Below are 48645 nucleotides of genomic sequence, written 5' to 3'. Positions count from 1 at the left end.
AAAGCTAGTATCTTACCCCATCTTGGGAAAGATGGGGTTGGTCGGGTGGTTACTTCGTCACCAACAATTTTGGTGAAACCTAATGGCGATTTGATAATGCAAGTTTCCATTTGCCTTTAAGATTCTAAGGATTTTTATGAGGAATCGGTTTGCCCTAACTTTCCAAAATTATGCTCGTATTGGGAACGCCATATTGCGAAATGCGCTCTAAAAAAGTAACCAGATCTTTATTGCTTTTGAAATATCCAAGAATGCATAAACGGTCTTCTCCAGTAATGCGATCACAACGCTGTACTTCCTCGTGATGAATGATTTGATTATAGGCCGTTCTTACTGTGCTCGATTGATGAATTGTTAAATGGATATAGGCCTTTGTTGTGACGCCAAATTTTTCATCATTGAGTTTAAGGGAATAGCCTAAAATAATCCCTTTGTCTTCCAATTGTTTCACGCGTTTGCCGATAGCAGGGGCAGAGAGCTCAACCTTTTTGCCAATGGTAGCAAAGGCTTCTCGTGAATTTTTGCGAAGCATTTGAAGAATTTGTTTATCGATGTCGTCCATTGGAATCAAAATTAGAATTACGTTTTATCAATTTAATCGAAATTAAATATATCGAAATAATTTTGAATAGAAATCAAAAAAAGCGCATTTCAAAGGTCTCTATTTTTTAAATAACCTTTGAAATGCGCTTTAGATAATAACTTTCCTGTTGAAATGAGGCGTTTTACTTATTTAAAAGTCGCACCACATCCTTCGCAAAGTAACTCGCAATGATATCGGCTCCAGCACGTTTAATGGCTGTAATTTGTTCCATCATGACCGCATCATGGTTGAGCCAACCTCTTTCGGCAGCTGCTTTTAGCATCGCATATTCTCCTGAAACCTGATACACGGCAACAGGTACATTGACGGCATTCTTGATTTCACGGACGATATCCAAATAGCATAAACCTGGCTTTATCATTACGATGTCAGCACCTTCATCAATATCCATTTCGGTTTCTCGGATCGCTTCCCAACGGTTACCATAATCCATTTGATAGGTTTTTTTATCTTTTGGAATGTTAAGCATGTCCACAGGTGCAGAATCCAACGCATCACGGAAAGGTCCATAAAACGCGGAAGCATATTTGGCGGAGTAGCTCATAATGCCTGTATCGGTAAAACCTTCATGTTCGAGTGCTTCACGAATGGCCAAAATACGACCATCCATCATATCACTCGGCGCAACAAAATCGGCACCAGCTCGCGCATGCGAAACACTCATTTGTGCCATAAGATCCGCACTTTCATCATTTAAAATAATGCCGTTTTTGACGATGCCATCATGTCCATAAGCTGAGTATGGATCAAAGGCTACGTCAGTCATCACGAGCATATCAGGACAGGCGTTTTTGACGGTTTTAATGGCGCGTTGCATCAGTCCGTCTGGATTAATGGTTTCGGTGCCTTTATTGTCTTTTAAATTGTCGGGAACTTTAACAAAGAGCAATACCGATTTCAGACCCATATTCCAAAGATCTTTAATTTCATTTTCGAGTAAATCCAGGCTGTATCTAAAGTAATTTGGCATGGATGCAATTTCTTCTTTTACGCCTCTGCCTTCTGTTACAAAAATTGGAACGATAAAATCGTTAGGTGTAATGATCGTTTCTCTTACCAATGATCGAATGGCTTCGTTGGTTCTTAATCTTCTATTTCTTCTTAATGGATACATAATTTTAGTCTTTAGTTTGCAGTCATCAGTCATCAGTCTGCAGTTAATATTTATGAGACCTGTGAGGTCTTGTTTTTAGAATTTAATCCAATCCTTAGGTTTTTTTAATACGTCAATCAATTTTTCTTCGTCGCTGCCTTTTTCAGGATGATGGTCATAAACCCATTGCACATGTGGAGGCAGGCTCATCAAAATACTTTCGATGCGTCCGTTGGTTTTCAATCCAAATAAGGTGCCTTTATCATGAACTAAATTAAATTCTACATAACGTCCACGACGGATTTCCTGCCAGGTGCGTTGCGCGTCAGTATAAGGAAGGTCTTTTCTTTTTTCAACTATAGGGACATAACATTCCAGGAAACTGTCGCCAACTTCAGTTACAAAGCTGTACCAATCTTCCATGGACATCTCATCAGTGGCTTTGCAATAATCAAAAAATAAACCGCCAAGACCACGGGCTTCCTCGCGATGTGTGTTCCAGAAATAATCATCACATTTCTTTTTATACAACTCGTAAAAATGAGGTTGATGCTTATCGCAAGCCGTTTTACAGACGTGATGAAAATGAATCGCATCATCATCAAATAAATAGTAAGGCGTTAAATCCTGTCCGCCACCAAACCAAGAATCAACAATGTTGCCTTGTTGATCATACATTTCAAAATAGCGCCAATTGGCATGAACTGTGGGCACCATCGGATTTTTGGGATGTAATACCAAACTCAGTCCGCAGGCAAAGAAATTGGCATCTTTGACGCCAAAATACTGTTGCATACTATCTGGGAGTTCGCCGTGAACTGCGGAAATATTAACACCTCCTTTTTCGAAAACATTGCCGTTTTCAACAACTCTTGTTCTTCCGCCGCCGCCTTCAGGACGTTCCCAAACATCTTGTCGAAATTTGGCTTTCCCATCTATCGCTTCGAGTTTTGAGGTAATGGTGTCTTGAAGGTTCAGGATGTAATTGTAAAATTTATCTTTTGTTGGAAGACCTGTAAGGTTTTTAAAACCTGACAGGTCTATAGCTTCTGGTTTTTGACTGTTATGGGTAAACATAAAATTTTTCATATCTGCGAATAAATTTAGGATGTAATCTTTTTTATTTGAAATGAGACTTGGCTCATTTTGAATAAACGCATTAAAAGATGAAAATCTATAATCTCCGAAATCTTCGACTACACCATGGTTTTCAGGGTTTTTATGAATATACAATACTAGGTTTTTAAGATAATTTTCATCTTTGATCGCAACTCTTTTGAAAGGTCTTTCAAATAGCGCTCCTGTTCTTGAATTTTCCTTATTGAATGCTTTGGAATAGGCATTGAATAAATTTGAAAAAGCTTGGGATGCTTCCTTTTCATCAGAAATAATTTGAACTGCCATATGAAAATGATTATTCATCAAACAATAACAAAGAATATCAACTTTGGAAGTGAGATGCTTTTCGACCAATTGAAGGAAGTATTGCATATTATCTTCATTATTAAATAATAGACCACTATTTATACCTCTATTATAAATATGATAATAATGTTCTTGTCTCAGTGTTTCCATTTTAATTATTTTAGATCTTACAAACCTGACAGGTTTCTAAAACCTGTCAGGTCTTGACAACTCAAAAAGTTCCATAGCAAGCGGTGTTCCATTCAAAGTCATAAACTCATCTTCTAAAGTTTCTACCCATTGGAAACCCGATTGTAAGGCCACATTAACACTTGGTAAATTGGTTTTGTGCGCAATGATTTGAAGTGTTTCAAGTCCCATGGTTTCAATGACATAGTCGGACGTTGCTTTTATAGCTGTACTCATCAGTCCTTCGCCCTTAAAACGTTTGCCGATGCAATAAGCGAATTCGGCTTTTTTAGTTTCCCAATCCAAGTTTTTTAGAATAATCATGCCGAGGATATTTCGGCTGTGTTTATCATTAATTACAAATACAAAGGCTTTCTTTTTTTTGGCTGCTTTAATTTTCCGAGCGATATAGTTTTTTGTACTTTCCAAGGTTGTGTTTTCCCCTAATGTTTTAGGGAGATACTTCATAAAACGTTCGGTATTGGACACGAGTAATTTGTTCAGCTGCAAAGCATTTTTAGGTTGTAATAATGAAATGGAAAAATGTTCTGAACTATATATCATTGGATTTTAATCGGTTTTGATCTTTAAGCAAAGCCACGGTTTCGGTTGATGCAGCAGTGACTGATAAAGGTAATACGAGAATGATTCCAATCACTGGAATCAATAAAAACAACATGAAAACCATCCCGTTTCCAATGGCCAATCCTCGATGTTGTTTTACAAATTTAATACTTTCGTCGTATTTAAAATGACGTTCCAAAGTGTAATCCATATTTCCAAAACCTGCATAATAGGCCTGAACTAAAAACAATAAAACGGTGGATGCAAGGCCGATAATTGGAATAAAACCTATGAGTAAAATAGGAAAGGTCAACAACAATTCCATCATCAGATTTCGGACGTTAATTCGAATGCCTCTCCATAACTGTTCAGAAAATGAAGTGTCCCGATGCTGATGGCGTTCCACACCTAATAAATGGGATTCAATTTTTTCAGATACCGGACTCATAAAAGGCGCCGAAAGGGCCATCACAATATGCTTGTAAAGAATAAATCCTAAGATAAGAATCAACACACCACTCAAGATTTCGCTGATTAAGAAAAAGGTTTCCTTTCCTCGTTCCCAAGCCCAAAGTTTTGAAATGTAAAACGCGAAATTATCAGCAAAGGTATAAGCCGCTAAAATGATGGCGGAGGCAACCAAAAAACTAATCAACATCGGCACACCAAAATATTTCCAAAGTCCGAGTTTGGAAATTAATTTCAATGTTCCAGCATAAGCTTTGATGCCTGTGAAGATGTTTTTAATCATACACTGAGATGAGACCTCACAGGTTTTAAAAACCTGTGAGGTCTTTTAAATGCTTATCTAATTTGGACTCTTATATTCTTTTACGGCATCAATAAATGCTTTCGCATTGTCTAATGGAATATTTGGTAAAATGCCGTGACCTAAATTGACGATATATCGGTCTTTTCCAAATTCATTAATCATTTGAGTGACCATTTTCTTGATTACTGCAGGTGGCGAGAATAATCTGGAAGGATCAAAATTGCCTTGCAAAGTTATTTTTCCGCCAGTTAAGTAACGCGCATTTTGCGGAGAACACGTCCAGTCAATCCCCAAAGCCGTGGCGTTCGATTTGGCCATGTCGCCCAATGCAAACCAACAGCCTTTTCCAAAAGCAATTACAGGGGCGTGATCCTTTAAAGCTTCAATAATCTGATTGATATATTGCCAAGAGAATTCATTGTAATCTGCAGGCGCTAACATGCCTCCCCAAGAATCAAATATCTGTACCGCATCACATCCAGCCGCAACTTTAGCTTGCAAATACGTAATGGTTGTATCCGTTATCTTTTGTAATAACTGGTGTGCGGCAATAGGATTTGTAAAACAAAATTGTTTGGCTTTATCAAAGTTCTTGCTGCCTTGGCCTTGTACGCAGTAGCATAAAATCGTCCAAGGTGATCCTGCAAAACCAATTAGTGGCACTTCGTTATTCAATAATTCTTTGGTGGCTTTAATGGCTTGCATCACATAATCCAGCTCCACATGAACATCAGGAACAATTACATTGTCCACATCTTGTTGCGTGCGGATAGGATTTGGCAAATAAGGTCCAAAGTCAGGTTTCATTTGTACCTCGATATTCATCGCTTGTGGAATGACCAAAATATCACTGAATAAAATGGCAGCGTCCATTCCATAACGACGGATAGGTTGTACGGTAATTTCGCTCGCTAATTCTGGCATTCGACATCGGGTAAAGAAATCGTATTTTTTTCTGATTTCCATGAATTCAGGTAGATAACGTCCGGCTTGACGCATCATCCAAACTGGTGGACGTTCAACTGTTTCGCCTTTTAATGCTCTTAAGTATAAATCGTTTTTTATCATTTCTTTTTTTAAAATAGCCCCAAAATCTGGGATTTCTAGGTTAAACTAATTTTTTATTTTACTCTGGACTTTATAAGTCTTTACTTTTTATTGCTTAAAGTGGTAATTTTTTCATCCAACCCAAAAACAACCATGATATCATCTTTTTCGATACGTGTGGTTGCGGTAGGAACGCCAATCACTTCGTTTACTTTGGTAGTCGCTCCAATAAAATTGGTTTTTTCTTTGGTACGTAATAAGGTTACGATGTTGACTTTATATTTTATCCTGATGTCTAATTCTCCAATTGTTTTACCGATAAAACTTTCAGGCGGTTTAATTTCTGAAATAGAATAGTGGTCATCTATTTTATAATTATCGATGAGGTTTTTCAAATTGATCTTATACGTCAATTTTTCAGCGGCTTCTTTCTCTGGATGAACGATCACATCAATGCCCATAGCCTGTAAAACGGTGTCATGAATGTCCGATAAGGATCTACTGATGATTTTTCCTGAACATAATTTTTTTACGATGGCGGTGGTTATAATGGCAGCACCTTCGTTTTCGCCAATGGCCACCACGATTAAATCTGCTTGTTTGGTGGGAAGTGCTTGATACGCTTGTTCGTTGGTGGCATCCATACACACCACATGTGCCAATTTATCTTTGGCAAGATTTACTTTTTCCATCTGTTTGTCAACGGCAATAACTTCATTACCTGTCTCTGTCAGGTTTAAAGCTAAGGACAAACCAAAATTTCCGAGACCAATGATAATAATTTTCATCTTTTAATTGATTAAAATAGGTTCTTGAGGATATTGATAAAATTTTTGTTCTATCTGACCTAACATGCCAAATAATAGGTTTAAGGTGCCGATTCTACCCAAAAACATGACTAGGATGATAACGTATTTACTCGGAACACTTAGGGTTGGTGTGAGGTTTAAGCTCAAACCAACCGTGCCATAAGCTGAAAAGCACTCAAAAGCTATAGGCAAGATGCCTGCGTTAGGTTCGAAAAACAGGAGTAATAAGATGCTAAGGCCGATTACAAAAAGCGAAATCATGATAATCGCAAAAGCTCTGTTGACCGAACTGCTAGAGATTTCCCTAGTGTTAATTTCTATTCTATTTCGACCACGTGCCGTCGCATAAATATTGAGCATGGCAATGGCGAAGGTGCTGGTTTTTATCCCACCACCGGTAGATGCTGGAGAGGCTCCAATCCACATTAAAAAAATGACAAACAATAGGGATGGCGTCGCAACATGTGTATAATCTATGGTATTAAAACCTGCAGTTCTGGGCGTCACAGATGAGAACATTGCCGAGGTAATGCGTCCATAGAACGTGACATGTTCTTTTAGCGAGTGATTGGCTTCTGCAAAAAAGAAAAAGACAAAACCAGCTAACAATAGGATACAGGTGGTAATAAATATGATTTGTGAATTCAGCTTAAAAACTCTGACGGGCAATGTTTTAATATTATTTACAAAAAAATTGCTGAAAGCCGTTTTGAAATAAATATATGAATTGTAGACGATATTATAGCCTAAGCCTCCTATGACAATCAATAGCATAATAGCCCATTGCAGGGAATAGGCAAATCGGTAACTAGGATCATAAAAACCTCCAACGGCAGTAGAAAAACCTGCATTACAAAAAGCGGAAATGGCATGGAATATAGAGAAGAAGAGTTTGTCTTTTACATTATCAATTTGATCAATCGAAAAATAGATGCAGGCGGCACCGATCATTTCGACAGTTAAGGTAAATAAAACCACACGAGCTGCTATTTTTAAAACATCTTGAAGATTTTCTGAAGCCGTAAAATCTTTGACATAGAGGCCTTCTCTAAAGGACGAATTTTCTCTAAAAAAATAAGCGAAAAATGATGTAAAAGTCAGAATGCCTAAGCCTCCAATTTGAATTAAAGCCAAGATAACTCCTTGGCCCAATTGCGTAAAATCATTAGCGGTGTCCAATACTGTTAATCCGGTTACACAAATAGCGCTGGTAGCGGTAAATAATGCGTCAATAAAACTTATGCCGTGAGCAGTAACTTTAGGAAGCATTAAAAACAATGCACCTATAAAAGAGAAAATAAAAAAACTCCCTACAAAAAGAATGGCCGGATTGAAGTAGATTTTATAAACAAACTTTATCAGCATGGAAAGCCTCATAAGCAAGTATAAAAATAGGCCCACCTCAAATATAACCCTGCATTGTTTTAACGCAGGAATCATATCCTGTCCTTGATTCAGTAACAAATAAAGACCTGACGACGTTAGGGTCGCCGTTAATAAAATCAAGTTGAATATTAAGGTTTTCCTTATTCCTGCATCGTCGAATTGGAAATATTTTAAAATATTAAATCCAATTAAAACACTTGTAAGCGTAAAAAAGACAAGAATTTTATAAGGTTTGTAGTCGTCATTAATGGTAAATCCAAAATCGAATATCAAGAAAAACAAGATGAGAATATCGATAAAACGATATAAATTCTTGAATGATTTTAGATTGACCATGGACCACCTATTTAGGAGCTATAAATTTAAGTTATTTTTATAACCTTACTGATAATCTAATGGTTATAATGTTCATTCACTAAATCAATGACACTTTCAACCGTCGGAATTTTGGCGACTCTCACATCCTCAAAATACTTTTTAGCTTCCGTGGCCGTAGTTTCTCCTATACAATAAGCGATCTTTTTATCTGCCGTATTGTTGATCATATAACTGTCCACTGTGGACGGGCTATAAAACATAATACCTTCAACATTTGAATCAATTTTTTCAGAGTCGAGAATGGTTTTATAAGCTTCAACCTCATTGACTTTAATGTGATTGTTTTGTAAGGTCGTGGAAATTTCATCCAAGCGAATGTCACTGCAAAAGTGCGTCACTTCGGTGCCATCCATGAATTCTACCAAATAGGCAGCCAGATCTTTAGCATAATTTTCAGAATGTTTGACCTTTCCGATTTTAGTTTCGATCAACCTTTTGGTGCGTCGCCCAACACAATAAATGTTTTTAAACTGTAATTCTTCTTTAGGAACACTAGAGAGAATGGCTTCTACCGCATTTTGACTCGTGATGATGACGTTGTCAATTTTCGATTTTAAAACAGGCTTCGAAATCCTGTTAAAGCTTATTTTTAAGAAATCTGTGCTGGCCGCATGTACATTTTTAAAAAGCTGACGTTGGCCTTCGCTCAAATTGCGAGTAGAAAAAACTTGAATCTGTTTCTCCTCGTCTCTCAGATCATTCATTAATCGCTGACCACCACGGTCTATGACGTAATCGGCCGCAAATTGTGCGATATTATGATGGTTGCCCAATTTTTCTTTACGCGTTACCTCAATCTTTTTCGTTCCATCTAAACTCAATAGGACGCCTTGAAAAGATACTTCTTCATCTTTAATGAATGCTAAAGCGCCAATTGGAGCAGAGCAACCACCTTCCAATAAATTTAAAAATTGACGCTCAATCGTGGTACATATTTCGGTCTCCTCGTGGTTGATTTCCTTAAGGATGGTCAATACATCTTCATCAACTTCACGTGCAGTGATCATGATGGCGCCTTGTGCCGGAGCTGGAACCATCCAATCAAGATTGATCGCATCTTCTGGACGTACGCCAATTCTGCCAATGCCTGCTGCTGCAAAAATAGCCGCATTCCAATCCTCATTATCTTGCAGTTTTTCAAGTCTGGTATTAATGTTGCCGCGTAATCCGACAATGGTATGGGTTGGATATCGGTTAAGCCATTGTGCTTTTCGTCTTAAACTACCTGTTGCAATGACGGCATCTTTTTGAGATAAAAATTCTTCATTATTCTTAAATACTAAAGTGTCTCTCACATTGCCACGTTTTAAAACGGCTGCCTGAACGATGCCTTGTGGCAAAATCGTAGGTACGTCTTTAAGTGAATGTACCGCAATATCGATTTGATTGTTGAGCATGGCCTCGTCTAATATTCGAGTGAAAACACCTACAATTCCCATTTCATAAATGGGTTTGTCAAGTCGCAAATCGCCTGTTGATTTTACAGGTACCAATACCGTTTTATGACCCAGATGTTGGAGTTGTTGTTGTACAGTTTTGGCTTGCCATAGCGCTAATTCGCTATCGCGAGTACCAATTCTTATAAGTTTAGACATTTGTAGTGGATTCTAATTGGAACACTTTTCTGATGAGTTCAATGCTGTCATCAGTTGACATATGATCTGTTTTGAGATGGTATGCAAAGTGATTTGTTATTTTTTGGATGATATTATTGCTGATTAATTCTGCTTGTGCTTCATTGAAATCCGCATGTTTTTTACGTTGGGTTTCCAATTCCGCATTTTTTAAATCAAGCAATTTGTGCTTTAATGCTTTGATGGTTGGGGCAAATTTTCGAGTGGCAAGCCAGCTGTTAAAATCCAGTTTTACTTCTTCTAAAATTTGCTCCGCCAAAGGTATAAATTCTTTTCTGCGTTCTAAGGTATCATCAGTCATTTTTGATAAATCATCAAGATGAATCAAGGTCACATTTGATAATTCCGTGACATCTGGATTCACGTTTCTTGGAATCGATAAATCTAAAATCAAAATTGGCTTATTAGATTGGATGGATTCTTTCGTTACCGTTGGACTTTGGGCACCTGTAGCAACAATCAAAATATCGGAAGCATTGATTTCTTTTTGAAGATCGGCATAATCTTTAACCAACAAATTGAACTTCCCAGCAATGGCTTCAGCTTTGGTTTTAGTTCTGTTAATTAAGGTGATATGTTCGTTTTTGGTGTGTTTTACCAGGTTTTCGCAGGTGTTTCTCCCGATTTTTCCAATGCCAAAGAGTAAAATGTTTTTTTCTGAAACATTCTGAATATTGCTCATGATATATTGAACGGATGCAAAAGAGACGGAAGTTGCGCCTGATGAAATTTCTGTTTCATTTTTGATGCGTTTGCTCGCTTGAATAACGGCATTCAGTAAACGTTCTGTGAAAGGATTAAGCAATCCCTTTTTTTTGGATGCTTTTGCGCTTGTTCTTAATTGACTGATAATTTCAAAATCCCCTAAAATCTGACTGTCAAGTCCAGAACCGACGCGGAACATGTGCGAAACAGCCTCGTTGTTTTTTAAAATATAAGCCACGTGCTGAAATTCTTCAATCGTTCCTTTAGAGTTATCACAAAGTAATTTGATGAGTTGGTAAGGATGTTCAGCAAAACCGTAAAGTTCGGTTCGGTTGCAGGTTGAGGTCACAATGAGACTTTCAATGCCCGCTTCTTTGGCCTGATTTAAAAGGTTTTTTTTAGAAGTGTCATCTAAACTAAAAAGGCCTCTAATAGTAGCATCAGCCTTTTTATAACTCAATCCAATGGCATAAAAATAGGTTCCTTTCAGCATATGATAGTAATCGGTAACGGTTTTTAGAAATTGAAAAGACAAAAGTATAACTGTCCTTTAAATAATAAACAACGCTAAACGGACTATAAGTGTCGCTTGGTGTTTTTTATCTTTTATTCTGTAATAAAATAATAAATGTTATACTTTTGCAGCAATAGCAACGCCTTATGAGTGGTTTGTTTAGAACGAATCTAAATAAGGTGTATAAATTTTGATGAGAATGGATTTGGAAAATGTCGCTAAAGGTTCTTTTACAGAAACTCGAATTGATCATGATTTTTTGGTATTGACCTATCAAAACGATAGCAATACTGTAGAAACTATTGAACGTGGAATTGATAGTAGTTTTATTCAATTCCATTTTTGTTTGAAAGGGGCGAGTAAGTTCATATTTAATAATGGGCGGTATGCTTTAGATATATTAGAAGAAAACTCCTTGTTACTTTATAATCCACAACAGGATTTGCCCATCCATTTGGAAATGCATCCAAATTCGTCGTTAGTATCGATTTTGATCTCCATTAAAAAATTCCACGGATTATTTTCGCAGGAAGCTGATTATATTTCTTTTTTAAGTGACGATAATAAGGATAAGAAATACTATCAGGACGGGAAAGTATCTCCATCCATGGCGATTGTTTTGACACAATTGATCCATTATAACTTGAATTCTTCTATCAGGAATCTTTATTATAAAGGAAAGGCTTATGAATTATTGAGTTTATATTTCAATAGAAATGAGGATGCCGACATTGAACAATGTCCGTTTTTGGTGGATGAAGCAAACGTTATCAAAATCAGGAAAGCCAAGGATATTGTGATTTCAAGAATGACCGAACCGCCGACGTTGCAAGAGCTATCGGAAGAAATAGGTTTAACCCTAAAAAAGCTGAAGGAAGGTTTTAAGCAAATTTACGGCGACTCAGTGTTCAGTTTTTTATTTGATTATAAGATGGAAGTGGCCAGAAAGTTATTGGAGTCCAATGAATACAATGTGAATGAAGTCGGCTTGAAAGTTGGTTACAGCTCATCGAGTCACTTTATAGCGGCATTCAAAAAGAAATATGGGACAACGCCAAAGAAATATTTAATGTCGTTATCTTCGTAGAGTTGTAAAAATCTCGTAAGAGTTTATGTCAGGCTTGAGAGATTTTCAAAATCTACGAATGATTTAAAGTATAAAAGTGATTGAAGTTTAATTTAAAAATAGATTCCTGCCTTCGCAGGAATGTCATATGAAAAAAGGAGTATTACTTGTTAATTTAGGCTCGCCAGATAGCCCAGAACCAAAAGATGTTAAACCTTATTTAAGTGAGTTTTTAATGGATGAACGCGTTATCGACGTTCCGGTTTGGTTACGAACTTTTATTGTAAAAGGGATCATTTTAAATACCCGACCTAAAGCATCTGCGGAAGCGTATAAAAAAATTTGGTGGGAGGAAGGATCGCCTTTAATCGTCATTTCAGAGCGCCTTCAGAAAAAGATACAAAAAAACACGCCGCTACCGGTTGCTTTAGCCATGCGTTATGGTAGCATGACCATCAAAAAAGGTCTTCAGGAGTTGGTGGACAAAGGTGTGGAAGAGGTTTTTTTGATGCCTTTATATCCACAATTTGCCATGGCTACGACCGAGACAATTTTGGTGTTGGCAGAAGAGATTCGAAAAGAACATTTTCCAAGCCTTAAAATTTCCGACTTAAAAGCATTTTACAATCGTGAAGATTATATTGAAGTGCTTTCGCATTCCATTGCAAGACATTTGAAAGATCATCCTTATGATCACCTATTGTTTTCATATCATGGTGTTCCAGAACGTCATATTCGTAAACGCGACATTACCAAATCACATTGTAAAATTGATAGGAGTTGTTGTATAACACCTTCTCCTGCACACGAGTTTTGCTATCGCCATCAGTGTTTGGAAGTGACACGCTTGGTAGCCGATAAGCTTAATTTGGTTCCTGGGACTTATACTTCATCGTTTCAGTCACGATTAGGAGTCGATCCTTGGTTGAAACCGGCTACCGATATTACTATTGAGCGTTTGGGAAAACAAGGCATCAAAAATTTAGCTGTTGTCACACCAGCATTTGTAAGTGATTGTTTAGAAACTTTAGAAGAAATTGCCATGGAAGGCTCAGAGATTTTCCATGAAATGGGCGGAAAAGGCTTTACAACAGTACCTTGTTTAAATGATGATGACGAATTTGTGGCTATTCTATCCAACTGGATCAATGAATGGGCTGCTGTTGAACCCGTAATTGCATAATGGAAAAGTTTTCCTCCCAGGATTTAGGCACACAACCCATTAGTAAACTTCTCATAAAGCAAGCTGTTCCGGCTTCTATTGGGATATTGGTCATGTCGCTCAATATTTTGGTGGATACTATTTTTGTAGGCAACTGGATTGGCTCGACGGCCATTGCGGCGATCAACGTGGTTTTACCAGTTTCGTTTTTTATTGCCGCTTTAGGAATGGCCATTGGTATTGGGGGTTCGTCTATAATATCAAGAGCCTTAGGGGCTGACAATCATAAAAAAGCACTTAAGGTATTTGGTAACCAAATCACTTTAACGTTAATATTGACGCTCTCCCTGGTTGCCGTGGGTCTGTTTTTTGCAGATTCCATTATTGAGTCCTTTGGTGGGAAAGGTGCCATTTTTGAACCCGCCAAAACCTATTATCAAATCGTACTTTACGGAGTGCCGCTTTTGGCACTTTGTATGATGGCCAACACGGTCATTCGTGCAGAAGGCAAACCTAAATTTGCCATGTATGCCATGATGATTCCATCGGTTTGTAATCTGATTATGGATTATATTTTCATCAACGTGATGGATTTTGGGATGGCAGGAGCAGCATGGGCGACAACACTATCTTATGTGATTTGTTTGGTATTTATTTTATGGTTTTTTGCCTCTAAAAAGTCAGAATTAAAAATCAATTTCACACATTTAGGACTGAATTTTCCGATTGTAAAGGAAATTACTTCTTTAGGTTTTGTAACCTTAGCGAGACAGGCCGTAGTAAGTGTTACCTACCTATTTATGAATAATATTCTGTTTGATCTGGGTGGAGAGGCCTCTGTGACGTCTTATGCCATTGCGGGTCGGATGTTGATGTTTGCCATGTTTCCAGTCCTAGGTGTTACGCAAGGGTTTTTGCCGATTGCGGGCTTTAACTATGGGGCTGAAAACTACCATCGGGTTAAGGAAACACTGAATACAGCCATCAAGTATGCCGCAATTTTAGCTAGTTTGGTATTTGTCGTATTGATGATTTTCCCGGAAAATATCGCCCGAATGTTTACTACGGATGCTGGTGTACTTCGGCAAGCGCCAAGTGATATGCGCTGGGTTTTTGCCGCAACACCTATTATTGCTTGGCAGTTGATAGGTGCGGCGTATTTTCAGGCGATTGGAAAAGCAAGACCGGCCTTATTGTTGACTTTAAGTAGGCAAGGTTTCATTTTCATTCCGCTCATCTTGATTTTGCCTAAATTTTATGGCGAATTGGGAGTGTGGATTTCTTTTCCAATTTCAGATGTTTTGGCCACCATCGTAACGGCTTATTTTTTGAATCGTGAGATCAAACGGAATTTGACACCTAAAGATATTTAAATAATTGCCGACCCATGGAATACTACAACTACATAAAATCGCTCCATCTTATTTTTGTCATCACTTGGTTTGCAGGACTTTTCTACATTCCAAGGTTGTTTGTATATCAAATTGAATCCTTTCACAAGCCATCTCCTGAAAAGGAAATTTTAGGAAAACAGCTCAAATTGATGGCGAATCGTTTATGGACGATTATCACTTGGCCTTCTGCAATATTGGCGACCGTTTTTGCGATTTGGTTAATCATTTTACAGCCACTTTGGTTGCAGCAAGGATGGATGCATGTGAAATTAGCATTCGTGGTATTGCTCATCTTTTATCACCTGAAAACACATCAGTACTATAAACAACTCCAGCGCGATGAGGTCAAAAAAACCTCCAATTTCATGCGATTGTGGAATGAGGGCGCTACTTTTATTTTGTTCGCCGTAGTGTTTCTGGTTATTCTAAAAAATTCCATCAGTTGGATTTTTGGAGTGGTTGGCATCTTAGTGCTAGGTGTTGTGTTGATGTTGGGTTTCAAACTTTACAAAAACATCCGGGAGAGAAATACGAACTCTTAAAAAACTTCAACCCATATCGCTGCTCTTTGTGAAACTTTGTATTTCCTTTGCGGAACTTTGAGACCTAACTTCTTCACGGTAAAATACTTGACACTACAAGGATTTCCCGCTGATCACACAGATTTTGCAGAAGCTTCACTAAATGGCATAATAAGTTTTGTTATAACAGCTAACTGTATTGGAATTTTGATATTTTAGTTTTTGAAATTTACGGCGCAGCCGTTTTTGGATTGATAATTGCTATCTTTATCGCACTACACTATTTTAAATGAGAATAAGACGATTTTCTTTACGCCTACGCATCTTTTTATCCATGATTCTGTTGGTGCTCATCGCTTCCGTTTTGATTGCAGGCGTAACCATTTACCAGTATAATGAAGAAGCACAAGCGTATCATAGAGATCGTTTGGAACGCAAGGAAGATAATATCAAGCGTCATATTGATTTTGTCATTCGCGGAACAACCTGGGAGGTCATTACCGAAAAGGTGCGATTGATTTTCAGGGAAGAGATTTATAAAATTGCAGATATCCACCAGAGTCAAATTGATATTTTTGATTTAGAGGGAAGTTTGATACTGTCTTCAAAATCGAGTATCGAAGGCGATGCGGGTTCACAATGTTTAAGCCCTCATATTTTAAATGTGCTTTCCAACACCGCAGAACACCGTTTTGTTGAAAAAACCATATTAAATGATCAAACCTACCAATCTTCTTACACTTACATTACCGATAAAAAGTTCAAGTCCATTGCTATTCTGAAATTGCCTTATCTTGAAAATGACGATTTTTTGAATAAGGAATTGAATGAGTTTTTAGAGCGTTTGGGCTATGCCTATTTTTTCATGTTGATATTGGCGATTGTTTTGGCCTATTTCCTATCCTCGTACATTACCAAATCGCTTAAAACCATAAGTGAAAAAATAAAAGCGACACGATTGGAAAAACGCAACAAAAAAATCGAAATCGAATCCTCCAGTGAGGAAATTGCGACTTTGGTAAGGTCATACAACAGTATGATTGATGAATTGGAGGAGAGTGCTGTTAAATTGGCAACCTCAGAGCGTGAACAGGCCTGGCGTGAAATGGCGAAACAAGTGGCCCATGAAATTAAAAATCCGTTGACGCCAATGCGTTTAAGTGTCCAAAGTTTTCAACGCAAATTTAATCATGCCGATCCTGAAATTTATCAAAAATTAGACGAATATAGCAAAACGCTCATCCAGCAAATTGATACGATGAGTTCCATTGCATCTGCCTTTTCCAATTTTGCGAGAATGCCAGCGCAGCAAAATGAAACCCTAAATGTGGTGGAGATTGTAAAATTGGCTTTAGATATTTTCAGTGAAGATTATATTGTTTTTGTAGCCGATGAAAAGGAAATTATTTCGAAGTTGGATCGTACGCAATTGATTCGTGTGGTTACCAATTTAGTCAAGAATGCGACGCAGGCCATTGCCGAAGATAAAGATCCTAAAGTTGTGGTCAGCGTGATGTCTGAAGGCAATATGGTCAAAATCGCAGTGTCCGATAATGGTAAAGGCATAACAGAAGCCGATTTTTCAAGAATATTTGAACCTAAGTTTACCACAAAATCCAGCGGCATGGGCCTCGGATTGGCCATGGTTAAAAATATAGTGGAAACTTACAATGGAACGATTACCTTTACTTCTCAAGAGGGAAGAGGAACAATTTTTACTGTGACGTTTCCTAAAGAATAAAGCAAAAGAGAAGAAATTTATTAATTGAGATCTCTGTCTTTGCTTCGACAAGCTCAACAACCACGCGGAAATAAAAAACACACAACTATGTCTTACGAAAACATCCTATCCAAAACAAAAGATGGTATCACGACGATTACCATCAACCGACCAAATAAGTTAAATTCTTTAAACAAGGCCACTATAAATGAGCTCAATCAAGCTTTTAAAGTGGCGAACAAAGATAAAAACACCAAGGTCATCATCCTTACGGGAAGTGGCGAGAAAGCTTTTGTCGCTGGTGCAGACATTAGCGAATTTGCCCATTTTGATGTAGAAGATGGCGGAAAGCTAGCAGCCAAAGGTCAAGAGTTATTATTCGATTATATTGAGAATTTATCAACTCCGGTAATTGCGGCAGTCAACGGATTTGCGCTTGGCGGGGGACTCGAATTAGCGATGGCCTGTCATTTCCGGATTGCGAGTGATAATGCTAAAATGGGCTTGCCAGAAACTTCTTTAGGCGTTATCCCCGGTTATGGAGGTACACAACGTTTGCCGCAATTAGTCGGCAAAGGCCGCGCTATGGAAATGGTCATGACCGCAAGTATGATTGATGCAGAAACTGCAAAAGCCTACGGATTGGTCAATCATGTGACAACACAAGATGATCTTATACCAATGTGTGAAAAGATTGGGGGTAAAATCATGCGCAATTCTCCTGTGGCCATTAAAGGCGCTATAAAAGCCATCAACGCCAATTATAAAGATGGTGTTGATGGTTTTAAAGTAGAGATCAAACAATTTGGAAAGTGTTTCGGCACTGAAGATTTTATCGAAGGGACAACAGCGTTTTTGGAAAAGCGTAAGGCGGAGTTTCAGGGAAAATAGAACGCAGATGACACAGATAGAGCAGATTTCCACTGATTTTATTTCTGCAATTTCGAAGGTTCTCTGATAAAATCCTTAAGATGAAGATTCCACACTAATCAGTTAAAATCATAGAAAATCAGCGTCATCTGCGTTCTAAAATATAGGATTGGTAACTCTGAAACATTAATAAATACAAGTAAAAAAATGCGAACCAGTTCATCCAGTTCGCATTTTTTTTTATTTTTAAACTTCCGTCTTCCGTCTTCCGTCTTCCGTCTTCCGTCTTCCGTCTTCCGTCTTCCGTCTTCTGTTAAGAATTTCCTCCAACAATCGTCAATTCGTCAACAATATGTTTGGCGTCAGAATATTTGTCAATCAGCCAAAGTACATATCTGATATCAACGTTGATGGTGCGCTGTAAATCGCTGTCAAAAATAACATCTCCAGCCATCGCTTCAATGTTACCGTCAAAAGCTAAACCAATCAATTCACCTTTACCGTTGATTACAGGAGATCCTGAGTTACCGCCAGTAATATCATTGTCTGATAAAAAGTTTACTGAAAGTTCACCTCTTTCGTTGGCATAACGTCCATAATCTTTTTTCGCGTACATGTCTAACATATGTGCTGGCAAATCAAATTCGTCATCATTTGGAACGTATTTAGCGATCATACCTTTTAAGGTCGTGTAGTTGTTGAATTCTGCATCGTTTCTTGGATCAGCAGGTAAAGCTCTCACTTTTCCGTAGCTTAAACGCAAGGTAGAGTTAGCATCCGAATATTGGATTTTGCTCAATCCAGATTCACGTAATCCAGCAACCAACTTTCTGAAAGCCGCTTGATAATCATTCTCAGGTTTTACCAAACTTTCTGGTTGCTCTCTGTATTTCGTCATGATTTGATCAGAGAACGTATACAAAGGATCATTTTTCAGTTTTGAAGCATCTGGATTTGCTAAAAATGCGGTAATGCTTTCTTTTGAGCTAAAGATGCTGTTGTCAAACATTGAATCCACATAGGCTGTAAAGTCATTGTTGTTTTGTGCAGCAACTTCTTTTACGATTTCTGGAAGTGGATAATTCGTTTTAGAAGCATATAAATTCAACTGTCTAGCCAAAATTTCTTTTTCTAAAGGCAAGTGGTAATTTTTATAATTACTATCTATAAAACCTTCTAATCTTGGCAACATGTTTTCACGTCCGGCTTCATTGGCAGCAACATATTGCTCTAAAGCACTACCTAATCTGTAAGGTAAAACGGCAAATTTAGAACCACGAACAATACCACTTAAATAGTTGTCGTGTTGTGCTTTGTCATTCGTTAATTTGTAGTAGGCGTTGATGTCAGAAATGACATTGCCATATTGTGCTTTGTTTTTCTTTTTGTTCGCCCATTTGTCAAATTTCTTCTCCACATCGGTTTTTGTGGCTACCGTTTTGTGAGCGGTTAAAGCCTCAATCATCCCGCCACGGTTTTTCCAATAGTTGGCAATACTTGCATAAGAAGACGCGTACATCAAGTTGATGGCTTCATCATTATCCATATATTTTTTCATTACATCCATGCTCAGTTTTGAACCTTCAACCCAAGCAGGATAAGCAAACTTTACGTTTTGTTCCACACCTTGTGCAGGCATCCAACGGTTGGTTCGACCAGGATAACCTAAAATCATGGCAAAATCATTTTCCTTAACCCCATCAATACTTACAGGAAGGTGGTATTTTGATTTTAAAGGCACGTTAGCTGTTGAGTATTCCGCTGGATTTCCCTCTGCATCAGCATAAACTCTAAATAAAGAGAAATCGCCCGTATGTCTTGGCCACTCCCAGTTATCAGTGTCCCCACCGTATTTTCCAACACTTTCTGGAGGAGTTCCTACCAAACGAACGTCTGTGAAATCTTCATAAACGAAATAGTAAAACTCATTGCCTTGGTAGAATGAACGCACAGAAACAGTATATTTTCCGCCTTCGTTGTTTTCTTTTTCAATTTTAGCAATCTCTTTATTGATCGCAGCTTCACGTTCTTTTTCAGTCATTTTATCATTGACTTGTGATAAGATACGTTTTGAAACATCATCCATTCTTACAAAGAATCGAACATATAAGCTTTCTGGCTTTAATTCGGACTCCAAAGATTTTGCCCAATAGCCATCTTTTAAGTGATTTCTTTCAGCAGTCGATAATTCTGCAATGGCATTGTATCCACAGTGATGGTTGGTCAGTACCAAGCCATTTTCAGAAACGATGCTGGCCGTACACCCACCATTAAATTGCACGATGGCATCTTTTAAACTTCTGTTGTTGACGCTGTAAATTTCTTCAGCCGTCAATTGAAGTCCCATTTTTTGCATGTCTCTTTGGTTCAAACGCTCAATATGCATCAAAAACCACATGCCTTCATCAGCTTTTATGGCCGTCGAAAAAGTCAGCATAAAAACGGTAAAAGAGAGCAATAATTTCTTCATGTTTTTTTATTATTTGTGAGCGCCAAAATTATTGAATTTTTCCCGTGTTTAAAGGGTTTTTAACTGTTAAATGCATGTTATTTTTTGAGGTTTTAGAGGGTTTTTTCAGTAGTCAATCTGTTAATTGTTAGAGATTAAGATTAGTTTCTACATTCTGTAGCCATCAAATAGGGCAGACTCGTAGTAATTTTAACCCTCATCTTAGCGATGAGAAACATCAAAAAACTATACCTATGGATCGAAATTCCACCCTCAAAGGTCGTGGAGCACAAATCAACGTAGCCAATCGTTTCTTCGAATTAAGCCACGAAATGCGTGATGATTTTCTAGAATATTGCGCTCTGGAAGGAGAAGACGCCGACAAAAATAAAACGCTCTATCTTGACGTATTCCCAAAGACCATTGTCAATAAAGTGCAAAGTCCAGATGTGGGCATGGGCTATTCCATGAACATGTACCAAGGTTGCGAACATGGTTGTGTTTACTGCTATGCCCGCAACAGCCATGAGTTTTGGGGCTACAGTGCCGGCTTGGATTTTGAACGTCGGATTTTGGTAAAAAAAGACGCGCCATTTTTATTAGAAAAGTTTATCCAACGTAAAAGTTGGAAAGCGCATCCGATAATCATGTCTGGAAACACCGATTGCTACCAACCGGCCGAAAAGCAATTTGAAATCACCCGAAAATGCTTGGAAGTGTTTTTAAAATACAAACATCCAGTCGGGATCATCACAAAAAACGCCTTAATTCTTCGCGATCTGGACTTGTTGAAAGCTTTGGCGAAGGACAATCTTATTGGTGTGAATATTTCCATTACTTCCCTTTCAGAAGAGACCCGCAGGGTTTTGGAACCGCGAACCGCTACCATTAAAAAACGCTTGGAGACCGTGAAGATTTTATCAGAAAACGGAATTCCTGTCAATGTGATGATGGCACCGATTATCCCATCCATAAATAGTCATGAAGTGTTGCCTTTAGCGAAAAAAGTTTCTGAAATGGGCGCTTTGAGTATGGGTCACACTATTGTCAGATTAAACGGAGCCATCGGCGAAATTTTTACCGATTGGATCAAAAAAACCATGCCCGATCGTGCGGATAAAGTATTGCACCAAATTGCAAGTTGCCATGGCGGGAATTTAAATGATTCGCGTTTTGGCACGAGAATGCGTGGGGAAGGCGAGATTGCCAAACAAATAAATGCTATGGTTAAAATGGCAAAACGTAACTATTTCAAAGATAAATCCATGCCCAAACTCAATACCACACTCCACGAACAGTTTAAGGATGGCCAACTAAAGCTATTTTAATTATTATATTTGAAGATTATCTTTACTTCCACTTTTCAGTCTCTGCGATTAAATGTTATGGCGTAGACTATTAATCAAAAACATAATTGTTATCCTATCGATGCGAAAAATCAAAATTCATTTTTATGTGACGTCAAGTTTGTACCGATAAAATAAGAACCAATTTTAATCTTTTAATAAAATTAATTGCAATGAAGAAACACCGCCTAATACTCATGACTTTTGTCTTGAGCGTTCTATTCTCAACATTATATGCACAAGACTCCAGTAATTTATGGAAAATAGAAGGTAACGGCATTAAAACATCCTATATTTTCGGAACCATGCATCTGATCGCGCAGAAAGATTTCCTTTTGAAGGACAAGGTTAAAGCTGCTTTTGAAGCTTCTGGGCAAGTCGTTTTAGAGCTCGATATGGCAAATCCTGACTTTATAAAAGATATCATGGCGCATTCGTATTTAGAAGCAGGAACAGAATTGAAATCATTTATGGACTATAGTGAGTACGAATTGTTGGACAGCTATTTGAAGGAAAAAACAGGAGTGGGCATGCAAATGTACAATACTGCAAAACCTTTAATGTTGATGTCGGTGATCTTAATGACCTCTTTGGATGAACCTTTGGCAAGTTTTGAAATGTCATTGTTGACCATGGCAAAAGAAGCTAAAAAAGAAATGAAAGGCTTGGAGACTTATGAATCTCAAGTGGCTGTTTTTGAGCATACGCCTTATGAGAAACAAATCGATGATCTTGTGAAAATGATTCAGAATCCAGAGGAAAACAAGGCGCTTTTTGATAAAATGGCTCAAATTTATATCGCAGAAGATATTGAGGCTTTATATGGTTATATGGATGAGTATATGAATCATGATGTTGAATTGATGGCCAAGTTTTTAGACGAGCGAAATAATAATTGGATTCCGGAAATCGCTAAGTTTTCAAAGGACGTTCCTACCTTTTAAGGTGTTGGTGCAGCGCATTTGGGAGGAAACAAAGGCGTCCTCAATTTGTTGAGACAAGCAGGTTATAGCGTTACACCCGTAATGGATTAAAATCCATAAATAGTTTATTGTTTTTGAAACGATCAGACCTCACGGGTTTTCCTCCTACGCTGAAAATTCGGCGGACGAGTAAAAACTTGTGAGGTCTTTTTTATTTCTCTCCATTCCATTCCGCATAAAACTGCTCCAAGAATTGCTCCATAAATTTATGCCTATTCGCAGCGATTCGTTGCCCTGTTTTGGTGTTCATTTTATCTTTTAGCAACAGCAATTTTTCGTAAAAATGGTTAATCGTTGGCGCATTGGAGGCTTTGTATTCTTCCTTAGTCATTTTCAGATTTGGCTTGATATCAGGATCATATATAGTTCTGTCTTTAAACCCGCCGTAGTTAAAGGTTCTGGCAATTCCGATAGCACCAATGGCATCCAAACGGTCAGCATCCTGGATGACATCAAGCTCTGGAGATTTGAAATGTTGAGGTTTGTTTCCGCCGCCAAACGAGATGTTTTCAATGATATTGATGACATGTTCGATGACCTCATGGTTCACATGAATGCCGAGTAAAAATTCTCGTGCAACTCTTGGCCCAACAGTTTCATCGCCATTATGAAATTTACTATCTGCTATATCATGAAGTAAAGCCCCGAGTTGGACGATGAACACATCAACATCTTCACTTTTGGCGATAAGCATGGCGTTGTTAAGTACTCTTTGGATGTGAAACCAATCGTGTCCGCCTTCGGCATTAACGAGTTGCTCTTTGACGAAAGTGATGGTTTTGGAAATTAGTTGTTCTGTTGTCATACGCTTTTAATAAAAAATTCCTTTTATGTTGATAAAAGGAATATAGTGTGTATTTAGAATTTGTTATTTAAGACTTGCCGGTTGCACCCATTTAAACTGATAAGAGTTCTCAGGAACTCTCATACGATCGGCCAAACGTTTCATGCGGTCTGGAAGTTTCATGAGATAGTCTCTTGCTTTTTCGCCGTCGTCTGAAAGATTTTTAATATTTCCTAAGTCCCAACGGTTAACCAGTTTTTCCAAAATGTCCACATAATCAGCAGACGTGTAAACGCCAATACGTTGCGCCGTATTTGAAAATTCCTCAAACGCCGTTCCAATTTTATCTCCGGATTCTCTTAAGAAATGCGCAGGCATGGTAATTTTTTGTTTCATCATCGTTTGAAACGCGACCATCATTTGGTTAGGATCTACGGCAAAAATACGCTCCACAAACTCAGAGTACGCGTGGTGGTGACGCATTTCATCACCAGCAATCATATTACACATTTTAAAGAGTTGTCTGTTGCCTTTCTCCTTCGCGATTTTTGCGACACGATTATGAGAAATATAAGTGGCCAGTTCTTGAAAACTGGTATAAATAAAGTTTTTATAAGGATCTCTGTCGGTGCCGATATCGAACCCATCAGCAATTAAATGTTGCGTCGTGATTTCGATTTCTTTCATGTTGACACGTCCTGATAAATACAAATATTTATTGAGGACATCGCCATGTCTGTTTTCTTCACCCGTCCAATGACGCACCCATTTTCCCCATGAATTTCGTCCTACCTGATCCACACCTTCCACATCCATTAACCAGGATTCGTAGGTAGGTAGTGCTTCTTCAGTGATCATATCGCCTACTAAAACCACCCAAAAATCATAAGGCAATTCTTTCGATAATTCGCGTATTTCCCTGACCTCATCATAAAACGAATCGCTTTCTGAATTCGGAAGAAAATCAGTCGGTTGCCAAATGCTATCAACCGGTATTAAGTATTTTTCAATGAGTGATTCAACGTCTTTCTCGAGATGCTGCATCACTTCCAAACGTATATTTTTTAATGACATCTTAGTTGAAATTTAAGGGTGAATATTTGAGGAAATCGTCTGTTCAACTGTTCGTATTAACTCTTCCATATCTACAAAGGTAGCAATTTTGAGAGGTTGATGTACCGTGAATTTTAAATGATTTCCAATTCCCATCGGAAATTTTCCATAACGCAACATTTTCCAGGAATTGTTAATACTGATAGGAACGATGATGGCTGACGGAGCTTTTTTGATCAAAATTTCTAGACCTTTGGTTTGAAAAGGCTTTGGAATACCGTTTTTACTTCGTGTGCCTTCCGGGAAAATAACGGCGGCATATTTGTTTTTTTCGATATACTCACCAAACTTCATAATGGCTGGTAAGGCTTGCCTCGGATTTTTTCGATCGATCAATACAGATCCGCCATGTCGTAAGTTATAGGAAACACTTGGAATGCCTTTGCCCAACTCTTTTTTTGAAATAAACTTCGGATGATGTTTTCGCATGTACCACGTAATAGGTGAAATGTCGTACATGCTTTGATGATTGGCCACGATGATCAATGGTTGGTCTGTAGGAATATCATAAGGATTGGTAAACGTAAAACGCGTGCCTAAAATATTAAGACAACGCATTAAAAAAAACTGAAGCCAATCTACACTGAGCTTATGGGCTTTATAACCAAAGAGATTTAAGCAAATCCATTGAATGGGATGGAATACAACAAGCGTGATTCCAAAACAAATTAAATATATAACCGTTAGAGGGTAAGCTAATATTTTTCTCATGTTGCAAAAATAATAAAAACTACTTCTAAAAACCTACTAATAGATAGCATTGCACCTATTGTTGCACAATCATGGGAAGACGACAGATTTACGATTGACACTCTCGAAAATCTGCTCAGGTTCTTTATCAAAAGTGCTTTCAATGTTGGTTCATAAGTCTTATTGGAATGATAATTAGATTGAAATATACTTATGAAAAACAGCAGACATTCTTTATGCGGGTGTTTGTAAATTATGTCAGCGTGGAAAAGCTGATCATGAGAGAATTGAGTTGGGCAGTCCCGATTTGCACCATTTTACTGATAGGGTTAGCCTACTTGGTCTCTGAGTTTTTGGACATGCCATTGATGTTATTTAACCGATAAATTAAAAGCGAGTACAAAGCGTCCACATTAATTGCCAGTTAAGGAATTCATGAATCCATCACTTTACCAAGTTTAAAACCGTTTAAAGTCTTGTATAGTTTTCAAATTGGATTAGAATTAGGCGAGTTAGTTTTTAAAATTCTTGACACGAATTTCACTGCTTCTCACCAATTCACTCGCTTCTTAAGACAAATTATTTACTATATATTTCACGAATGCAATACGCTTTTCTGTTGTAGAAGGCAGACCTATTAAAACAAAAAAACCACGATAAACTTACCGTGGTTCTTTAAAAATTCAAAAGTAAAACTTCAAGCGCCGTGCTTCAAGCTTCTAACTTTTCTAACAATACTCGTTATAAGCATCTACTAAGTTTTCTGCAATCAATTCTGCAGGTCTTCCTTCAATGTGGTGGCGCTCTAACATGTGCACCAATTCGCCGTCTTTAAACAACGCCATACTTGGTGAGCTTGGAGGGAACGGTACCATATGTTGTCTTGCTTGATTGACAGCATCTTTGTCAACACCTGCAAAAACCGTTACGATATGGTCAGGATGTTTTGCGTTTTGGAGACTCATTCGTGCACCTGGACGTGCATTTGCTGCCGCACAACCACAAACCGAATTAATGACTAATAATGTTGTTCCTTCTTTTGCAATAGCTGCATCAACTTCTTGAGCGGTATGGAGTTCTTCAAATCCAACTTTGGTCAAGTCTTCTCGCATTGGTTTTACTAATTCTGCTGGATACATATATTTTAATATTAAAAATTAATAATTTGTCCCGAAGTTCAGGACTGCAAAGATACAAAAAAATGAACTTAGGGCGTCCTTTTGCCGTGGTGAGTTTTAATGATGGCATTTGTTTTCTCAATGGAAATTTACATAATAATTAAGGGTATAAAAAGATGAACTATACTATCTTTGAGATTCTAAAAAAAATAGATACATGGGTATTTCAAAATGGGTAGGTGCAGGATTAGGATGGTCTTTTGGAGGGCCAATTGGTGCTATTATTGGATTGGTAATTGGAAGTTTTATTGATTCCCAATCAGGCGATGGCGCGCCACTTTTAGGCGATTGGCAAACGAAACAAAAGAGCCAGCCCACATATAGACGTCAGGCTGAGACGCGTCCACAAACAAAATCTGGTGATTTTGAAGTGAGCCTTTTAATTTTGGCTTCAGTAGTCATTAAGGCTGATGGCCATCAAGACCAACGGGAATTGGATTTTGTACGCCAGCAATTTGTAAATATGTATGGGCAGGAGCGCGCTAATCATGCTTTTCAATTATTTAAAGGCATCAATCAGCAACAAATCCCGGTGCGCCAGGTATGTCTGCAAATTCAGCAAATGATGGATCATGCGTCCCGATTGCAATTGCTTCATTTCCTCTTCGGAATTGCCAAAGCAGATGGAATGGTCATTGAGAGCGAAGTGAATCAAATCCATACCATTTCTGGGTATTTGGGAATTAGTGCACGCGATTTTGAATCCATCAAAGCCATGTTTTATAACAGTAGTGACAACTCTTACAAGATTCTTGAAATCACAAAAGAAGCATCGGTAGAAGAAATAAAAGCCGCTTATCGTAAAATGGCCAAAAAATACCATCCCGATCGTGTGATTCATTTAGGTGAAGAGCATCAAAAAGGTGCGGTTGAGAAATTCCGACAAGTAAAAGATGCATATGAGAAGTTGAAGGCTGAGCGCGGTTTTTAATTTTCCTTGGCATAACTCTTGATGTCGGTTAGGGGTAATTCCAGCCCTTCTGAAAATGAAAAATCTTATTCTTCTCATTACAGTACTTAGTTCAAGTTTTGTAGTTAATTCACAAGTCACAGTTAATGATGTTGCAGGCACCTATGAAAGGAAACTTTCTAACACAAGTCCTCACATTATCAATTACACCTTGAACTTAAATGCAGATGGTACGTTTCATTTTCATTCGTATGATAAAATTCAGCTGGGTACACCAAACAAACCTAGGTCTAATGAGCGAAGTTCTTACGCCAAAGGTACTTGGACGTTGGCTGAAAAAGTAGTCTCTTTTTCTACATCAGCGAGTGACTTTGATGAAAAATTCACGTTAGATTTTGACACTTCCAAAGCACGATTTATAAGTAAACATCCAAGGGATAAATCGGATAAAGTTGTGGAGACCGCACTGCGATTTTATGAATCTCAGATTGATTGGATTCATTCCCTATACATTTTAAAAATAGAATAATGTTTTAACAGCTTCAAATATAGATTTGTCGAAATACTTGCTATTTTATTGCGTAAGACGAGGGTAATCCACTTAAATATTTATTAAATTCGTCAGGTATAAATAAGCGTCAACTCTTTTGTTTATAGAAGCGGAAAGAATGGCGTATAAATCTTCAACATGCAACTTATTCTAAGACCATTTATTTTAAAGTTAAGACACACTTTTACCATTTCAAGAGAATCCCATGATGAGCAACCGTCGTTAGTTGTTGAGCTAACTGAAGACGGTGTTTCTGGTTATGGTGAAGCCACTTCAAATCCGTATTATAAAATTGGAGTTCCAGATATGATGCGAGATTTGGAGCGGTTAGAGCCACTTATTATGGACTCGGCAGGCATGGCGCCAGAGGAATTTTGGGAAAAGATGCGGTCGCAGTTATCTCATAATATGTTTGCCTTGTGTGCATTGGATATCGCTTATAATGATTGGTATGCCCGAAAAGCAGGGCAGAAGTTATATCAACTATGGGCGTATGACATTAGTAGAAATCCATTGACTGATTATACTATTGGCATGGATACCATCGAAAAAATGGTGTCTAAAATGAAAGAAATGCCTTGGCCTATTTATAAGATAAAATTGGGTTCTCATCAAGATATTGCCATTATCACAGAACTTCGTAAACATACCGATGCCATTTTTAGGGTCGATGCCAATTGCGGATGGACTGCTGATGAAACGATTTCGAATGCTATTGCGCTTAAGGAATTAGGTGTTGAATTTATCGAACAACCTTTGCCTGCCGACGATTGGGAAGGTCATAAAAAAGTATTTAAACATTCGGTGTTGCCTATTATTGCTGACGAAAGTTGCCAAGTGGAAGCTGATGTTGATAAATGTTTTAATCATTTCCACGGTGTGAACGTAAAGTTGACCAAATGTGGTGGCTTGACTCCTGCACGACGCATGTTGGTAAAAGCGCGACAATTAGGAATGAAAACTATGGTAGGTTGTATGACCGAATCGACCGTTGGTATTTCGGCCATTGCCCATTTATTACCGCTATTAGATTATGTCGATATGGATGGCGCATTGTTGTTATCAGAAGATATTGCCACTGGTGTAAAAATTGAAGACGGAGCGGTTTTTTATAGTGATCTTAATGGCACTGGGGTTACTTTAATAGATTAGCCAATGACCGTTGAGCAATTTCCGGACAGAACGATTGAAGTTGACGGTAAAGAATATCTCTATTTTGGGGGAACTTCCTATTTGGGAATGGCCACAAATCCAGACTTTCAAAAACTTCTTTATAAGAGTATCAACATTTGGGGGACGGCGTATGGGAGTTCTCGAAACTCCAATATCAAGCTTAGCATTTACGAGAAAGCAGAAGCGTTATTAGCTAAAATAATTGGGGCAGAAGCGGCACTTACGGTTTCTTCAGGGACCTTGGCTGGATCACTTGTCATTGATTATTTGGCCAAAAGCCATGATTACTTTTACCATTATCCCAAAACACATCCTGCAATTTTAAAAAATTCCAGTTTGCCGTTGTTTGTTGACGGCAAATTGCATTCCAGACTAACCGATGACATCGAGGAATCTGTTGTCATTGCTGCAGATACGTTATTATCTTTGGAAGTGCAGCCCACCAATTTTTATTTTCTGGATGCTATTTCGCCAAGTAAGCAAATTACTTTGTTAGTCGATGAATCCCATAGTTTGGGAATTGTTGGCCCACGAGGTGAAGGTGTTTTCGGAACGATTCATCATCCCAATATTGTGCAGAAGATTATGATCAGTTCGCTTACTAAAGCTTATGGCTGTTCGGGAGGTGTTATTGCAGGAGATAAAAAAATCATTGATGTGATTCAGAATGACGCTGTATTTATTTCTGCTTCAGGAATGAATCCTATTTTTTTACAGACCTTTTTTGATGCTCAGGATTTACTTCAAAATCAACTGAATAAATTAAGAGATAATCTTCAATTTCTTCATCATGATACTGTTTTGCCGACGCTATTTAAATACGATCCTGACTATCCAGTAATTTACTGCAATGGCGATGGCATTTTTGATTATCTGAAATCTAAGGACATCATCATCACTAATTTTAAGTATCCCAATTATGATACGATGATGAATCGTATCGTGATTACTGCACATCATACGCCATCTGATTTGGAGCGGCTGAAATCGGCATTGATGCTCTTTCAAAAAGAATCCAAAGACTAAGATTCATGTAGAGACTCGAAGTCATTTTATCTGTTCCCATTTATAGCCTATCTTTAAATATTAATTTTTTGAGTTTTTGATATGAAAATAGCTTCGCAAACCGTTCGTTATTCTTTTTTTGTAATGCTTTCATTGCTTTTTTTGAATTGTAAATCTGCTAAAGTTTCAAAGCATTTAGAAAAATCAATGGATTCCAACTTTTTTGATAATCAGTTTACGGGGTTTATGGTTTATAATCCACGAACCAAGGACACGGTTTTTAATCATAATGGCGAACGCTATTTTACACCTGCCAGTAATACTAAAATCTTCACTCTTTTTACCGGTTTACAGTACTTACCGGAAAATGTCCCTGCATTTAAATATGCAGTTCATCAAGATACTTTGATTGTAGAAGGCACAGGAGATCCGAGTTTTTTGCATCCTTACTTCAAGGATAGTACGGCACTTAATTTTATGAAAAACTACAAATTTGTAAAGTTGGTCACGGATAATTACGCCAATGACAAGTTTGGTCCAGGGTGGGCATGGGAAGATTATGACATGTATTATAGTCCAGAGCGCAGTGCATTTCCGTTGTATGGCAATGTGCTGTCTATTTCTAATGATGAAGGAGATCTCAAAACATATCCTGAATTTTTAGGATCGGAGACGACTTACACGACATTGAATAAACGCAGGGATTTTAACGAGAACAAGTTTTATTATAAAATGACCCGTAAGGATACGATTGAAGTTCCATTTGTTTTGGATACTAGCATGGTCAAAAAACTTTGGAATGATTTGCTTCCGAATAAAGTAGAATTCATACCCTACACCAAAGTAAAGACTGACCAAACGCTCTATAGTATTCCGTCAGATAGTTTGTATAAACGCATGATGTATGTGAGCGATAATTTTCTTGCAGAGCAGATTTTGATTTTGGCATCTTCAACAGTTGCTGACACTTTAGATGCCGATCCGATCAGAAATGCAGTGCTTCAAAATCAACTCAAGTTTTTAAAACAACCTCCTAAATGGCGTGATGGCTCTGGATTGAGCAATTATAATCTTTTTACACCTTTGTCCATTGTTCAAGTTTTGGAAAAACTTTATACTGATATTCCCAGAGAACGTTTGTTCAACTTCTTTCCTATTGGCGGTAAAAGTGGCACTCTGAAAAGTTGGTTTGGAGGCGATAAAGCCCCTTATATTTATGCTAAAACAGGGACTTTAAGCAGTGCTTATTGTTTAAGTGGTTATTTGATTACGAATTCTGGCGAGGTGCTCATTTTCAGTTTTATGAACAATAATTATGTGACCTCTTCTAATGTGGTTAAGCCTGAGATGCAAAAGATGTTAGAATATCTACGTGATAATTATTAGATGAGAGTCTTTCTGTTTTTTTAAGTCTTGATTATTCAGATATATGAGATGTCCTAATTGTTAGAAACAGCATAAAAAGAGATATGATAAACGAATTGTAAGGCACAAACTCTACTCGCTAAATTGTTTATTCAACAGAGGAGTTTAGGATGTTGACGATTTGATTCTTAATTCTTTATTCTTACAGCGCAGCGGTCTTAATTCTTTTTTACTTGTAGAAAATAGCATTCTTAAAATTATTTTTCTTCGTCTTTAGATTGATCAAATATCCATTCACAACGGCGTAATCCACACTGCCATTTTTCTGTAGTACAAAATTTGGATTGTTACCAATATTTACGAAGAAACCTGGAACTTTTTGATCTTTATCCAAAATGTTTATGGGCACAGAAACGTCTTTGTCATGTTGTGAAAATTGGGCTAAACGCACATAAGTGTATCCTTGTTTTAAAAGACTATAGATGTCCATGTCCTCCAAGTCTTTCATGGTTTGGATGGTTTGTGGATATACTTTTCCTTCAAGTAGTCGATAGCCGGTAGCGTCCAAAGTTTCATAGCCATAAAAGGTTGATAAATCGCCTTTTTCGACAATGCTGCCTTGGTTGTAAAACGTATCATGATTTTTATCTTCCACTTCCAAATGGTTGATGCCGATATCCAAAATATAATCCTTTCCTAAAAATTTATGAGTAAAGCGCTCAATTTTTAAATCGAATAACTTGCGATCGTTTTGGGGAATTTTCTCATAATCGGCTATAGCAATGGTTTTATAATTCCCATTAGCAATCGCATAACATGCCGATAAAATGGACACAAAATTGAGTTTTCTAATTTCCTGTTTTTCAACATCATTTTTATAACCACCTGATTCAATCAGAATAGCGCTTGTTCCCCATTTTTGAATATTGTCTCCAAAAGCGCGTGGTTCAAAATCGTCGTTATAACGACCTACTTGACCAGGCGCATATTTTTGGATGATACTGTTCATGAAAACAATTACTTTCATAGCATTGCCACGGACGTCATTGATGTCCTTTTCATAATTGTAGGCAGGTGCCAAGTAAGAGATGGTTGCCGGTTTTGACGTGCGTTCTGCGTTGTAATAGGTACTTTGGTCGTGAAGGTTAAAACCAAAGTCAGCATTCAGACTGTCTCTGATGCGCTTCAAAACTTGTCCTTCAGGAGATTGTAACATGAGCGCATCTCTATTGATATCGATGCCCAAAGCGTTACGTCTGGTAAATATTTCAGCACCATCCGGATTAAGCATCGGCATAAAATGAAGCGTTAATTTGCTCAAAAGTTCTTTCTTTTCGGCTTTAAAATCAGGGCTGTTCAAAAAATTGATAATGTCGAAAATAGCTTGAGTTGCTGTTGGTTCATCGCCATGCATTTGCGACCAAAGAAATACATTTATGGGGCCAGAGCCAACACTAATCAGACTGATCTTTTTGCCTTTGATGCTTTCGCCTGCTTTTTGAACGGTGTACATAGGATTACTCTTGAGCTTGATAATGAGCGGTTGAATATCCTCATGCTTGATGCGGCGTTTATCCAAGCTGGGTTCCTTATATTTTTCGTAGCTATCGTAAAGTTTCGTGGTCATATCATTAACCTGAGCCAATGCAGAAAATGAAATGAAGGCCAGTAAAATGGTAAATATATTTTTCATAAGATCTTATTTCTTTGCTGGTGCTGCTTTTAAATTAAGCTTTTGAGTGCCTTTTTTAACAGCATTCATAAAGTCCTCACCTGGATCGTTTTTTTCTGTGCGATAGCCATCATCCGTTTCCAACCATAACTCGTGATCTTCAAAATTGGTATATTCATAATGACCAATAAGGTACTCGATAGGATACTTTGCGCTTAAATATTTAGCCAACCAAATGTTCGCTTTTATTTGTGCTTTTGTAAGTGGCAAATCTGCCGTTCCTCCTACGTTTTCAACCCCAATAGCGGTGTGATTTAAACCGATTACGTGTCGAGCCATGGTGGTTTCTGGCATTAATCGGTAAATAGTGCCGTCTTGATCCACTAAAAATTGCGAAGACACATTTAAACTGCTTGCCGTGGCAAGATCAGGCCTGCTAGGTAATTGCGAAGGATTAAAAACATCAAAAGTTTGTTGCATGGTTGGGATTACCGTCCAGTGCAATACAATCATTTTGGGAACAATTGTTGGAGTATCCTGAATTAAACCGTGACGTGTCGCAAGATATTCTTTAGTAAGCTGCATGCGCTCTTCGTCAAATATAATGGGTTTATCTACTATTTTTTGTGAAGTGCCACAAGCGAAGAGCATGAGCATGCTCATACAAAATAAGGTGTATTTCATTATCAGATATTTGATGGATATCAAAGTTAACGAATTATTTGTGACAAAAAGATTTGTAAAAACTAACCCCTAAACAAAAAGAAATCTTCTTTCATATCCTCAATTTGCGCGTCTTCATTAGTAATGATATAATTGATGGCCTTGGAGGTAAATTCGTCACCTTTTTTGGTAAGCGACACGATTTTATGATCAATGATAATCATGTTGTTTTTAAGGGCTAAATCTAACACCGTCTTACTTTTTACTTTATGCCAATTGATGTGTTCGTTAAGATGTTTGACATGACGTTCGGATTCTTCATTATGATTTTTAAGATGGAGTAAAAACGTCAAAAGCAACACTTCGATGCGTTGTTGTTTCTCTCGGTAAGTTACGGCGATAAGGCCTTTACTCGGAGCGAATAAATAAATGCTTAAAAACACGATGCCAAGCATGGTTGTGATAGAGCCTGCAATGGAGGCATCCAGCCAATGCGCCATCCAATATCCGGAAATAGCGCTAAAGACTCCGAAAAATATGGCAAATCCGAGCATTTTCTTTAAATCGGTGGTCAGTAAATAGGCACAGGCAGCAGGTGCAATCATGAGTGCCACAACTAAAATGGCACCAACGGCATCAAATGCGCCCACTGTTGTTATAGAAGCCATACTCATCAGTCCGTAATGGATGATTGCGGGTGAAAAACCCAGCGATGCCGATAAGCCAGCATCAAACGTGCTGACTTTTAATTCTTTAAAAAAAGCAATTAAAAGTCCGATTGTAATGGTCAAAATGGCGCCAATAACCCATAAGGATTTTGGGCCGATATCGGTCCCGCCAACCGTAAGTCGGTCAAAGGGTGCAAAGGCCAATTCTCCTAATAATACGGCATCCACGTCTAAATGCACATCATTGGCATTTTTGGCAATCATGATGACTCCAATACTAAATAACGCGGGAAATACCAATCCGATGGCCGTGTCCTCCTTAACCAAGCCTGTTTTTTGGATCTGCTCCACTAATATAACGGTAATAACACCTGTAAGCGCCGCGAGTAAAATAAGTAGAGGCGAGTTGAGGTCTTGGGTGATAAAGAAGCCCACGACAAGCCCTGGTAAGATGGCATGACTAATGGCATCACTGATCATAGCCATTTTCCGGAGCACCAAAAATGTACCAGGAATGGCACAGGCAATGGCTACCAAGCAAGCAATAAGCTGTATTTCTAATTGAGCGCTATGCATCTTTCTTGAAATTTTGATTGTATAAATTGGCCGCGGTTTCAAATCCTTCTTTTGTTAAACTCCACATGCTGCCGTCTAAAGTGACATAGTTTTTATCGACCAACTTTTGAAGGGTTTTACGCGTATAGCCTTGAAAGTTGTTTAATATTTTGATCGTATGCGGGTGCGAGATATCCTCGTGGGTTTCAGCAATATGATACATAAAAGAGAGCGTTTTTTGAAGTTCCAAATCCCTCCTGTTGCTGATCAGACGAATTTGACGAAATAATATCCCTCTACCTGGCGAAAATATAAATGAAAACACGACAAAAACGGACGCTACAATCACAATGACCGGGCCTGTAGAAAGGTTGTTTTGACTGGCGCTGATGGCTGTTCCGAAAACACCTGAAAACGCTCCGAAAATTGCTGCTAAAAACACCATGGTGCCCAAGCTGTTGGTCCATTGACGTGCCGCCGCAGCTGGTGCCAACAACATGGCGCTCATCAGTACGACGCCAACCGTTTGTAGGCCTAAAACGATGGCCAATACAATAAAAGTGGTGATTAAAACATCGATAAATTTGGTGTTAAAGCCTAAGGTTTTGGTGTAATCGGCATCAAAAAGTAAGAGTTTGAATTCTTTCCAAAATAAGAGCATCACAAACAAGCAAATCCCCGTAACGATGGCCATGAGCCAAACATCGCTTTCTACCAAAGTTGCGGCCTGCCCAAATAAATATTTGTCCAATCCTGCTTGATTGGCGTTGGGTTGCTTTTGGATAAAGGTGAGTAAGAGCATTCCAAATCCGAAAAACAAGGAAAGAATAAGGCCTAAGGCGGTATCTGACTTTAAATGGGTTTTGGTAATGATGCCTCTAATCCAGAAAGTTCCTAAAAGGCCGCTGACCAATGCGCCCAAAAGTAAGGTGTTCGTATCTTTTGCGCCAGTTATTAAGAATGCCAAGGCAATCCCTGGAAGTGCAGCATGTGAAATCGCATCGCCCAATAAACTTTGTTTCCGCAATACGGCAAAACTACCGAGCATGCCGGTAACGGCGCCCAAAATGGCGGTGCCGAGGGTGATGGTGCGAAGCGTGTAATCGCTGAATACTAATGAAAAGTAGTCTTGTAAATTCATAACCTATTCCTGCGGAGGCAGGAATCTCTTTTTTATATATTTAAAATTATCGTAACCCTTCCGTCTTTAAGCTTTTAACTAAACTTAAATCCACCTTCCCTTGAAAAAAGGGAATGAATTATGTGTTTATAATGTTTATTATCTCAGACCTTTCAGGTTTTAAAAACCTGAAAGGTCATTATGCGCAGTCCGATTACTGCCGACTGCCAACTGTCGACTTTTTTATTTCTGCACGCTGACCTTATAATTAATGCCATAAGTTTTCGTCAAATTATCATCATTGAAAATGTCCTTAACGGGGCCTGTGGCGATTTTTTTAACGTTCAAAAAGGTAACCCAATCAAAATATTCTGGAACGGTTTGCAAATCGTGATGTACAACGATGACGGTTTTTCCTGCTTTTCGCAATTCTTTTAAAATATTGATGATCGCGATTTCGGTCGTCGCATCGACGCCTTGAAATGGTTCATCCATAAAATAGATGGACGCGTCCTGTACCAAGGCTCTTGCCAAAAAGATACGTTGCTGTTGTCCGCCAGAAAGCTGACTGATTTGTCTGTTTTTAAAAGCGAGCATGCCTACTTTTTCCAAAGCTTCCAATGCTGCTTTTTTTTCTTTCACTCCAGGGCGTTTGATCCAGCCTAGGCTGCCGTAAGTGCCCATCATCACAACATCCAGCGCAATGGTTGGGAAATCCCAATCCACGCTTCCTTTTTGTGGCACATAAGCCACATGCGAACGTTGTTTGTGATAAGGTTTTCCGTAAATGCTAACACTTCCCGCAAGAGGTTTGAGGATGCCTAAAATAGCTTTGATCAAGGTGGACTTCCCTGCGCCATTAGGTCCAACAATGGCCATTAGTACGCCTTCAGGAATTTCAAGGTCGATATCCCAAAGCACAGGCTTGTAGTTGTAAGCCACGGTTAAATCGTCAACTTTTACGGCCAGTACACCTGTTGAAGCAGGAGTCTCATTATTGGGATTATTTTTTTTCATTATCTTTTCATCTCGTTTTACTCTTAGGATTTTAAGCATTTACCGAAGCTTAAAACCCTCTTCCCTTCATTTCGACAAGCGCAATTATCAAGGGGACGAATTATTGCATTTATTTCGAAAATATTGTTACAGACCTCACAGATTTTCCTCCTACGCTGAAGCTCTGGCGGACAAGCAAAGACTTTTGAAGCCTTGCACTGACCTTAGCTGATCGTTTAGCCCTGATAGAAGCGGCATCCTTTTTTGATTTTTCATCAAAAAAGATACAGCGGATAGCAGGAATAGCTTCAAATAATTAAATATATCATTTTATTTGAAACCTTGCAGCTCTGTCAACTGCCACTGAACACTGTGAACTTATTTCAAAGCATTCACAATCGTGTTGACATTGTACTTGAACATGCCAATATAGGTGCCTTCGACCGTGCCGGCATTTCCTAAGGCATCTGAATATAGCGTGCCGCCAATTTCAACTTGATGTTGTTTGGAATTTACCGCGGCCTGAAGTGCTTCAATCGTACGACGCGGCACGGAGCTTTCCACAAAAATGGCTTTGACTTTTTTGTCGATAATAAAATTAGCTAAATTTTGAACATCCTGAACACCTGCTTCGGTGGCGGTTGATAAGCCTTGTAAGCCAACGACTTCAAATCCGTAAGCTTTTCCAAAATAATTGAAGGCATCATGTGCCGTAACCAAAATTCTTTTTTCTTCGGGAAGTTTGCTGATGATGGTTCTGATTTCGGCATCAAGTGCTTTTAATTTTTCAAGATACTTCTTGCCGTTTTCTTCAAAGAAGGCGGCGTTTTCAGGACTTGCTTCGGAGAGTTTTTGAACTACAAAAGTTGTAATGCGTTCCCAGTTGCGGACATCAAACCAAATATGCGGATCATAATTGGAGGCAAAAAGCGCAGAGCTTATCAATGTTTTTTTATCCAATGCATCGGAAACGGCGATGGTTTTAATGTTTTGACGCTCCATTTTTTCAAAAACATCGACGAGCTTACCTTCTAAATGTAATCCGCCATAAAAAATCAAATTAGCCTTTGCCAATTTAGTGACGTCGCCTTCGCTGGCTTTGTATAAATGCGGATCGACGCCACTTCCCATTAGGCCTTCAACGTTGATTTTGTCGCCACCAATCTGGTTTACCAAATCTGTAATCATGGTGGTGGTGGTTACGATGTTGAGTTTGCCGTTACTTGGTGTTGCATCTTTACAAGCTGAAAGGAATGTGAAGGTTAATAGAATTAAAACTATTTTTTTCATGAGTCTAAATATATGTTACGAATTTACGGAAAAAATAGCGAATTTTAATAAAGTTGATACCTCAATCCAAAGAAAACTCTTATACCTTGATTAGGGCCATAGACATAATCGGGGCTGAAGGTAAGGCCGTAAGGATTATCTGGAGTTGCCACAGCATTGCCATTGGTGTCGAAAACGACGTCCTTATCAAAGGGATCGTTTGCTCGGGATATAATAAATGGATTGCCTTTGTTTGGCGTCCAATTGAGTAAGTTTTTTACACCAGCATAGATATCGATGTTTTTAAAGCCATCGTAGGTAAATTGAATATTTTGAATGCTCCAAACTGGTGAGTATTCTTTTCTTGGGTCTAAATCGCTTATAAGTGGCAATCGCATCGGGCCAAATAAATTCCCAGTATAATCTACCGTGATATTGGTGGGATAGTTTTTATACGAAAGCGACCATACACCTGAATATTGTTCGGTGAGCATCTGTTTGATGTTTTCGCCATCGTTGGTTTGTGAGACATCTTGAATGGTTGCGCCAATCGAGCCACGAATTCCACTTGCAAAAACGGCATCCACACTAAAACTGAAACCTCTTGAAACAGAATAACCATCAAGATTGGAATAGATAATTTGGTTGGGATTGGTATCATAATCAGGAATTATGGCATTTGTGAAATAGGTATACCAAGCAGAGGTATCAAAGGTAAATTGCATGCCACCCTTTGTGTAGAGTTTTTTCAAATAGTTTAAAGTGACGTTATAGGATTGTTCCGGGTTTAGTTCTTCTGTAACGATAACATCTCTCGCGCCGGTAATGGCGGCATGTTCTTCGGTAAATAAATTAACCACTCTAAATCCTGTTCCGGCATTTAAACGGATAATGTCGCTATCGGTAGGCTTAAATCTGTAAGCTAAACGTGGTGTAAAAATATTTCCGTGACGGGCATCGTAATCGTAACGCATTCCTACTAATAATTTTTGTTTCGCATCAAGGGTTATTTCATCTTGGACAAAAATAGAAGGGATGGTCACTTCATCAGCGCGTAATGTGGCCGGAGTATTGTCATCATAATAGTTGTAGCGTAAAGCTGTACCGAACAAAAGGTCGTGATTTTGCAACTCTTTATCCCAAATAAATTGACCAAAAGCAATGCGTTGTTGCGCTAAATAAAAGGTGTCGCCATAGGCTGAGTTTTGATCGTGATCGGCGTATGAGAATTGGAAATTCACATGTTCTTCAATAGGCAGTTGGTAATTTCCCAAGACTTCATATCTCGAGGTATAAACACTTTCGCCATAAACTTCGTCGCCACCGCGGTATTTTGAATTCCACTGCATTTCTCCACCCCAACGGTCTTCATAGAAATATCTGGCGGCAATGGAAAGCTGTCTGTTGTTTTCACGTTCAAAACTCCATTTCTGAAAAATGGAAATGCGGTCCTGTAGGGTGAGATCTGTGAAATTATCGTTGTTATTATCAATGGGATTGCTGTAGTTGAAATAATTCGCACCAAATAGCAAATTGGCCTTTTTACCCACCTTGGTTTTAAATCCGGCATCGAGATTTAATTCGCCCCAACCCGTCACAAAAGTATCCGCGAAAAATAGGGGAGCGTTTTCAGGTAATTTTGTAATTACGTTTATTAAGCCACCAACAGCTTCACTTCCATATAAAGAAGAGGCTGGACCTTTAACTATTTCCACTTGTTCTATTAAGGAGTTTGGAATCCCTGAAAGACCATATACCGTTGATAGTCCGCTAACAATAGGCATCCCATCGATAAGCACCAAAGTGTAAGGACCTTCTAAGCCATTAATATGAATATCTCCAGTATTACAGACGTTACAATTAATTTGCGGACGGACGCCATTCACATTTTGAAGGGCTTCAAAGATATTTGATGTTGGATTTTTCTTGAGGAACGTTGAGGTGTAAACTTCAACGGGCACCGGACTTTCTAATCGTGTCACGGCTTTTAGGGTGCCTGTAATGGTGATTTCATTTAAGGACTCGCCACCTTCTAAATTAAAGTTTACAGAAATATTTTTATTTGTGATTTTGATTTCTTTTTTGACGGTGTTAAAACCTGTAAAAGAGGCCACTATTTGATAAGTTCCTGGTGCAACGTTGCTGATGAGATATTTGCCGTTATCATCGGAAGTCGTGCCTTGTATGGTTTTTTCCAAATATACGTTTGCAAATGGAAGCGTTTCGTTATCAGAAGTAACAACGCCCTTTATCTCATAAGTTTGTTGTGCTTGTGAAATAAAAGAAGAAAGAAATAGCAGTATTATTAGTCTCATTGTAATTAATTTTCATGCAAAGTTAAATATATATTTAGATAAGCCTAAATTAATTTTAATGTTTGTTTTATTACAGGACGTAAATCGTGTTTTAGTTGTTTTAAAGCGCAGTGCTTAAGCCGCATGTGATTCATTTTCCGAATTGAATCGCATCTATTTTCATTACTCGAATTAAATGCTTAGCCAAAGCCAAAGAAACTTTTTGTCTAAAAAAAAATTATATTTGTAAACACTATTGTCTGATAGAAGAATCAAGACCACTGCGTTGACAGAACATAGAATATAGACTTGTGTCGTAAAACACTGAAAGCATTGGGTTTAAAACTTAAGGTTCACGCAAATGCGCGTTTTTTATAAGCGTTTGTAATAAAGAATAAAAGAAGTGCATAGTTGAGCAAAGCTTTAAAATCCTATATTTATTGAAGGTCACTCGAAGTACTGCAAGTTAATCGGACATCAATAATTTGTAAATAATATTTATTTGTATGACGCTCGCTGAAGAAAATTATCTCAAAGCCATTTATCATTTAGAAAATCAATCTACCAATGGTGTATCGACTAATGCGCTAGCCGAAGAAATGCAAACCAAAGCCTCTTCTGCTACTGATATGATCAAGAAGTTGGCAGAGAAAAATATGATTTCATATATTCCTTATCAAGGCGTCACGCTTTCAGAGGCAGGTCATGCCTACGCTGTCAAAGTGGTGCGGAAACATCGTCTTTGGGAAGTCTTTTTGTTGGAAAAACTCAACTTTTCATGGGATGAGGTGCACGATGTGGCCGAACAATTAGAACATATTAAATCAGAAAAGTTGACCGATAAGCTCGACGAGTTTTTAGGTTTTCCAAAAACAGATCCGCATGGCGATCCGATTCCGGATAAGCATGGCCATTTTGAAAAAGTGGATAAAACTAGTTTGACCAATGCCGAATTAGGGATGACTTATGTTTGTGTTGGTGTGGATGACAGTTCCAGTGATTTTCTAAAATATTTAGATGGCAATAAGATTAGTTTGGGCACTGTCATTGAAATTCTTCATAAAGAACCTTTCGATAATTCGATGAAAATAAAATTTAACGAGGTCGAATTGGTAGTCTCAGAACATGTCGCAAAAAATTTATTTGTGAGTGCTATTTAATTTCAATTTATCTTCTCAATAGCCAAGTTTGGCGCGTTCAGTTTATGAACTGATGACAATTAAAATGAGTAACTTGAGCGTTTTAATTTAAATCAACTGTTCATGTATCGTTTTTATTCCCTGCTAATTTGTGTTTTTACGTTTCAATTTGTAACTGCACAAACACAAAAACTGCCGTTTCAACCTATGGATGTCTTCGCCTTGGAATGGGCAACCGACCCACAAATTTCGCCTGATGGTAAACAGATTGTTTACAAACGAAATGGGTTTGATATCATGAAGGATAATGCGATCGGGAACCTTTGGATCATCAACGCCGATGGCACATCGCACCGTAAATTGACGTCGAGAGAAGTGAGCGAATCACAAGCTGTTTGGTCGCCAACGGGCGATCGTATTGTGTTTTCAAGCACGACAGACGAAGGCTCAGAAATTTATATGTATTGGATCGCCACTGGACAAATTGCAAGACTTTCTCAATTAGAAAAATCGCCAAGTTCATTAACCTGGTCGCCTGATGGAAAATCGATTGCTTTTACCATGTTTGTTTCAGAAAAACCACCAGTTGTGATTAAAATGCCTGAAAAACCAAAAGGCGCTAAATGGGCGGAACCAGCAAGAATTACCGACCGATTAAAACATGAAGCCGATGGCAGCGGGTATATGGAGCCTGGATTTACGCATGTTTTTGTAATTCCTGCAGATGGTGGCACGGCACGACAATTAACAAGTGGTAATTACAACCACCGTTCAGGATTGTCGTTTAGTCCCAATGGAAAGGATATTTATGTTTCAGGAAATCGCGTTGATGATTGGGAATACCGATTTAGAAACAGCGAAGTTTATAAAGTAAATGTTGATACCAAACAGATCACGGCATTGACTTCACAAGATGGTCCTGATCATTCGCCACAAGTATCTCCTGACGGAAAAACGATTGCCTATTTAGGTTATGAAGATAGATCGCAAGATCATCAAAATACGGTGTTGCAGCTGATGAATGCCGATGGAAGCAATAAACGCATCATTTCATCAGATTTTGACGGCAGTGTTTCTGATATCACTTGGGATGCGAGTGGTAAAGGTCTTTATTTCTTGTACGATATTCATGGTAATACCAAAGTAGGACATATGACTACCTCTGGAAAAATCACGAAATTGGCCGATAATGTGGGCGGCACCACTATTGGAAGGCCTTACGCTTCGGGTTCGTATTCAGTATCTCAAAATGGTACTTTGGTCTATACCCAATCACGACCGGAATATCCTGCGGAATTGGCCGTGGTTGAAAACAAAAAGAAAGCGACTTTAATTACCAATTTAAATGCGGACGTGCTCGATTATCGTGAATTAGGTCAAACAGAAGAAGTTTGGTACAAATCCACTTTTGATGGTAGAGACATTCAAGGTTGGATTGTGAAGCCGCCGTTTTATGACGCTTCAAAAAAATATCCATTATTGGTTGAAAATCATGGTGGTCCGATTTTAAATTATGGCGACCGCTTTACGGCAGAAATCCAGTTGTTCGCTGCAGACGGTTATGTGGTTTTTTATCCAAATCCTCGTGGCAGTACGAGTTATGGCGAAGAATTTGGCAATTTGTTAAAGAACAATTATCCGGGACAGGATTATAACGATGTGATGGATGGCGTGGATTATTTGGTTGAAAAGGGAATCGCTGATAACGACAGATTATTTGTAACAGGAGGAAGTGCAGGAGGCATCATGACCACCTGGATGATTGGTAAAAACCACCGTTTCAAAGCGGCTGCTGTGGTCAAGCCAGTCGTCAATTGGATCAGTAAAACTTTGGTGGCCGATAATTATTTTGGCTATGCGAATTCGCGTTATGAAGGACAGCCTTGGGAGAATTTTGAAACCTATTGGAAATTCTCGCCGCTATCACTGGTCGGAAACATCGAAACACCAACGATGGTTATGGTCGGCATGAATGATTTAAGAACGCCACCAAGTGAGGCCAAGCAGTTGTATCACGCTTTAAAGCTTAGAAAGGTAGAAACGGTTTTGGTGGAAATCCCTGATGCCTATCATAATATTGTCCAAAGACCAAGCAATTTGATCAGTAAGACGGCCCATATTTTGGCTTGGTTTAGGAAGTATAATTAATGTGCTGTTCTAATTGTTGTGAGATAAATTTATCGTAAATGAAATCATTGTGGTCACATATCTAGAAATACGGAGCATTAAATAAAAAAGAGGCTATTTGAAAAAATGGCCTCTTTCGTTTTTAAAGAATTACATTAAGCAATACTGATGTTAAGATTCTTCCCAAGACCTACTTCAATTAGCTTATAATAGGTTGAAACTTGAATGTCGCTCAGACCACGTTCAATGCGCGAAATATAGCTTTTATTCGTTCCTGTTCTTTCGGCAAGTTCCTCTTGGGTTAAGTTAGCTTCTTTTCTCGCTTGTTTTAACATTACGCCAAGACGGAAGGCCAAAGACTCCGCATCGTATTTGTCACGTTTCTCACTGCCTTTCTCGCCGTATTTTTCTTTTAATATGTCTTCGAAGTCAATTATATTTTTCATTTCAAATGTTTGTTTTCTTCTAAATATTCTTTTTTTAATTTTTCCGCAAGTTTTATTTCCTTTCTCGGTGTCTTTTGAGTTTTCTTTTAAAAGCAATTGGTCAGAACTACTAAGTTACCATCGTCAAAAAAGCATAAAATTCGAATACTCTTAAAGGTTGTGATAACTCTAACTTCATAAATTCCGTCGGTGTTTTCAAGAGCCTTAAAGAATTTTTTGAAACCTGACGCTCAAATCGAACTAGGTCTATTACATATAGTATTTTTTCTTGGACGTTATCTTCTTGAGCTCTTAAAAAGTCCATGAAGTATTCACGATATGCAATTAATTTTCTTACCACTCTATAAAGTTAACTAATTAGTCAACAAGTTAGAACTGTTTTTAAGAATAATTAGATAAGGCTTTATGGTTATGCGATTAAAACACCTAGATTTCGATAGTGTTATGTGAGCGGGAATACTCCGTAATTTTTTGAGTCTGGATTTAGCTATTTAAGATAGAAAAACTACCATTAAGAAATGTTTTTAAGCACCTCTTTGTAAGAAGTTCTTTCGCCCTTCTCAAGTTGGCTGATTCCTTTTTTGATTTCAGCTTGTTCTGAAAAAGTTAATTCATTCCAAAAATCAGCTTTTTCGTTATTAATAAAGTCTGTTACCTTCTTTATGAAGTTATCGTTATTGATATTCAAAATTATTTTTACAAGCTCTATTTTTGAGGTTTTGATATCCATTTTGATTTTCTTTTCTCAAATTTACTAAAAATTGCCAATCAAAATGTATTTTCGTGTACGAAGGTTAACTTCTGAATACATTGACTTTAATGGCAATTATCACAATCATGATGATTTCCAAATGCCTTTTTCGATTTTCGTTTTTTCCAAAAGAATTTCTTGATCAAGAAACTTAAGGCAAGTCCTAAGGCTAGAAAGGTTAATATGGTTTGAATGATCTCGTTCATTTTAAATTGTTTTTATCGGTCCTCTCGTCTTCACTAAAGCTACGGATGGGCCAGCAGTCTTCCCTCCTTCGCTAAAGCTACGGACGGGCAGGCAGTTGGCAGCAGTCCTCAGTCTATAGTTTTTTTATCTTTGATAAAGCTACCGATAGTCGAGCTAGTAGCTATTTAGGTAAAAATCTTTGTGAAACTTCGTGCTTCTTTGTGCAACTTTGTGAAATAGCTTTTTTATAGGTCATCCTGAGCGTCCCTGATTAGTGTTGACCGTTGTTAGTTAAATCATTCATTGCCAAAACTATTTTTTTATTCACTCTCTTCCGATTGTAATCAGCGATTATTTATCAGTTTTATTATAGAACGCTGATGACGCTGATCTTGCTGGTTTTCCCTAATTTATTTTGGTTTTTATTTCTACCTATGAACTTTCATTAATCTGTCGTCTAACCGAATGCATTACGGTTCTGCGCCCTCCGTCATCGGTCATCCGTCCTCCAACTACTTCAAAACCTGAAAGGCAATCAATGCTATAATATACGCAAAAGCGGTCATAATTACAAGCTGAAGCACAGGCCATTTCCAAGTATTTGTTTCACGTTGTACAATGGCTAAAGTGCTCATGCACTGCATGGCAAAGGCGTAAAATAGCAACAATGAAATTCCTGAAGCGAACGTGAATAACGGGCCTCCCAACATGGGGTTGAGCTCGCCAGCCATCCTGTTTTTTATGGTTTCTTCGTCATCACTTCCCACGCTGTAAATCGTTGCCAAGGTGCCTACAAATACTTCACGGGCAGCAAAAGAGCTGACAAGGGCAATACCAATTTTCCAATCATAACCTAAAGGTCTAATGGCAGGTTCAATGGCATGGCCGGTAATACCAAGGTAAGAATGTTCTAATTTATAGGAAGCGATGTGTTCATTCAGTTCTTGTTGCGTCAAGTTTTGGTCGGCAAATTCAGTGTTGACCATCTCTTCTGCTTTATTGAAATTCTCGCCAGGGCCGTAGGATGCCAAAAACCAAAGCACGATGGAAATTGCCAGTATGATTTTTCCAGCACCAAAAACGAAGGCTTTTGTTTTTTCTATTACCGTCAAAACCACATTTTTAAGCAGTGGCAGCTTATAATTGGGCATTTCAACTACAAAGAAGGTTTTGCTTTTAATTTTAAGAATCTTGTTTAAAATCATTGCTGATCCCAAAGCGGCTCCAAAACCGATCAAGTATAACAGCATTAGGGTCATGGCTTGGTAGCCCAATCCTAAAAAGCGACCGTCAGGGATAACCAAGGCAATGATGATCAAATACACGGGCAATCTGGCTGAACAGGTGGTAAATGGTGTTACTAAAATCGTAATTAAACGCTCCTTCCAATTTTCAATATTTCGTGTTGCCATAATTGCGGGGATGGCGCAGGCAGTTCCTGAAATTAAAGGGACGACACTTTTTCCACTCAATCCAAATCGGCGCATGCCTCTATCCATCAAAAAGACGACGCGACTCATATAGCCGCTTTCTTCAAGCACGGAAATAAATAAGAATAAAAAGGCGATTTGAGGGATGAAAATCACAATGCCTCCCAATCCGGGGATAATTCCCTCAGCTAATAAGTTCGTAAAAACACCTGGAGGTAAGGCGTTTTTGGTCCATTCGCTGAGCCATGCAAATCCGGCATCAATTAAGTCCATGGGGACGTTGGACCAATCGTAGATCGCTTGAAAAATGGTCAATAATATGACAAAGAAAATCACGTAGCCCCAAACTTTATGGGTTAAAACACGATCCAGTTTAATGCGTAAATCCTTGGCGGTGCTCAAATCGATGGTTTGTCCCTGCTTAAGGGTGTCGTTTATAAACTGATAACGTTTAATAGTCTCTTTTTGCTGGAGACGCTTTAAATCGGCTTTGGATTTGGTCTTGAAATTAGCGACATCTTCAATTTCATTTCTTTCGGTTTTGCCAAAATTCACATCTTGGGTAATGACCAACCAAAGTTTGTACAATAACTGATTTGGGAAAGCTTCACGCAAATTGTCAAAATAGTCCTTGTCAATTTCAGAAGCGTTCATGCAAGGTTTTGTTGACAAATCCCTATAATTAGAAATCAATTCTTTTAATTCAACAATTCCATTATTTTTTCTGGTGCTGACCAAGGCGATTTTCGTGTTTAGACGTTCTTCCAAATGCGGAATGTCCAAAGAAATGCCCTTGTATTGCATTCTGTCGGCCATATTGATGACCAAAATTGCAGGGATTTCTAAATCTTTGATTTGTGTAAAAAGCAGTAAGTTGCGTTTTAGGTTTTCAACATCACTGACGACCACGGCAACATCTGGGAAATCTTTGTCGTTTTTATTTAAAAGCAATTCGATGACCACATTCTCATCCAAAGAAGAGGCGTTCAGACTGTACGTTCCTGGTAAATCAAGAATATGTGCTTTTACGCCACGAGGGAGTTTGCAGAGACCTTCCTTTTTTTCAACGGTAATTCCTGGGTAGTTTCCTACTTTTTGGTTCAATCCGGTAAGCGCATTAAAAACAGAGGTTTTACCTGTGTTAGGATTTCCTATTAAGGCAACATTTATTTGTTTGCTCATTTATAAAATCTCTATTAAAATGTGAAGCGCAGTTTCTTTTCTGATCGCCAAATGAGTGCCATTGATGTTGAGGTACATGGGATCTGAGAAATAGGCGACTTGAACAAGTTCCACATAATTGCCAGGTAAACAGCCCATTTCGAGTAGTTTTAATGGGATGTAAATGGATGAAACGTCAGTAATAATACCGCGTTGCCCTTTTTTTAAATCTGCGACGGTTGCTTGCAAGCTTATTTAGATTGATTTTAAAGAAGCAAAAGTAAGCGAAAAAAGTTTTAGGTTCAAGAGTTTTGAATTTTAATCAATACCAATTGTTTGTTAAATATTCAGTCTCAGTCTCAGTCTCAGTCTCAGTCTCGGTCTCGGTCTCAGTCTCAGTCTCAGTCTCAGTCTCAGTCTCAGTTGCAGTCTCAGTCGCAGTCGCAGTCACAGCTGTGGTCATTGCCGCAATTTCCCGCATTTGCTAAGGCTACGGACGGAATTAGGGTTTCAAGTTTCTGTTGTTTCGAATTTCTGTTGTTTTGGGCTTTAATCAATAATTGTTTGTTGAATATTCAGTCAAAGTCACAGTCAAAGTCGCAGTCAAAGTCGCAGTCAAAGTCGCAGTTGCAGTCACGGTCGCAATCGCAGTCGCAGTTGTGGTCATTGCTGCAATTTCGCGCCTTCGTTGAGGCTACGGACGGAATTAGGGTTTCAAGTTTCTGTTGTTTCGAGTTTCTGTTGTTTTGGGCTTTAATCAATAATTGTTTGTTGAATATTCAGTCAAAGT

General features: G+C 38.3%; 43 protein-coding genes and 1 pseudogene. 16 read left to right on the top strand and 28 right to left on the bottom strand.

Features of this window, described 5'->3' with window-relative positions; translation table 11 throughout:
* Positions 1-154: 154 nt before the first annotated feature.
* The 10 genes from ACOH2D_RS14670 to hemA all read right to left on the bottom strand — a co-directional run bounded on the left by ACOH2D_RS14670 (position 155) and on the right by hemA (position 11078).
* Positions 155-562: an Lrp/AsnC family transcriptional regulator gene (locus tag ACOH2D_RS14670; protein ID WP_449535670.1), complete on the bottom strand. Its 408-nt coding sequence runs from the start codon at positions 560-562 to the stop codon at positions 155-157.
* Positions 563-725: 163 nt separating this feature from the next.
* On the bottom strand, positions 726-1718 hold the full coding sequence (gene hemB, locus ACOH2D_RS14665) for a porphobilinogen synthase (protein ID WP_348034982.1): 993 nt from the start codon (positions 1716-1718) through the stop codon (positions 726-728).
* A 75-nt stretch (positions 1719-1793) separates the two neighbouring features.
* On the bottom strand, positions 1794-2735 hold the full coding sequence (hemF, locus tag ACOH2D_RS14660; RefSeq protein WP_449535671.1) for an oxygen-dependent coproporphyrinogen oxidase: 942 nt from the start codon (positions 2733-2735) through the stop codon (positions 1794-1796).
* A gap of 573 nt (positions 2736-3308) precedes the next feature.
* Positions 3309-3854 (bottom strand): GNAT family N-acetyltransferase, encoded by a 546-nt coding sequence (locus tag ACOH2D_RS14655; protein WP_449535669.1) that lies wholly within the window; start codon positions 3852-3854, stop codon positions 3309-3311.
* Positions 3844-4605, bottom strand: a complete 762-nt coding sequence (locus ACOH2D_RS14650) for an EI24 domain-containing protein (RefSeq protein WP_449535668.1) — start codon at positions 4603-4605, stop codon at positions 3844-3846. Before ACOH2D_RS14650 ends, ACOH2D_RS14655 begins: the two co-directional genes overlap by 11 nt.
* Before the next feature lie 57 nt (positions 4606-4662).
* Positions 4663-5694: a uroporphyrinogen decarboxylase gene (hemE, locus tag ACOH2D_RS14645; RefSeq protein WP_348034979.1), complete on the bottom strand. Its 1032-nt coding sequence runs from the start codon at positions 5692-5694 to the stop codon at positions 4663-4665.
* 80 nt (positions 5695-5774) lie between these two features.
* Positions 5775-6461 carry a potassium channel family protein gene (locus ACOH2D_RS14640; RefSeq protein ID WP_348034978.1) on the bottom strand — a complete coding sequence of 229 codons (687 nt, stop codon included), beginning with the start codon at positions 6459-6461 and terminating at the stop codon, positions 5775-5777.
* Positions 6462-6464: 3 nt separating this feature from the next.
* Positions 6465-8204, bottom strand: coding sequence for a TrkH family potassium uptake protein (locus tag ACOH2D_RS14635; protein ID WP_449535667.1), 1740 nt, complete (start codon positions 8202-8204; stop codon positions 6465-6467).
* 56 nt (positions 8205-8260) lie between these two features.
* Entirely contained in the window at positions 8261-9841 is a 1581-nt protein-coding gene (gene hemC, locus ACOH2D_RS14630; RefSeq protein WP_348034975.1) for a hydroxymethylbilane synthase, read from the bottom strand.
* Entirely contained in the window at positions 9834-11078 is a 1245-nt protein-coding gene (gene hemA / locus ACOH2D_RS14625; RefSeq protein WP_348034985.1) for a glutamyl-tRNA reductase, read from the bottom strand. Before hemA ends, hemC begins: the two co-directional genes overlap by 8 nt.
* A 220-nt stretch (positions 11079-11298) precedes the next feature.
* Here hemA and ACOH2D_RS14620 point away from each other — a divergent pair, with 220 nt between their 5' ends.
* The 6 genes from ACOH2D_RS14620 to ACOH2D_RS14595 all read left to right on the top strand — a co-directional run bounded on the left by ACOH2D_RS14620 (position 11299) and on the right by ACOH2D_RS14595 (position 17853).
* Positions 11299-12186 (top strand): AraC family transcriptional regulator, encoded by an 888-nt coding sequence (locus ACOH2D_RS14620; protein ID WP_449535666.1) that lies wholly within the window; start codon positions 11299-11301, stop codon positions 12184-12186.
* Positions 12187-12313: 127 nt separating this feature from the next.
* A complete protein-coding gene (hemH, locus tag ACOH2D_RS14615; protein WP_348034974.1) occupies positions 12314-13348 on the top strand; it encodes a ferrochelatase in 1035 nt (344 codons plus the stop codon).
* Complete coding sequence (locus tag ACOH2D_RS14610; protein WP_449535665.1) at positions 13348-14700, top strand: MATE family efflux transporter; 1353 nt, start codon at positions 13348-13350, stop codon at positions 14698-14700. Before hemH ends, ACOH2D_RS14610 begins: the two co-directional genes overlap by 1 nt.
* A gap of 14 nt (positions 14701-14714) precedes the next feature.
* Positions 14715-15263 carry a CopD family protein gene (locus tag ACOH2D_RS14605; RefSeq protein WP_348034973.1) on the top strand — a complete coding sequence of 183 codons (549 nt, stop codon included), beginning with the start codon at positions 14715-14717 and terminating at the stop codon, positions 15261-15263.
* Positions 15264-15531: 268 nt separating this feature from the next.
* The gene (locus tag ACOH2D_RS14600; RefSeq protein ID WP_348034971.1) at positions 15532-16983 is read left to right on the top strand and encodes a sensor histidine kinase; all 1452 of its coding nucleotides are present in this window, start codon (positions 15532-15534) and stop codon (positions 16981-16983) included.
* A gap of 87 nt (positions 16984-17070) precedes the next feature.
* Positions 17071-17853, top strand: a complete 783-nt coding sequence (locus tag ACOH2D_RS14595; protein WP_449535664.1) for an enoyl-CoA hydratase/isomerase family protein — start codon at positions 17071-17073, stop codon at positions 17851-17853.
* Positions 17854-18145: 292 nt separating this feature from the next.
* On the opposite strand, the gene ACOH2D_RS14590 is transcribed toward ACOH2D_RS14595, so the two are convergent.
* Positions 18146-20302 carry a S46 family peptidase gene (locus ACOH2D_RS14590; RefSeq protein ID WP_449535663.1) on the bottom strand — a complete coding sequence of 719 codons (2157 nt, stop codon included), beginning with the start codon at positions 20300-20302 and terminating at the stop codon, positions 18146-18148.
* Between the two features lie 233 nt (positions 20303-20535).
* Between ACOH2D_RS14590 and ACOH2D_RS14585 the strand changes: the two genes are divergently transcribed.
* Both ACOH2D_RS14585 and ACOH2D_RS14580 read left to right on the top strand, forming a co-directional pair.
* Positions 20536-21609, top strand: coding sequence for a PA0069 family radical SAM protein (locus ACOH2D_RS14585; RefSeq protein WP_449535662.1), 1074 nt, complete (start codon positions 20536-20538; stop codon positions 21607-21609).
* 191 nt (positions 21610-21800) lie between these two features.
* Positions 21801-22661, top strand: a pseudogene (locus ACOH2D_RS14580) (TraB/GumN family protein).
* A 100-nt stretch (positions 22662-22761) separates the two neighbouring features.
* Here the strand turns inward: ACOH2D_RS14580 and ACOH2D_RS14575 are convergent.
* The 3 genes from ACOH2D_RS14575 to ACOH2D_RS14565 form a co-directional block, all read right to left on the bottom strand.
* Positions 22762-23415: an HD domain-containing protein gene (locus tag ACOH2D_RS14575; RefSeq protein ID WP_449535661.1), complete on the bottom strand. Its 654-nt coding sequence runs from the start codon at positions 23413-23415 to the stop codon at positions 22762-22764.
* A 63-nt stretch (positions 23416-23478) separates the two neighbouring features.
* Entirely contained in the window at positions 23479-24468 is a 990-nt protein-coding gene (locus ACOH2D_RS14570; RefSeq protein ID WP_449535660.1) for an acyl-ACP desaturase, read from the bottom strand.
* 12 nt (positions 24469-24480) lie between these two features.
* The gene (locus ACOH2D_RS14565) at positions 24481-25218 is read right to left on the bottom strand and encodes a lysophospholipid acyltransferase family protein (protein WP_348037527.1); all 738 of its coding nucleotides are present in this window, start codon (positions 25216-25218) and stop codon (positions 24481-24483) included.
* A 167-nt stretch (positions 25219-25385) separates the two neighbouring features.
* Between ACOH2D_RS14565 and ACOH2D_RS14560 the strand changes: the two genes are divergently transcribed.
* The gene (locus ACOH2D_RS14560) at positions 25386-25583 is read left to right on the top strand and encodes a hypothetical protein (protein ID WP_449535659.1); all 198 of its coding nucleotides are present in this window, start codon (positions 25386-25388) and stop codon (positions 25581-25583) included.
* Between the two features lie 342 nt (positions 25584-25925).
* Here ACOH2D_RS14560 and ACOH2D_RS14555 read toward each other — a convergent pair whose 3' ends face one another.
* Positions 25926-26336: a BrxA/BrxB family bacilliredoxin gene (locus ACOH2D_RS14555; protein WP_348037525.1), complete on the bottom strand. Its 411-nt coding sequence runs from the start codon at positions 26334-26336 to the stop codon at positions 25926-25928.
* Positions 26337-26532: 196 nt separating this feature from the next.
* Between ACOH2D_RS14555 and ACOH2D_RS14550 the strand changes: the two genes are divergently transcribed.
* From ACOH2D_RS14550 to ACOH2D_RS14530, 5 genes are all read left to right on the top strand, one after another.
* Complete coding sequence (locus ACOH2D_RS14550; protein ID WP_449535658.1) at positions 26533-27306, top strand: TerB family tellurite resistance protein; 774 nt, start codon at positions 26533-26535, stop codon at positions 27304-27306.
* A 55-nt stretch (positions 27307-27361) separates the two neighbouring features.
* The gene (locus ACOH2D_RS14545) at positions 27362-27814 is read left to right on the top strand and encodes a hypothetical protein (RefSeq protein ID WP_348062726.1); all 453 of its coding nucleotides are present in this window, start codon (positions 27362-27364) and stop codon (positions 27812-27814) included.
* Positions 27815-27973: 159 nt separating this feature from the next.
* A complete protein-coding gene (locus ACOH2D_RS14540) occupies positions 27974-28987 on the top strand; it encodes a dipeptide epimerase (protein WP_449535657.1) in 1014 nt (337 codons plus the stop codon).
* A 3-nt stretch (positions 28988-28990) separates the two neighbouring features.
* The gene (locus tag ACOH2D_RS14535) at positions 28991-30034 is read left to right on the top strand and encodes an aminotransferase class I/II-fold pyridoxal phosphate-dependent enzyme (RefSeq protein ID WP_449535656.1); all 1044 of its coding nucleotides are present in this window, start codon (positions 28991-28993) and stop codon (positions 30032-30034) included.
* A gap of 186 nt (positions 30035-30220) precedes the next feature.
* On the top strand, positions 30221-31399 hold the full coding sequence (locus ACOH2D_RS14530) for a D-alanyl-D-alanine carboxypeptidase (protein ID WP_449535655.1): 1179 nt from the start codon (positions 30221-30223) through the stop codon (positions 31397-31399).
* 208 nt (positions 31400-31607) lie between these two features.
* Here the strand turns inward: ACOH2D_RS14530 and ACOH2D_RS14525 are convergent, their stop codons facing one another.
* From ACOH2D_RS14525 to ACOH2D_RS14495, 7 genes are all read right to left on the bottom strand, one after another.
* The gene (locus tag ACOH2D_RS14525) at positions 31608-33071 is read right to left on the bottom strand and encodes a M14 family metallopeptidase (protein WP_449535654.1); all 1464 of its coding nucleotides are present in this window, start codon (positions 33069-33071) and stop codon (positions 31608-31610) included.
* Positions 33072-33077: 6 nt separating this feature from the next.
* A complete protein-coding gene (locus ACOH2D_RS14520; protein WP_348037429.1) occupies positions 33078-33734 on the bottom strand; it encodes an N-acetylmuramoyl-L-alanine amidase in 657 nt (218 codons plus the stop codon).
* A 62-nt stretch (positions 33735-33796) separates the two neighbouring features.
* A complete protein-coding gene (locus ACOH2D_RS14515; protein WP_348037431.1) occupies positions 33797-34957 on the bottom strand; it encodes a metal ABC transporter permease in 1161 nt (386 codons plus the stop codon).
* A complete protein-coding gene (locus ACOH2D_RS14510) occupies positions 34950-36077 on the bottom strand; it encodes a metal ABC transporter permease (RefSeq protein WP_348037433.1) in 1128 nt (375 codons plus the stop codon). Before ACOH2D_RS14510 ends, ACOH2D_RS14515 begins: the two co-directional genes overlap by 8 nt.
* A 222-nt stretch (positions 36078-36299) precedes the next feature.
* Complete coding sequence (locus ACOH2D_RS14505) at positions 36300-37073, bottom strand: metal ABC transporter ATP-binding protein (protein WP_348037435.1); 774 nt, start codon at positions 37071-37073, stop codon at positions 36300-36302.
* Between the two features lie 357 nt (positions 37074-37430).
* Positions 37431-38342: a metal ABC transporter solute-binding protein, Zn/Mn family gene (locus ACOH2D_RS14500; RefSeq protein WP_449535653.1), complete on the bottom strand. Its 912-nt coding sequence runs from the start codon at positions 38340-38342 to the stop codon at positions 37431-37433.
* A gap of 44 nt (positions 38343-38386) precedes the next feature.
* Positions 38387-40636 (bottom strand): TonB-dependent receptor, encoded by a 2250-nt coding sequence (locus tag ACOH2D_RS14495; protein ID WP_449535652.1) that lies wholly within the window; start codon positions 40634-40636, stop codon positions 38387-38389.
* Positions 40637-41121: 485 nt separating this feature from the next.
* On the opposite strand from ACOH2D_RS14495, the gene ACOH2D_RS14490 reads away from it, so the two are divergent.
* Positions 41122-41775 (top strand): metal-dependent transcriptional regulator, encoded by a 654-nt coding sequence (locus ACOH2D_RS14490; protein ID WP_449535651.1) that lies wholly within the window; start codon positions 41122-41124, stop codon positions 41773-41775.
* Positions 41776-41877: 102 nt separating this feature from the next.
* Positions 41878-43902, top strand: coding sequence for a S9 family peptidase (locus ACOH2D_RS14485; protein ID WP_449535650.1), 2025 nt, complete (start codon positions 41878-41880; stop codon positions 43900-43902).
* Between the two features lie 134 nt (positions 43903-44036).
* Here ACOH2D_RS14485 and ACOH2D_RS14480 read toward each other — a convergent pair whose 3' ends face one another.
* The 6 genes from ACOH2D_RS14480 to ACOH2D_RS14455 all read right to left on the bottom strand — a co-directional run bounded on the left by ACOH2D_RS14480 (position 44037) and on the right by ACOH2D_RS14455 (position 48104).
* Positions 44037-44423 carry a helix-turn-helix domain-containing protein gene (locus ACOH2D_RS14480; RefSeq protein WP_348036648.1) on the bottom strand — a complete coding sequence of 129 codons (387 nt, stop codon included), beginning with the start codon at positions 44421-44423 and terminating at the stop codon, positions 44037-44039.
* Complete coding sequence (locus ACOH2D_RS14475) at positions 44414-44491, bottom strand: hypothetical protein (protein ID WP_348036653.1); 78 nt, start codon at positions 44489-44491, stop codon at positions 44414-44416. Before ACOH2D_RS14475 ends, ACOH2D_RS14480 begins: the two co-directional genes overlap by 10 nt.
* A 347-nt stretch (positions 44492-44838) precedes the next feature.
* On the bottom strand, positions 44839-45057 hold the full coding sequence (locus ACOH2D_RS14470) for a hypothetical protein (protein WP_348036647.1): 219 nt from the start codon (positions 45055-45057) through the stop codon (positions 44839-44841).
* An 86-nt stretch (positions 45058-45143) separates the two neighbouring features.
* Positions 45144-45284, bottom strand: a complete 141-nt coding sequence (locus tag ACOH2D_RS14465) for a FeoB-associated Cys-rich membrane protein (RefSeq protein ID WP_348036646.1) — start codon at positions 45282-45284, stop codon at positions 45144-45146.
* Positions 45285-45776: 492 nt separating this feature from the next.
* Complete coding sequence (gene feoB / locus ACOH2D_RS14460; protein WP_348036645.1) at positions 45777-47876, bottom strand: ferrous iron transport protein B; 2100 nt, start codon at positions 47874-47876, stop codon at positions 45777-45779.
* The gene (locus ACOH2D_RS14455) at positions 47877-48104 is read right to left on the bottom strand and encodes a FeoA family protein (protein WP_348036644.1); all 228 of its coding nucleotides are present in this window, start codon (positions 48102-48104) and stop codon (positions 47877-47879) included.
* Positions 48105-48645: the final 541 nt, after the last annotated feature.

Source organism: Gelidibacter sp., assembly GCF_053579655.1.
The sequence above is the reverse complement of the archived record's forward strand: the minus strand, read 5'-3'. Positions and strand labels throughout refer to the sequence as shown.

Excerpts from the sequence above, each read along its gene's own strand:
- ACOH2D_RS14670 (WP_449535670.1), bottom strand. The coding sequence starts at position 562 with ATGGACGACATCGATAAACAAATTCTTCAAATGCTTCGCAAAAATTCA.
- hemB (WP_348034982.1), bottom strand. The coding sequence starts at position 1,718 with ATGTATCCATTAAGAAGAAATAGAAGATTAAGAACCAACGAAGCCATT.
- ACOH2D_RS14655 (WP_449535669.1), bottom strand. The coding sequence starts at position 3,854 with ATGATATATAGTTCAGAACATTTTTCCATTTCATTATTACAACCTAAA.
- ACOH2D_RS14650 (WP_449535668.1), bottom strand. The coding sequence starts at position 4,605 with ATGATTAAAAACATCTTCACAGGCATCAAAGCTTATGCTGGAACATTG.
- hemE (WP_348034979.1), bottom strand. The coding sequence starts at position 5,694 with ATGATAAAAAACGATTTATACTTAAGAGCATTAAAAGGCGAAACAGTT.
- ACOH2D_RS14640 (WP_348034978.1), bottom strand. The coding sequence starts at position 6,461 with ATGAAAATTATTATCATTGGTCTCGGAAATTTTGGTTTGTCCTTAGCT.
- ACOH2D_RS14635 (WP_449535667.1), bottom strand. The coding sequence starts at position 8,204 with ATGGTCAATCTAAAATCATTCAAGAATTTATATCGTTTTATCGATATT.
- hemC (WP_348034975.1), bottom strand. The coding sequence starts at position 9,841 with ATGTCTAAACTTATAAGAATTGGTACTCGCGATAGCGAATTAGCGCTA.
- hemA (WP_348034985.1), bottom strand. The coding sequence starts at position 11,078 with ATGCTGAAAGGAACCTATTTTTATGCCATTGGATTGAGTTATAAAAAG.
- ACOH2D_RS14620 (WP_449535666.1), top strand. The coding sequence starts at position 11,299 with ATGGATTTGGAAAATGTCGCTAAAGGTTCTTTTACAGAAACTCGAATT.
- hemH (WP_348034974.1), top strand. The coding sequence starts at position 12,314 with ATGAAAAAAGGAGTATTACTTGTTAATTTAGGCTCGCCAGATAGCCCA.
- ACOH2D_RS14610 (WP_449535665.1), top strand. The coding sequence starts at position 13,348 with ATGGAAAAGTTTTCCTCCCAGGATTTAGGCACACAACCCATTAGTAAA.
- ACOH2D_RS14605 (WP_348034973.1), top strand. The coding sequence starts at position 14,715 with ATGGAATACTACAACTACATAAAATCGCTCCATCTTATTTTTGTCATC.
- ACOH2D_RS14600 (WP_348034971.1), top strand. The coding sequence starts at position 15,532 with ATGAGAATAAGACGATTTTCTTTACGCCTACGCATCTTTTTATCCATG.
- ACOH2D_RS14595 (WP_449535664.1), top strand. The coding sequence starts at position 17,071 with ATGTCTTACGAAAACATCCTATCCAAAACAAAAGATGGTATCACGACG.
- ACOH2D_RS14590 (WP_449535663.1), bottom strand. The coding sequence starts at position 20,302 with ATGAAGAAATTATTGCTCTCTTTTACCGTTTTTATGCTGACTTTTTCG.
- ACOH2D_RS14585 (WP_449535662.1), top strand. The coding sequence starts at position 20,536 with ATGGATCGAAATTCCACCCTCAAAGGTCGTGGAGCACAAATCAACGTA.
- ACOH2D_RS14575 (WP_449535661.1), bottom strand. The coding sequence starts at position 23,415 with ATGACAACAGAACAACTAATTTCCAAAACCATCACTTTCGTCAAAGAG.
- ACOH2D_RS14570 (WP_449535660.1), bottom strand. The coding sequence starts at position 24,468 with ATGTCATTAAAAAATATACGTTTGGAAGTGATGCAGCATCTCGAGAAA.
- ACOH2D_RS14565 (WP_348037527.1), bottom strand. The coding sequence starts at position 25,218 with ATGAGAAAAATATTAGCTTACCCTCTAACGGTTATATATTTAATTTGT.
- ACOH2D_RS14560 (WP_449535659.1), top strand. The coding sequence starts at position 25,386 with ATGATAATTAGATTGAAATATACTTATGAAAAACAGCAGACATTCTTT.
- ACOH2D_RS14555 (WP_348037525.1), bottom strand. The coding sequence starts at position 26,336 with ATGTATCCAGCAGAATTAGTAAAACCAATGCGAGAAGACTTGACCAAA.
- ACOH2D_RS14550 (WP_449535658.1), top strand. The coding sequence starts at position 26,533 with ATGGGTATTTCAAAATGGGTAGGTGCAGGATTAGGATGGTCTTTTGGA.
- ACOH2D_RS14545 (WP_348062726.1), top strand. The coding sequence starts at position 27,362 with ATGAAAAATCTTATTCTTCTCATTACAGTACTTAGTTCAAGTTTTGTA.
- ACOH2D_RS14540 (WP_449535657.1), top strand. The coding sequence starts at position 27,974 with ATGCAACTTATTCTAAGACCATTTATTTTAAAGTTAAGACACACTTTT.
- ACOH2D_RS14535 (WP_449535656.1), top strand. The coding sequence starts at position 28,991 with ATGACCGTTGAGCAATTTCCGGACAGAACGATTGAAGTTGACGGTAAA.
- ACOH2D_RS14530 (WP_449535655.1), top strand. The coding sequence starts at position 30,221 with ATGGATTCCAACTTTTTTGATAATCAGTTTACGGGGTTTATGGTTTAT.
- ACOH2D_RS14525 (WP_449535654.1), bottom strand. The coding sequence starts at position 33,071 with ATGAAAAATATATTTACCATTTTACTGGCCTTCATTTCATTTTCTGCA.
- ACOH2D_RS14520 (WP_348037429.1), bottom strand. The coding sequence starts at position 33,734 with ATGAAATACACCTTATTTTGTATGAGCATGCTCATGCTCTTCGCTTGT.
- ACOH2D_RS14515 (WP_348037431.1), bottom strand. The coding sequence starts at position 34,957 with ATGCATAGCGCTCAATTAGAAATACAGCTTATTGCTTGCTTGGTAGCC.
- ACOH2D_RS14510 (WP_348037433.1), bottom strand. The coding sequence starts at position 36,077 with ATGAATTTACAAGACTACTTTTCATTAGTATTCAGCGATTACACGCTT.
- ACOH2D_RS14505 (WP_348037435.1), bottom strand. The coding sequence starts at position 37,073 with ATGAAAAAAAATAATCCCAATAATGAGACTCCTGCTTCAACAGGTGTA.
- ACOH2D_RS14500 (WP_449535653.1), bottom strand. The coding sequence starts at position 38,342 with ATGAAAAAAATAGTTTTAATTCTATTAACCTTCACATTCCTTTCAGCT.
- ACOH2D_RS14495 (WP_449535652.1), bottom strand. The coding sequence starts at position 40,636 with ATGAGACTAATAATACTGCTATTTCTTTCTTCTTTTATTTCACAAGCA.
- ACOH2D_RS14490 (WP_449535651.1), top strand. The coding sequence starts at position 41,122 with ATGACGCTCGCTGAAGAAAATTATCTCAAAGCCATTTATCATTTAGAA.
- ACOH2D_RS14485 (WP_449535650.1), top strand. The coding sequence starts at position 41,878 with ATGTATCGTTTTTATTCCCTGCTAATTTGTGTTTTTACGTTTCAATTT.
- ACOH2D_RS14470 (WP_348036647.1), bottom strand. The coding sequence starts at position 45,057 with ATGGATATCAAAACCTCAAAAATAGAGCTTGTAAAAATAATTTTGAAT.
- ACOH2D_RS14465 (WP_348036646.1), bottom strand. The coding sequence starts at position 45,284 with ATGAACGAGATCATTCAAACCATATTAACCTTTCTAGCCTTAGGACTT.
- feoB (WP_348036645.1), bottom strand. The coding sequence starts at position 47,876 with ATGAGCAAACAAATAAATGTTGCCTTAATAGGAAATCCTAACACAGGT.